Genomic DNA, 56,663 nt, shown 5'->3' on the forward strand with positions numbered 1-56,663 from the left:
GCGGAGCCGCAGCGAAAGCGAGTCTGAATAGGGCGTTTAGTACGTGGTCGTAGACCCGAAACCAGGTGATCTACCCATGTCCAGGGTGAAGTTCAGGTAACACTGAATGGAGGCCCGAACCCACGCACGTTGAAAAGTGCGGGGATGAGGTGTGGGTAGCGGAGAAATTCCAATCGAACCTGGAGATAGCTGGTTCTCCCCGAAATAGCTTTAGGGCTAGCCTTAAGTGTAAGAGTCTTGGAGGTAGAGCACTGATTGGACTAGGGGTCCTCATCGGATTACCGAATTCAGTCAAACTCCGAATGCCAATGACTTATCCTTAGGAGTCAGACTGCGAGTGATAAGATCCGTAGTCAAAAGGGAAACAGCCCAGACCGCCAGCTAAGGTCCCAAAGTGTGTATTAAGTGGAAAAGGATGTGGAGTTGCTTAGACAACTAGGATGTTGGCTTAGAAGCAGCCACCATTTAAAGAGTGCGTAATAGCTCACTAGTCGAGTGACTCTGCGCCGAAAATGTACCGGGGCTAAATACACCACCGAAGCTGCGGATTGATACCAATGGTATCAGTGGTAGGGGAGCGTTCTAAGGACAGTGAAGTCAGACCGGAAGGACTGGTGGAGTGCTTAGAAGTGAGAATGCCGGTATGAGTAGCGAAAGACGGGTGAGAATCCCGTCCACCGAATGCCTAAGGTTTCCTGAGGAAGGCTCGTCCGCTCAGGGTTAGTCAGGACCTAAGCCGAGGCCGACAGGCGTAGGCGATGGACAACAGGTTGATATTCCTGTACCACCTCTTTATCGTTTGAGCAATGGAGGGACGCAGAAGGATAGAAGAAGCGTGCGATTGGTTGTGCACGTCCAAGCAGTTAGGCTGATAAGTAGGCAAATCCGCTTATCGTAAAGGCTGAGCTGTGATGGGGAAGCTCCTTATGGAGCGAAGTCTTTGATTCCCCGCTGCCAAGAAAAGCTTCTAGCGAGATAAAAGGTGCCTGTACCGCAAACCGACACAGGTAGGCGAGGAGAGAATCCTAAGGTGTGCGAGAGAACTCTGGTTAAGGAACTCGGCAAAATGACCCCGTAACTTCGGGAGAAGGGGTGCTTTCTTAACGGAAAGCCGCAGTGAATAGGCCCAAGCGACTGTTTAGCAAAAACACAGCTCTCTGCGAAGCCGTAAGGCGAAGTATAGGGGGTGACACCTGCCCGGTGCTGGAAGGTTAAGGAGAGGGGTTAGCGTAAGCGAAGCTCTGAACTGAAGCCCCAGTAAACGGCGGCCGTAACTATAACGGTCCTAAGGTAGCGAAATTCCTTGTCGGGTAAGTTCCGACCCGCACGAAAGGTGTAACGATTTGGGCACTGTCTCAACCAGAGACTCGGTGAAATTATAGTACCTGTGAAGATGCAGGTTACCCGCGACAGGACGGAAAGACCCCGTGGAGCTTTACTGTAGCCTGATATTGAATTTTGGTACAGTTTGTACAGGATAGGCGGGAGCCATTGAAACCGGAGCGCTAGCTTCGGTGGAGGCGCTGGTGGGATACCGCCCTGACTGTATTGAAATTCTAACCTACGGGTCTTATCGACCCGGGAGACAGTGTCAGGTGGGCAGTTTGACTGGGGCGGTCGCCTCCTAAAGTGTAACGGAGGCGCCCAAAGGTTCCCTCAGAATGGTTGGAAATCATTCGTAGAGTGCAAAGGCATAAGGGAGCTTGACTGCGAGACCTACAAGTCGAGCAGGGACGAAAGTCGGGCTTAGTGATCCGGTGGTTCCGCATGGAAGGGCCATCGCTCAACGGATAAAAGCTACCCCGGGGATAACAGGCTTATCTCCCCCAAGAGTCCACATCGACGGGGAGGTTTGGCACCTCGATGTCGGCTCATCGCATCCTGGGGCTGTAGTCGGTCCCAAGGGTTGGGCTGTTCGCCCATTAAAGCGGTACGCGAGCTGGGTTCAGAACGTCGTGAGACAGTTCGGTCCCTATCCGTCGTGGGCGTAGGAAATTTGAGAGGAGCTGTCCTTAGTACGAGAGGACCGGGATGGACGCACCGCTGGTGTACCAGTTGTTCTGCCAAGGGCATAGCTGGGTAGCTATGTGCGGAAGGGATAAGTGCTGAAAGCATCTAAGCATGAAGCCCCCCTCAAGATGAGATTTCCCATAGCGTAAGCTAGTAAGATCCCTGAAAGATGATCAGGTTGATAGGTTCGAGGTGGAAGCATGGTGACATGTGGAGCTGACGAATACTAATAGATCGAGGACTTAACCATATAATATGTAGCAAATGTTATCTAGTTTTGAAGGAATATGCCTTCATAGTTTGGTGATGATGGCAGAGAGGTCACACCCGTTCCCATACCGAACACGGAAGTTAAGCTCTCTAGCGCCGATGGTAGTTGGGACCTTGTCCCTGTGAGAGTAGGACGTCGCCAAGCAACTAAACACGAGTCAAATGACTCGTGTTTTTTCGTGTTTTCTTTTATAATCCATAGTAATTAAAAAAATATGCTTAAATAATTACTATTTTGATTAAATGCAGGGGAATGTGGCTAGGATAGTGAATAAGCAAAAGAGTTGCAAATTTTATTAATACGTATATAATTAAAGTCAAAGATAGTCAAAGTCAATAAAGGTGGCGGATAAATGAGAAATATATCTGATATCATTGAGCAATATCTAAAGCAAGTTATTGACTTAAGTAATAATAATGTGATTGAAATCAAAAGAAATGAGATTGCGGATCGATTCGAGTGCGTACCATCTCAAATCAATTATGTAATCAATACCCGTTTTACATTAGAAAGAGGATTTGTAGTAGAAAGTAAACGTGGTGGAGGAGGTTACATTCGCATTATAAAAGTCAAACTGCATGATGATATAGACATTATTGATCAAATGCTTCATATGATTGATCATAGCGTTGCACAAGGGAATGCAGAGAGTATGATTATACGTTTATTAGAAGAGGGAATCATAACAGGCCGTGAAGCAAAATTAATGTTAAGTGTACTAGATCGTTCTGTATTATCAATGGATATTCCTTCTCGAGATGAACTTAGGGCTCGAATATTATGCGCAATGTTAAGAACACTGAAATATAAATAAATACAGCTTTTGTAAAAGAATGATAATTAAGATAGGGCAGTTAAATATTGTAGAAGTTTTGAAAAAGAGCATGTACTTTTATCTGAGTGGATTAAGGAAAGAGGACAATCTAGTAATGTATGAAAAGTATCATGAGGTAGATCGTTCCTGTTGTAAAGGTGGGGATATTGATGACTTGTCAAAACTGTAATATAAGACCAGCAACTTTACATTATACAAAAGTAATCAACGAGAAGAAGGCGGAAGTTCATCTTTGTGAGCAATGTGCGGAGCAAAGTGGCTATACGTCTTTCTTTCAATCATCACAGTCTAACTTTTCATTTCATGATGTATTTGCTGGTTTATTACACGGTGAATCAACAATGTTTGGAGAAGGAAAAAACGGGTTTTCAAATACAAATACAGTAAGATGTCCAGATTGTAAGATGACATATGAACATTTTACAAAAGTGGGACGCTTTGGTTGTGCTTCTTGTTACGATACATTTAAAGGACACTTAAACCCATTGTTAAAGCGACTTCATGGTGGACATACAGAACATTGTGGAAAAATTCCGGAACGAATGGAAGGAAATATCCACTTAAAGAAAGAATTAGATGAACTAAAACTTATTCTGAAACAATATGTACAGAATGAGGAGTTTGAGAAAGCTGCTGAGGTAAGAGATGAGATTCGAGGGCTTGAAACTCAGCTTAGTGAGCATAGAGAGGGGGAGTAGTTCTATGTCACTGGACAAAATTATGAATGAAGCGATTAGTCCATGGATGAAGGGGGATGGCCCTGATTCTGATATTGTTTTAAGTAGTCGAATTCGTTTGGCTCGTAATTTTAAGCAATATCAATTTTCTACTATGCAAAACGAAGAGGAAGCTCAAAAGGTTCAAGAATTATTTAAAAAGAAATTTATAAATAAAGCGGTAGAGCCCTTTGGGAAGTTTGGACTATTAAAAATGAATGAACTAACTCCTCTTCAAAGGCGAGTTTTAGTCGAAAAGCATTTAATTAGTCCAAATCTAGCAGGGACCGAATATGGAGCATGTCTGTTATCAGAAAGCGAACACATTAGTGTGATGCTTAATGAGGAAGACCACATTAGGATTCAGTGCCTATTTCCAGGACTACAGTTATCAAAGGCGCTTCAAAGCGCCAATCAAATAGATAATTGGATTGAGAAAGAGGTTGAATATGCTTTTGATGAATCACTTGGATATATTACGAGTTGTCCTACTAACGTTGGTACAGGATTAAGAGCTTCTGTAATGATTCATTTACCAGGGCTGGTTTTAACAAAAAGAATTAGCCGTATTATACAAGTAATTCAAAAATTAGGTTTAGTAGTAAGAGGAATATACGGTGAAGGTAGCGAAGCGTTAGGTAATATATTTCAAGTATCAAATCAAATGACGTTAGGGAAATCCGAAGAAGATATTATTGCAGATTTAAAGAGTGTCATGCAGCAAATTATACAACAAGAAAAATTGGCCAGAGAATTAATTGTACAAAATTCGAGCATTGAGCTTGAAGATAAGGTTTATCGTTCTTACGGTATACTAGCAAACAGTCGTTTAATTCAATCTGCAGAAGCGGCAACTTGCTTATCGGATGTACGACTCGGTATTGATCTAGGATATATAAAAGGTATATCGAGAAATATTTTGACTGAGCTAATGGTTCTTACGCAACCTGGTATTTTACAACAATATGCAGGAGGACCTTTAGGACCAGAAGAAAGAGATTATCGAAGAGCAACCTTAATCCGTGAGCGATTACGTATTGAAAAAAACTAAGCGCAAGTAGGAGGCGATTTCTATGATGTTTGGAAGATTTACAGAAAGAGCACAGAAAGTATTAGCTTTATCTCAAGAGGAAGCAATTCGCATTGGGCATAATAACATTGGAACAGAACATATTTTACTTGGGCTTGTACGCGAAGGTGAAGGAATTGCAGCAAAAGCGTTAATTGCTCTTGGATTGAGCCCGGAGAAAGTGCAAAAAGAGGTAGAAGCGTTAATTGGACGTGGAACAGAAGCTTCTCAAACTGTACATTATACACCTCGTGCTAAAAAAGTTATTGAATTGTCTATGGATGAAGCGCGTAAGCTAGGACATTCTTATGTTGGAACAGAACATATTTTACTTGGCTTAATCCGTGAAGGTGAAGGTGTAGCGGCACGTGTATTAAATAATTTAGGTGTAAGCCTCAACAAAGCAAGACAACAAGTGTTACAACTTCTTGGAAGTAACGAAGCAAGTTCAGGTCACCAAGGTGGTTCATCGACAAATGCAAATACACCGACACTAGACAGTTTAGCGCGCGACTTAACAGTTGTTGCACGTGAGAATCGTTTGGATCCTGTTATTGGACGTAGTAAAGAAATTCAACGTGTAATTGAAGTGTTAAGCCGTAGAACAAAAAACAATCCAGTGTTAATTGGAGAGCCTGGTGTAGGTAAAACAGCAATTGCTGAAGGGTTAGCACAGCAAATCGTAAATAATGAAGTTCCTGAAACGTTAAGAGATAAGCGTGTTATGACACTAGATATGGGAACAGTGGTAGCTGGGACGAAATATCGTGGTGAGTTTGAAGATCGTTTAAAGAAAGTAATGGATGAAATACGTCAAGCAGGGAATATTATTCTATTTATTGATGAACTTCATACATTAATCGGTGCAGGTGGAGCAGAAGGTGCAATCGATGCATCGAATATTTTAAAACCATCTTTAGCACGCGGAGAATTACAATGTATTGGTGCGACAACTTTAGATGAGTATCGTAAATATATTGAAAAGGATGCAGCTTTAGAGAGACGTTTCCAGCCAATTCATGTTGATGAGCCGAGTCTAGAAGAATCAACTCAAATCTTGAAAGGATTACGCGATCGTTATGAGGCGCATCACCGTGTGTCTATTACAGATGATGCAATTGATGCAGCTGTAAAACTTTCAGATCGTTATATTACGGATCGTTTCTTACCAGATAAAGCAATTGATTTAATTGATGAAGCTGCTTCAAAAGTTCGCTTGCGTTCTTATACAACACCACCAAACTTAAAAGAGCTTGAAGTGAAGCTTGAGGAAATTCGAAAAGAAAAAGATGCGGCTGTACAAAGTCAAGAGTTTGAAAAGGCTGCTTCCTTACGTGATATGGAACAACGCTTACGTGAGAAATTGGAAGATACAAAACGTCAGTGGAAAGAACAACAAGGAAAAGAAAATTCAGAGGTTACGGTAGAAGATATTGCAAATGTCGTTTCTACATGGACACGTATCCCTGTTTCTAAACTTGCACAAACAGAGACTGATAAATTATTAAACTTAGAATCCATTCTTCATGATCGTGTCATCGGTCAGGATGAAGCTGTAGTGGCTGTAGCGAAAGCTGTTCGTCGTGCAAGAGCAGGATTGAAAGATCCGAAACGTCCAATTGGTTCATTTATTTTCTTAGGGCCAACAGGTGTAGGTAAAACAGAATTAGCAAGAGCATTGGCAGAATCTATGTTCGGTGATGAGGATGCAATGATTCGCATTGATATGTCTGAGTATATGGAGAAACATTCAACTTCTCGCTTAGTTGGTTCTCCTCCAGGATATGTTGGGTATGAAGAAGGCGGACAATTAACAGAGAAGGTTCGTCGTAAGCCTTATTCAGTTGTCCTATTAGATGAAGTAGAGAAGGCACATCCTGATGTATTTAATATTCTACTACAGGTATTGGAAGATGGTCGTTTAACTGATTCTAAAGGACGTACAGTTGATTTCCGTAATACGATTGTTATTATGACGTCTAACGTTGGTGCTGAGGCGTTAAAACGTAACAAACATCTTGGATTTAACGTACAAGATGAAAGCCGTGATTATTCGGATATGAAAGGTAAAGTAATGGATGAGCTGAAAAAGGCATTTCGTCCAGAATTCTTAAACCGTATTGATGAAATTATCGTATTCCATATGCTTGAGAAAAAACATATTCAAGAAATTGTGACTCTTATGGTAAATCAGTTAGTGAATCGCTTAAAAGAACAAGAAATTGAATTGCACTTAACAGAAGGAGCGATTGCAGCTATTGCTGATAAAGGGTTTGATCGTGAATATGGTGCTCGTCCACTACGTAGAGCAATTCAGAAGCATGTAGAAGATAGACTATCGGAAGAACTTTTAAAAGGTGCTATTGAGAAAGGTCAAAAAGTTATCTTTGATGTAGAAGGGGAAACATTTGTCATTCATAGTGCTGAAAAGGTAAAATAAGTATAGACAAACTAAGAGGGCTACGAGATAGCCCTCTTTCTTGTACGAGAAGGTCAAATGTTTATAGATGAAAGCGAAGTGAAATATAAAAAGATATGGCTAAAAAGAAAACAAAATTCACATGTCAAGAGTGTGGTTATCAATCACCAAAATATATGGGTAAATGTCCAGGATGTGGTCAATGGAATTCGCTTGTTGAAGAGATGGAACCCGTTGTATCATCCAGACGCCTAAATTATGCAAATGCAATTCAAACAGAAGTAACAAAACCAAGACGTCTTACAGAAGTAGAAACAAAGTCTGAGGCACGTATTGAAACAAAATTTCAAGAGTTTAACCGTGTACTAGGTGGCGGAATTGTAGATGGATCTTTAGTACTTATTGGTGGGGACCCTGGGATTGGAAAATCAACGTTATTATTACAGATTTCCTCGCAATTAGCAGATGCTTCATATGATGTATTGTATATATCAGGTGAGGAGTCAGCAAAGCAGATTAAACTTCGTGCAGATCGTTTACATGTAAATGGTAGTAATCTATTTGTTGTATCAGAGACAGATTTACAGCGTATTGCAGCACATATTGAAGAGATGAATCCTGCTTTTGTTGTTATTGATTCTATTCAAACGATACATTTACCTGAGGTAACATCAGCTCCTGGTAGTGTGGCGCAAGTACGTGAATGTACAGCAGAATTAATGAAACTTGCAAAAACAAAGGGAATCCCAATTTTCATCGTAGGACATGTGACAAAAGAAGGTGCAATTGCGGGACCGCGTATGCTAGAACATATGGTTGATGCAGTTCTTTACTTTGAAGGAGATCGACACCATACATATCGTATTTTACGAGCTGTAAAGAATCGTTTTGGTTCTACGAATGAAATGGGTATCTTTGAAATGAAAGAACTTGGCCTTGCAGAAGTCTTAAATCCTTCTGAAATTTTCCTTGAGGAAAGACCAGTTGGAGTTGCAGGTTCAACAGTAGTTGCCTCAATGGAAGGAACAAGACCAGTTTTAGTAGAAATACAGGCATTAATTTCCCCTACTAGTTTTGGAAATCCTCGAAGAATGGCGACAGGAATTGATCATAATCGTGTCTCGCTTATTATGGCGGTACTAGAGAAAAGAACAGGTTTACTATTACAAAATCAAGATGCGTATTTAAAAGTAGCTGGTGGTTTGAAATTAGACGAACCGGCAATTGATTTAGCTGTCGCCTTAAGTATAGCTTCAAGTTTTAGAGATAAATCTACGGCACCAACTGATGCGGTAATAGGAGAAGTTGGATTAACTGGAGAAATAAGAAGAGTATCAAGAATTGAACAACGTGTACAAGAAGCAGCTAAATTAGGATTTCAACGTGCTATCATTCCTAGAAAAAATTTAGGGGGATGGACAATTCCAGAGGGGATTGAGGTTGTAGGTGTTTCTAATTTGGGAGAAGCGCTTCGTTTGACATTAGGAGGCTAGGCTATGGAAGAAAATAAGCAACGTGTCAAAAGTATGATTAACATTTTACAGCTCGTGGCCCCAGGAACACCACTGCGCGAAGGGATAGATAATGTACTTCGCGCACAAACGGGGGGACTAATTGTTCTTGGGTATAATGAGCAGATTAAAAGCATTGTTGATGGTGGTTTTCATATTAATTGCGCATTCTCTCCTGCTAGTTTATATGAATTAGCAAAAATGGATGGAGCACTTATTTTAAATGAAACTGGAAGTAAAATTTTAATTGCAAACGCACAGTTAGTTCCAGATTCATCTATTGATTCTATTGAAACAGGTATGCGTCACCGAACAGCAGAGCGTGTAGCAAAGCAGACGGGCAGCCTTGTTGTGGCCATTTCACAAAGACGTAATGTAATTACGCTATATCAAGGGAACTTACGTTATACATTAAAAGATATAGGTGTCATTTTAACGAAGGCAAATCAAGCAATTCAAACGCTAGAAAAATATAAGGCTGTATGGAATGACGGCATTACGAATTTGGGTATTCTAGAATTTGAAGAGGTCGTTACAATGTCCGAGGTGGTTCACGTTTTACATAGTGTTGAAATGGTGCTGCGTATTAAAAATGAAATATTGAGCTATATTCATGAGTTAGGAACAGAAGGTAGGTTAATTCGTTTACAGCTTACAGAATTACTAGCTGATTTAGAGGCAGAGGCAGCATTGTTAATTAAAGATTATCACCAGGAGAAAACACAAGACCATCATCAAATCTTGAAAAAGTTACAAGATCTTGCAAATACACAACTTTTAGAGGATAGTGATTTAGTTAAATTGCTTGGCTATCCAGGACAAACAAGTTTAGAAGAAAGTGTGACACCTAGAGGGTACCGAATCACAAGCAAGATTTCTCGTGTTCCGCCACTTATTATCGAGAATTTAATTAATCGATTTAAAACATTGCAAGGTGTTTGCCGAGCAACTATTAATGAATTGGATGATGTGGAAGGAATTGGAGAAGTGAGAGCGAAGAAAATACGAGAAGGTCTAAAAAGAATTCAAGAGCATCTCTATATGAGTAGACACAATTAAGAATATTACATTGATTCTATAATATAACGACACTAGAACATTTTTGGTATATGATATGATATATTGGTAAATAAAACTATTTACAAAAAAACACGTCCGCTTTTGCATTCGGCGTTTTGATTAGCGAAACAATGGTTAATAATGAGTAGGAGGTGGTTGGATGTTAAAACGGATTGTACAGCTCTTCTTTTTAGTGATCGGGGGAGCGTTAGGGATTTACTTAATCCCCAAAATTATTAATGTATTAGATATCGGTGCGGTTCCTTTGTTGGAAGGATCGTATGTTCGTGCAATTATTGGTGCAATTATTTTATTTTTAACAACATTTTGGCTTGTAGATTATATTGTTCAACTTATTAAGCATATTGAAGAGGCTCTTGTAAAGGCGCCTGTAGCAGATGTTTTATTTGGTACATTAGGATTAATCTCTGGTCTTATTGTTGCATATTTAATTTTGATACCAATTCGTGAATTTACAATTCCAGTTATTAGTACGGTGTTGCAAGTGTTCTTCACCCTTTTACTTGGATATTTAGGATTCCAAGTAGGATTTAAAAAAAGGAATGAATTGCTAGGATTATTTACATTACCCCAACGCGGAGGTAAGAAGAAAAACAATAGTGAGAATGAAGAGGTAGAGGTCGAAGCAGAAAAATCTACGACTCATTGGAAAATTCTCGATACGAGTGTAATTATTGACGGACGTATTGCAGATATTTGCCAAACAAAGTTTTTAGAAGGAACAATTGTCATTCCGCAATTCGTATTAGAAGAGCTTCAGCATATTGCCGATTCTTCAGATGCTTTAAAGCGTAATCGTGGCCGCAGAGGGCTAGACATTTTAAATCGTATTCAAAAGGAGATGCCAATTCCGGTAGAAATTTATGAAGGCGATTTCGATGATATCCAAGAAGTAGATAGCAAGCTTGTAAAGTTGGCAAAAATCACTGGTGGAACTGTAGTAACAAACGATTTCAATTTAAACAAAGTTTCTGAATTACAAGGGGTTACGGTGTTAAACATTAATGATTTAGCTAATGCGATTAAACCAGTCGTACTCCCTGGTGAAGAATTAAGTGTTTATGTTGTGAAAGATGGTAAAGAACAAAATCAAGGTGTTGCATACTTAGATGATGGTACGATGATTGTAGTAGAAGATGGTAGAGAGTATGTGGGTTCACAACTTGACGTACTTGTTACTAGCGTATTACAAACATCGGCTGGTCGTATGATTTTCGCAAAACGTAAATTGCTAGAAAAAGCATTATAAGTAGAGGATTATTAATATGTATACATTAATTATTCCGGCAGCAGGCCAAGGAAAACGAATGGGTGCTGGTAAAAATAAGTTATTTTTACTTATAGATGAAGTACCAATTATTGTGCACACATTGCGTGCTTTTGAAAAAGATAAAGCGTGCAAAAGTATTATTATGGCAATTAATGAAGAAGAACGCCCGTATTTTGAAGAGTTAATGCAGAAGTACCAGATTGAAAAGCACGTACAATTCATTCAGGGTGGAGCCGAAAGACAAGATAGCGTCTATAACGCACTTCAGTATGCGAGTGGTGTCGAATATGTTCTTGTGCATGACGGGGCGCGCCCGTTCGTAACGAATAAAGTGATTCGCGATGTATTAACTGCAGCAGAAAAATATGGAGCTTCCATTTGTGCAGTGCCAGTAAAAGATACTGTTAAGAAAGTAGAGCAGGGTGTTGTTGTAGAAACGGTAGAGCGATCTCAACTTAACGCTGTACAAACACCACAAGGATTCTCTGTTTCTCTTTTGTTAGAAGCTCATAGAAGCGCAAAGCAAAGTTGTTTTCTTGGCACAGATGATGCAAGTCTCGTAGAACGTGTTGGGAAGCAAGTAGGTGTAGTAGAGGGGAGTTACTATAATATTAAAGTGACGACTCCGGAAGATCTATTAATTGCTGAAAGTTTCCTACGTGTTCAAAAGAAATAACATTGATGACGTGTTAATAAAGAAAAGCTCGGCAACAGCCGGGCTTTTCTTTATAAGGATAGCGATATAATATAGAGTCATAAAGCTCAGTAGTTTAGCTTAAGGAGGAAGTAAGGATGTTTCGAATTGGACAAGGTTTTGATGTACATGAATTTGCGGAAGGGCGCCCGTTGATTATCGGTGGAATTACAATTCCACACGAGAAAGGATTAATCGGCCATTCAGATGCAGATGTATTGTTACATACGATTGCTGATGCATGTTTAGGTGCGATTGCAGCAGGAGATATCGGAAAGCATTTTCCTGATACAGACCCAGCTTTTAAAGATGCAGATTCAGCTGTATTGTTACAAAAAGTTTGGGAATTTGTGCGTGAACAAGGTTACGAGTTAGGAAATTTAGATTGTACAATTATTGCTCAAAAACCAAAAATGGCACCACATATTGAGAGTATGCGTAAGCGCATTAGTGAACTGTTAGAAACGTCTATCGATAACATTAATGTAAAGGCAACAACAACAGAAAAATTAGGATTTACAGGTAGAGAAGAAGGGATTGCTTCTCAAGCGGTTGTTTTATTACAGAAAAAATAATGGTTTTTAATTCGTAAGATGGATAATCACATTTTTTTGGTGTACAATTATAGAATGTGTTGACATTAAGAATGGAAGGTGTACCAATTATGGAAAAGCAAGTGAGAGTGCGCTACGCGCCAAGTCCAACAGGACACTTACATATCGGAAATGCGCGTACGGCATTATTTAATTATTTATTTGCTCGTCATTTAGATGGCAAATTTATTATTCGTATTGAAGATACTGATGTAAAACGTAACGTGGCTGGTGGAGAAGAAAGCCAATTAAAATACTTGAAATGGCTCGGTATGGACTGGGATGAAGGTGTTGATGTTGGTGGTGAATTTGGACCATATCGCCAAACAGAGCGTTTAGATATTTATAAAAAATTATATGAAGATTTATTAGAGCGTGGTCTAGCTTATAAATGTTATATGACAGAAGAAGAGCTAGAAGCAGAGCGTGAAGGACAAATCGCTCGCGGTGAAACACCTCGTTACGCAGGTAACCACCGTGAATTAACTGAAGAACAAGTGAAAGAATTTGAAGCTGAGGGACGTATTCCAAGTATTCGTTTCCGTGTACCAGCTGATCGTGACTACACATTCAAAGATATTGTAAAAGATGAAGTTGCGTTCCATTCAAATGATTTCGGTGATTTTGTTATTGTGAAAAAGGATGGAATTCCAACTTATAACTTTGCAGTAGCAGTAGATGATCATCTAATGGAAATTACACATGTACTTCGTGGTGATGATCATATTTCAAATACACCGAAACAAATGATGATTTATGAAGCTTTCGGCTGGGATATTCCACAATTCGGTCATATGACTCTAATTGTTAATGAAAGTCGTAAAAAGTTAAGTAAGCGTGATGAATCTATTATTCAATTTATTGAGCAATATAAAGAGCTTGGGTATCTTCCAGAAGCAATCTTTAACTTTATTGCACTACTAGGTTGGTCTCCGGTAGGAGAAGAAGAAATCTTCTCTAAAGATGAGTTTATCAAAATGTTCGATGCAGCTCGTTTATCAAAATCACCTGCATTATTTGATTCTCAAAAACTAAAATGGATGAACAACCAGTATATGAAAAAGCAAGATTTAGATACGGTTGTAGAGTTAAGCTTACCGCATTTAGTGAAAGCTGGACGTGTGGGAGAAACTTTAAGCGAACAAGACCAAGCTTGGATTCGTGATGTAATTGCTTTATACCATGAACAAATGAGTTTTGGAGCTGAAATTGTAGAGCTTTCTGAAATGTTCTTTAAAGATCATGTTGATTATGAAGAAGAAGGACAAGAAGTATTAAATGGTGAACAAGTACCTGAAGTACTTCGTGCATTTGCTGGTCAAATAGAAGCTCTAGAAGCAATGGAGCCAGCAGCAATTAAGGCAGCGATTAAAGCAGTTCAAAAGGAAACAGGACATAAAGGTAAAAATTTATTTATGCCAATCCGTGTTGCAACTACAGGACAAACGCATGGTCCAGAGCTTCCGAATGCTATTGCACTTCTTGGAAAAGAAAAAGTTTTAAATCGTCTTCAAAAAGTAATTGGTTAACATTTTCTAGGTTTAGAAATATAATAAGTATACCTAAAACCTAATAAGGAAAAGCGACGAGAAGGAGAAGTAGAAAATCAGGCTTTTTACAGAGAGAACCACCTTTAGGCTGGGAGTGGTTTATAAGCGGATTTTTGAAATGCCCCTTCGAGTCTTCTGCTGAACAGCGAATTGCTTCGTGGGATGTCTTAGGCCGCAAAGTAAGCAGAAGCGGTTTACACCGTTATCATGGATGAGTTTGAGGCTTTTTTAAGCCTAAACAGAGTGGAACCGCGCTTAAAAGGCGTCTCTGTCAATATGACAGAGACGCCTTTTTTTTATACCGTGTAAATAGGTATGAATATAGAATTTATCTCCTTATATAAAGAATTAGGGGAGAAGTGATGAGTTAGGGGAGTTAGTTCGCTCGACAAAAAAGCAGCCCATAAAGGGGAGGGAACACCGATGTTTAAGAGGCTTCGGGAAGATATTGAAGTCGTTTTTGAACAGGATCCAGCGGCAAGAGGTTATTTCGAAGTCATTTTAACTTACTCTGGATTACATGCAGTTTGGGCCCATCGAATTGCACATGCTTTTTATAAAAGAAATTTTTTCTTTCTTGCACGTTTTGTTTCACAAGTGAGCCGCTTTTTTACTGGCATTGAGATCCATCCAGGAGCAACAATTGGTCGACGTTTTTTCATAGATCATGGAATGGGAGTTGTAATCGGAGAAACTTGTGAAATTGGTGATAATGTAACGATTTATCAAGGGGTTACATTAGGTGGTACAGGAAAAGAAAAAGGAAAGAGGCATCCAACAATTCAGGATAATGTATTAATTGCGACGGGTGCTAAAGTTCTTGGTTCTATTACTGTGGGAGAGAATTCTAAAATCGGAGCAGGGTCTGTCGTATTAAAAGAAGTTCCTGCACATTCTACAGTTGTAGGTATACCTGGCCGTGTCGTTATTCAAAATGGAGTAAAGATTGGTCAAGAATTAAATCACTCTGACCTTCCGGATCCGATTTTTGATAAATTAAAGGCTATGGAAGTAGAACTTGATAAATTGAAGAAACAATTGGAATTAAAGGTAGAAAGGAAGGATAAAAATGACTATTCACATTTATAATACGTTAACACGTCAAAAAGAAGAGTTTGTTCCATTAGAAGAAAATAAGGTAAAGATGTATGTATGCGGACCTACAGTTTATAACTACATTCATATTGGGAATGCAAGGCCTCCTATGGTATTCGATACAGTGCGTCGTTATTTAGAATACAAAGGATACGATGTGCAATATGTATCTAACTTTACGGATGTAGATGATAAATTAATTAAAGCGGCAAATGAATTAGGTGAAGATGTACCGACAATTGCTGATCGTTTTGTTGAAGCGTACTTTGAAGATGTAACAGCACTAGGTTGCAAACACGCAACAGTTCATCCTCGTGTAACAGAAAATATGGATATCATTATTGAATTTATTCAAGAACTTGTGAATAAAGGGTATGCATATGAATCAGAGGGTGATGTGTACTTTAAGACGAAGGAATTCGAAGGTTACGGTAAATTATCACATCAACCAATCGCAGATTTACGTCACGGTGCTCGTATTGAGGTAGGGGAAAAGAAACAAGACCCTCTTGATTTTGCTTTATGGAAAGCTGCGAAAGAAGGAGAAATCTTCTGGGAAAGCCCTTGGGGGCAAGGACGTCCAGGATGGCATATTGAATGCTCAGCAATGGCGCGTAAGTACTTAGGGGATACAATTGACATTCATGCTGGTGGTCAAGACTTGGCTTTCCCACATCATGAAAATGAAATTGCGCAGTCAGAGGCATTGACTGGAAAAACGTTTGCACGTTACTGGATGCATAATGGATATATTAATATTAACAATGAGAAGATGTCTAAATCGCTTGGTAACTTTATTTTAGTTCACGATATTATTAAGCAATACGACCCGCAGTTAATTAGATTCTTTATGTTATCAGTACACTATCGTCACCCGATTAACTTTAGTGAAGAGTTATTACAAAGTACGAATAATGGACTGGAAAGAATTAAAACAGCTTATGGAAACTTAAAGCATCGTATGGAGAGTAGTACGGATTTAACGGACCATAATGAGAAATGGTTAGCTGAAATAGAGAAATTCCAGACTGCATTTGAAGAGGCAATGAATGATGACTTTAACACTGCAAATGCAATTACCGAATTATACAACGTAGCAAATCATGCAAATCAATATTTACTTGAAGAGCATACATCTAAAGTTGTGATTGAAGCATACGTAAAACAACTGGAAACGTTATTTGATATTTTGGGATTAGAATTATCAAAAGAAGAATTACTGGATGAAGAAATTGAAGAGCTTATCCAAAAGCGCATTGAAGCTCGTAAAAATCGTGATTTTGCATTGTCTGATCAAATTCGTGACGATTTAAAAGAACGTAATATTATTTTAGAAGATACTGCTCAAGGTACAAGATGGAAAAGAGGATAAGGATGATCGATGCAAAGCAATTAAACAGCTTGGCGTTAGCGTATATGGGTGATGCGGTATATGAACAATATATCCGCTATCACCTCCTTCAAAAAGGAAAAGTTCGCCCTAATCAATTACACCGCTTAGGGACGAGCTTTGTTTCAGCAAAAGCACAGGCGAAAGTTGTTTATCATTTATTAGAGACGGCATTTTTGACAGAGGAAGAAGAGGCGGTATTAAGAAGAGGGCGTAATGCAAATTCAGGTACAGTTCCGAAAAATACGGATGTACAAACATATCGACATAGTACAGCCTTTGAAGCGCTAATTGGTTATCATCATTTATTAAATAATCGTGAAAGATTAGACGAAATTGTATATAAGGCAATTGCAGTTTTAGAAGAAAAGGAAGGGGGCACATCATCATGACTAGTGAATATATTATCGGACGTAACCCTGTAATTGAAGCGTTAAGATCAGGGAGAGATATTAATAAAATTTGGATCGCAGAAGGTGCTGCCAAAGGACAAGTACAAATTGTACTAGCGTTAGCGAAAGAAAATAAGATTATTTTACAACATGCACCAAAGAAAAAGTTAGATCAATTAGTTGAGGGTAATCATCAAGGTGTAATTGCTCAAGTAGCTGCATATCAGTATGCAGAGTTAGAAGATTTATTCAAAGTGGCAGAAAAACGTAATGAAGATCCATTCTTCTTGATTTTAGATGAGATTGAAGATCCGCATAACCTAGGTTCTATTATGCGTACTGCTGATGCAACAGGAGCTCATGGAATTATTATTCCGAAGAGAAGAGCTGTGGGACTTACAGCATCAGTTGCGAAAGCATCAACAGGAGCGATTGAATACATTCCTGTTGCGCGCGTAACAAACTTATCTCGTACAATTGATGAATTAAAAGAGCGTGGACTTTGGATTGCTGGTACAGATGCCAAAGGGAAAACGGATTACCGTAATTTAGATGGTACAATGCCGATTGGGTTAGTAATTGGTAGTGAAGGAAAAGGTATGAGTCGTATTATTGGTGAAAAGTGTGATTTCTTAATCACTTTACCGATGGTTGGTAAAGTTACATCCTTAAATGCTTCAGTAGCCGCAAGTTTGTTAATGTATGAGGTATATCGTAAACGTCACGAAATTGGTAAATAAAAAATGAACGATATTTTAATCGTTGACGGTTACAACATTATCGGAGCTTGGGGAGATTTGAAGAAACTGCGGGATGTAGATTTACAATCATCAAGAGATGCGCTTATTGATAAGATGGCGGATTATCAAGGTTATACAGGTATAAAAGTGATGATAGTCTTTGATGCCTATACAGTCCATGGTATTGAAAAAAAGATGAAACAATCTCGTGTAGAAGTAATATTCACACGAAAGAATCAAACTGCAGACGAAAAGATAGAGCAACTTGCGATAGAGCTTAGAAATATAAATACACAAATATATGTTGCGACTTCTGATTATACAGAACAATGGGTTATATTTGGGCAAGGTGCCCTTCGAAAATCTGCGCGTGAATTAGAGTTGGAAGTACAAGCGATGGAACAACAAGTAAGAAGGCGCACAAAAGACACGAAAGAACAGCAGCCCGCCATGCGAAAGATATTTAGTAAAGATATTACAGAAAAATTAGAAAAATTAAGAAGAGGAGAGCGTTGAAGCATTGACGCTCTTTATCTTTTTACTGTATAATATTGCTAAATAAATAGCGGTCGGAGGGATCAAGGTGGAAGCAGGCTTCGTAAGTATAGGCGACGTTACATTTCGTGATTTAGAGGATGAGGCAATCGTTGAGTTAGTTCGAAAAGGTAATACTGACGCTCTAGAATATTTAATTCACAAGTATAAGAACTTTGTTCGTGCGAAATCAAGATCTTACTTTTTAGTGGGTGCCGATCGAGAAGACATTGTTCAAGAAGGTATGATAGGGTTGTTTAAAGCAATTCGTGATTATAAAGAGGACAAGCTGTCTTCATTCAAAGCATTTGCTGAACTATGTATCACTCGACAAATTATTACCGCTATTAAAACGGCAACAAGACAAAAACATATTCCTTTAAATTCGTATGTGTCTTTAGATAAGCCGATTTACGATGAGGAATCTGATCGAACGTTATTGGATGTTATTTCTGAAGCGAAGGTGACTGATCCTGAAGAGATGATCATTAGCCAGGAAGAATATACAGACATAGAATCAAAAATATCTGAATTATTAAGCGATTTAGAAAGGAAAGTGCTTTCTTTATATTTAGATGGTCGTTCTTATCAAGAGATTTCAGAACAGTTAAACAGGCATGTGAAATCTATTGATAACGCTTTACAAAGAGTAAAGAGAAAATTGGAACGATATATGGAAATGAGAGAAAGTACAACTTTAAATTCATAAGAAGTAACAAGTGCTACAGGTGTAAAATAAATCACCTGTTTTCTTTTGTAGAGAGTACAAAATGCATGTCATTGACATTGTCTTTTATTGTATGATACATTTTTAGGGACATAATGTTACAAGGTTGGTGTAACTAATGAGGAAAAAAGTTGTACTCTCATGTGAAGAGTGTAAAAATCGAAACTACTCTACTATGAAAGATACGAGCTCAATAGAGCGACTTGAAATAAAAAAGTTTTGTAAAACATGCAATCAGCATACAGTTCACAAGGAAACAAAATAAATAATTGAAATAATACACTGGAGGTCCCGCAGATGCGTTTAACGAACTTTTTCGGCGATGTAGGTCGCGAAATGAAAAAAGTAAGTTGGCCTAAAAAAGATGAATTACTCCGCTCAACAGCGACTGTTGTTGCTACAGTTGTGTTCTTTGCGATTTTCTTCGCAGTAGTTGATATGGGCATTTCTTCTTTAATTCGGTTAATTCTTGGTTAATTCTTGAATAAGAAGCACTTATCCATGATATAATGTTATTTATAAGAACTGTGTAAAAGCCCGGTGAACGGGTTTTTTCATTTGCGCAAAAAAATGTACGTCAGGGAGGGAAGGACGCTCGTCCTAAATGAATGGAAAAAAGTTGGTATGTTGTCCATACTTATTCTGGATATGAAAATAAAGTAAAAGCAAACCTAGAGAAACGTGTAGAATCAATGGGTATGCAAGATAAAATTTTCCGTGTTGTTGTCCCGGAAGAAGTAGAAGTAGAAATGAAAAACGGAAAAGAAAAATTAATGAAAAGAAAAGTGTTCCCAGGTTATGTATTAGTAGAATTAATCATGACTGATGACTCTTGGTATGTTGTACGTAACACGCCGGGTGTAACTGGGTTCGTTGGTTCTTCTGGTTCTGGATCTAAACCATCACCTCTATTAGAAGAGGAAGTTGTTACCATTATGAAACATATGGGAATGGACAACGAAGTGGTTGATTTCGACTTTGAACTTCATGAGACAGTACGTGTAAATGAGGGGCCATTCGCAGATTATACAGGTGCTATTGAAGAAATTGATGTGGAGAAGAAAAAGGTTAGCGTGCTTGTGGACATGTTTGGTCGCGAGACTCCAGTTGAACTTGACTTCCATCAAATTGAAAAATTATAAAATGAAACTTGAAATGAATTGTAAAAAGTGATAATATCTTTTAAGTCAGTACGTCTTCGTTATCGGAGACGTTTTTTGAAAGATTTTATCCTTACAGATAAAATATGACGTGGGAGGGCAAATCACTGTCCAATTGACCACATCACGGACTTAAGGAGGTGTGTCTCGTGGCTAAAAAGGTAATTAAAATGGTAAAGCTTCAAATTCCTGCAGGTAAAGCTAACCCAGCTCCACCAGTTGGTCCAGCATTAGGACAAGCAGGTGTTAACATCATGGGCTTCTGTAAAGAGTTTAACGCTCGTACAGCAGATCAAGCTGGTCTTATCATCCCTGTTGAAATTACGGTATTTGAGGACCGTTCATTCACTTTCATTACTAAAACTCCTCCTGCTGCTGTTCTTCTTAAGAAAGTAGCTGGTATTGAGTCTGGTTCTGGTGAACCAAACCGTAATAAAGTGGCAACTGTTAAGCGTGATAAAGTACGCGAAATCGCTGAAACTAAAATGCCTGACCTAAACGCTGCTAGCGTAGAAGCTGCAATGCGTATGGTTGAAGGTACTGCACGCAGTATGGGCATCGTTATCGAAGACTAATTCGATTTGTTTTAAAAAAGGTTGCGGGTCTGGAATTCCAATTCGCAACCTTTATTATCGTAAATGATTATCGTTTTTAAATAAATGGATGGCGCTCATCCTCAGGTTATACCTGAAAACAGGCGTAAACGTGGGAGGTTATTCCGCTAAAACCACATTCGAGGAGGAAATAAAAATGGCTAAAAGAGGTAAAAAGTACGTAGAAGCTGCAAAGCTTGTTGATCGTGCAGCTGCTTACTCTGCAACAGAAGCAGTAGAATTAGTAAAGAAAACAAACACAGCTAAATTTGATGCAACTGTAGAAGCTGCATTCCGTTTAGGTGTTGACCCTAAGAAAGCTGACCAACAAATCCGTGGCGCAGTTGTTCTTCCACACGGTACTGGTAAAGTACAACGTGTATTAGTATTTGCTAAAGGTGAAAAAGCTAAAGAAGCTGAAGCTGCTGGAGCTGACTTCGTAGGCGATACTGATTACATCGGTAAAATCCAACAAGGTTGGTTCGATTTCGATGTAGTAGTAGCAACTCCTGACATGATGGGTGAAGTTGGTAAACTTGGTCGCGTATTAGGACCTAAAGGTTTAATGCCAAACCCTAAAACTGGAACAGTTACTTTCGATGTAACTAAAGCTGTTAACGAAATCAAAGCTGGTAAAGTTGAATACCGCGTTGATAAAGCTGGTAACATCCACGTTCCAATCGGTAAAGTATCTTTCGAAGATGCTAAATTAGTAGAAAACTTCAAAACAATTGCTGACACTTTACAAAAAGTTAAGCCAGCTGCTGCAAAAGGTACTTACATGAAGAACGTAACAGTTGCTTCTACAATGGGACCTGGCGTACGTGTAGACGTTTCTACATTAGCGTAAATTTTGGAAGTTGACTTCATAAAGAAGTTTTAATATAATCATTTATGTTGTGAATTTAATTAGTGTACCGTAGACAGTAGGTGTCAATAGACTTAATTTCCTACCTAGGTGTTAATATACGAAGCGGAATCTTTTTTCTGTGACTATATGCCTCCATGTCTACAAGTTGGGCATGGAGGTTTTTAGTGCACTTTCGGTACATCTTCTATATAATCTACAGGAGGTGTAATAACATGAGCAAAGTAATCGAAACTAAACAACAAGTTGTAACTGAAATCGCGGACAAACTTCGCGCTAGTAAATCTACAATCGTTGTTGACTACCGTGGTTTAACAGTTTCTGAAGCAACAGAATTACGTAAGCAATTACGTGAAGCTGGCGTTGAGTTCAAAGTTTACAAAAACTCTCTAACTCGTCGTGCTGCAGAATCTGCTGAAATGGCTGAGTTAAATGAATTCTTAACAGGACCAAACGCAATCGCGTTCAGTAACGAGGATGTAGTTGCTCCTGCGAAAGTATTAAACGACTTCGCTAAAGATCATGAAGCTTTAGAAATTAAAGCGGGCGTAATCGAAGGTAAACTTGTAACACTTGATGAGGTTAAAGCAATCGCTACTCTTCCATCACGTGAAGGCTTACTTTCTATGCTTCTTAGTGTTCTTCAAGCTCCAATCCGTAACCTTGCACTTGCTACTAAAGCAGTTGCAGACCAAAAGGAAGAGCAAGGCGCTTAATTTTTTAAAAGATAATTACGTATTATCGATAAAACAATACAAACCTATTTAAGGGAGGATATTTACAATGACTAAAGAACAAATCATTGAAGCAGTTAAATCTATGACTGTATTAGAACTTAACGACTTAGTAAAAGCTATCGAGGAAGAATTCGGCGTAACTGCTGCTGCTCCTGTAGCTGTTGCTGGTGGCGCTGGAGAAGCTGCTGCTGAGAAAACTGAATTTGATGTGGAACTAACTAGCGCTGGTGCACAAAAAATCAAAGTTATCAAAGTTGTTCGTGAAATCACTGGTCTTGGCTTAAAAGAAGCTAAAGAATTAGTTGACAACACTCCAAAAGTAATCAAAGAAGCTGCTGCTAAAGAAGAAGCTGAAGAAATCAAAGCTAAACTTGAAGAAGTTGGCGCTGCTGTAGAAGTTAAGTAATTAACTTTTGATGCTTTAAAAAAAGCTCGCTCTCATGCGAGCTTTTTTTTTAACTGTAAAGAAAAGAGGTGGCCATATGGCAGACCATTATTTTTCTAACGACCCTTCTAGTAAAAGTGATCGTAAGCGATGGGAGTTTGACCTTCGTGGATCTCGATTTACTTTCTTATCTGACCATGGGGTGTTCTCGAAAAACGAAGTGGACTTTGGTTCCCGTCTTTTAATTGAAGCGTTTCAAATGCCAGATATTAAAGGTAATATATTAGACGTAGGTTGCGGATACGGTCCTATTGGTTTGTCGTTAGCGAAAGAGTTTCAAGGTCGTGAAGTTCACATGGTGGATGTGAATGAGAGGGCACTTGGGCTTGCGAAAGAAAACGCCGCTAATAACAAAATCGAGAATATACGTATTTTTCAAAGTAGCGTCTATGAAAATGTAGATGGTAAGTATGCTGCTATTCTATCTAACCCTCCAATTCGTGCGGGTAAAGATATCGTACATGAGATTTTAGAAAAAGCTGTGGAGTATTTAGTTCCAGGTGGAGAACTTTGGATTGTTATTCAAAAGAAACAAGGTGCACCGTCTGCGCTAAAAAAACTAGAAGAAGTATTTTCTGAGGTTGAGGTTGTAGAAAAGAAAAAAGGATATTATATCATAAAATCAAAAAAACGTTGACGGTTATTTTTGGCTATGTTAACATTATACAATGCCAATATATGATTTTCTGCGTTGAGAAAGATGTATATTTTTGTTTCTCTTGGAAAAGATAGTAAAATCAGCAGATTATGAAACAGAATGATGGTTTTCTTATAGAAGCCATTTTTCTTTTTTGAGCAGGTAGAAAGACTCAACGTATTTATCTTTAAGAGAAAGAGACTACGCTAATAGCAGTAGTTGTATTTATTTGTGATTTTGCACAAATTTTTTTGTGCATTTATAATACTCATGATTTGAGGGGTGAAGCAGTTGACAGGTCAACTAGTTCAATACGGACGCCACCGCCAACGAAGAAGTTATGCCCGTATTAGTGAAGTATTAGAGTTACCAAATCTTATCGAAATTCAAACCTCTTCTTATCAGTGGTTTCTTGATGAGGGTTTGCGAGAAATGTTCCAAGACATTTCTCCGATTGAAGACTTTACGGGAAATCTATCGCTTGAATTTATCGACTACAGCTTAGGTGAACCTAAATACTCTGTAGACGAATGCAAAGAGCGTGATGTGACGTATGCAGCACCACTTCGTGTAAAAGTGCGTCTAATCAACAAGGAAACTGGTGAAGTAAAAGAACAAGATGTGTTCATGGGAGATTTCCCACTCATGACAGAGACTGGAACATTCGTAATTAACGGTGCAGAACGTGTTATCGTTTCCCAGTTAGTTCGCTCTCCAAGCGTATACTATAGTGGCAAAGTGGATAAAAACGGAAAACGTGGTTTTACTGCTACTGTAATTCCAAACCGCGGAGCTTGGTTAGAGTATGAGACAGATGCTAAGGATGTTGTATATGTGCGTATTGACCGTACGCGTAAACTTCCTGTAACTGTTTTGTTACGCGCATTAGGGTTTGGCTCTGATCAAGAAATCACCGAGCTTTTAGGTGATAACGAATACTTAAGCAACACATTAGAAAAAGACAACACAGATAGCACAGAAAAAGCATTGCTTGAAATTTATGAGCGTCTACGTCCTGGTGAACCACCAACGGTAGAAAATGCTAAGAGCTTACTTGTGTCTCGTTTCTTTGATCCAAAGCGCTACGATTTAGCAAATGTAGGTCGCTATAAGATCAACAAGAAGTTACACATTAAAAACAGATTGTTTAATCAACGTTTAGCTGAAACATTAGTGGATCCAGAAACTGGTGAAATTTTAGCGGCAGAAGGAACAATCTTAGATCGTCGTACACTTGATCGCATTTTACCTTACTTAGAGAAAAACATTGGATTCAAAACAGCGAAACCAATGGGTGGAGTGGTAGAAGGCGATGTTGAGCTGCAATCTATTAAGATTTATGCTCCTGAGTCGGAAGGCGAACGCGTAATTAATGTAATTGGTAATGCAAACATTACTCGTGATGTGAAACACATTACACCAGGTGATATCCTTGCTTCTATCAGTTACTTCTTCAACCTACTATACAAAGTAGGGGATACAGATGATATTGACCATTTAGGAAACCGTCGTCTGCGTTCTGTTGGAGAACTGTTACAAAATCAATTCCGTATCGGTCTTTCTCGTATGGAACGTGTTGTTCGTGAGAGAATGTCGATCCAAGATACAAATGCAATTACACCACAGGCACTAATTAATATTCGTCCTGTTATTGCATCTATTAAAGAGTTCTTCGGAAGTTCTCAGTTATCTCAGTTTATGGACCAAACAAACCCATTAGCAGAGTTAACTCACAAACGAAGACTATCTGCATTAGGACCTGGTGGTTTAACGCGTGAGCGCGCAGGCTTTGAAGTGCGTGACGTTCATTACTCTCACTACGGTCGTATGTGTCCGATTGAAACACCAGAGGGACCAAACATCGGTTTGATTAACTCATTATCTTCGTTCGCGAAAGTAAATGAGTTTGGTTTCATTGAAACACCATACCGTCGTGTTGACCCAGAAACTGGTCTTGTAACAGGGCATGTTGATTACTTAACAGCAGATGAAGAAGATAACTATGTTGTAGCCCAAGCGAATATGAAATTATCTGACGAAGGTGAATTCCTAAGTGAAGATATCGTAGCTCGTTTCCGTGGTGAAAACATTGTCACAAATAGAGAACGCATCGACTACATGGATGTATCTCCAAAACAAGTAGTGTCGGCAGCGACAGCTTGTATTCCGTTCTTAGAAAACGATGACTCTAACCGCGCACTTATGGGAGCGAACATGCAACGTCAGGCGGTTCCGTTAATGAATCCGGAATCTCCGATTGTAGGTACAGGTATGGAGTACGTATCAGCAAAAGACTCAGGTGCTGCAGTAATCTGTAAACATCCTGGGGTTGTTGAGCGCGTAGAAGCACGTGAAGTTTGGGTACGTCGCTATGTAGAAGTTGACGGTCAAACAGTAAAAGGCGACTTAGATCGCTACAAAATGCAAAAATTCATTCGTTCTAACCAAGGAACTTGTTACAACCAACGTCCAATCGTAAGTGTTGGAAATGAAGTTGTAAAAGGTGAAATCCTTGCGGATGGTCCTTCTATGGAATTAGGTGAACTAGCACTTGGACGTAACGTGCTTGTTGGCTTCATGACTTGGGACGGTTATAACTACGAGGATGCGATCATCATGAGTGAGCGCCTTGTAAAAGATGATGTGTACACTTCTATTCATATTGAAGAATATGAATCAGAAGCTCGTGATACGAAGCTTGGACCAGAAGAAATTACACGTGACATTCCAAACGTTGGGGAAGACGCATTACGTAACCTTGACGAGCGCGGTATCATTCGCGTTGGTGCTGAAGTAAAAGATGGAGATTTACTTGTTGGTAAAGTAACACCTAAAGGTGTAACAGAATTAACAGCTGAAGAACGTCTATTACATGCTATCTTTGGAGAAAAAGCGCGTGAAGTACGTGATACATCACTACGTGTACCACACGGTGGTGGCGGTATTATCTTAGACGTAAAAGTATTCAACCGTGAAGATGGCGATGAATTGCCACCGGGCGTGAATCAACTTGTACGTGCATATATCGTTCAAAAACGTAAAATTTCTGAAGGTGACAAGATGGCCGGACGTCACGGTAACAAAGGTGTTATTTCTCGTATTTTACCAGAAGAAGATATGCCTTACCTACCAGACGGTACGCCAATCGATATCATGTTAAACCCATTAGGGGTACCATCTCGTATGAATATCGGTCAGGTATTAGAGCTTCATCTTGGTATGGCAGCAAGATACCTTGGCATTCACATTGCAACACCAGTATTCGATGGTGCTCGTGAGGAAGATGTTTGGGGCACAATTGAAGAAGCTGGTATGGCAAATGACGCGAAAACAATCCTGTATGACGGACGTACTGGTGAACCATTCGATAACCGCGTATCTGTTGGTGTCATGTATATGATCAAACTTGCGCACATGGTTGACGATAAACTTCATGCTCGTTCTACTGGACCATACTCACTTGTAACGCAGCAACCTCTTGGAGGTAAAGCTCAGTTCGGTGGACAGCGTTTCGGTGAGATGGAGGTTTGGGCACTTGAAGCTTACGGTGCTGCTTATACTCTTCAAGAAATCTTAACAGTGAAGTCTGATGATGTTGTTGGACGTGTTAAGACTTATGAAGCAATTGTTAAAGGCGAAAATGTTCCAGAACCAGGCGTTCCTGAATCATTCAAAGTATTGATTAAAGAGCTGCAAAGTTTAGGTATGGACGTTAAAATGATGTCTAGCGACGATACAGAAATTGAAATGCGTGATACAGAAGATGACGATGATCATCAATCAGCAGATAAATTGAATGTCGAAGTTGAGACAACTAAGGAATAATTGGGATAACCTGTAGACTAAAAGGGAGGTAGGCCCCTTGATAGATGTAAATAACTTTGAATATATGAAGATTGGACTTGCTTCACCTGACAAGATTCGTTCTTGGTCATACGGTGAAGTTAAGAAACCAGAAACTATTAACTATCGTACGTTAAAGCCTGAAAAAGATGGCTTATTCTGTGAGCGTATTTTCGGACCACAAAAGGACTGGGAATGTCATTGCGGAAAATACAAACGTGTACGTTATAAAGGTGTAGTTTGTGATCGATGTGGCGTTGAAGTAACGCGTGCAAAAGTACGTCGTGAACGTATGGGTCATATCGAATTAGCTGCTCCTGTATCTCATATTTGGTATTTCAAAGGTATCCCGAGCCGCATGGGACTTGTCTTAGACATGTCCCCTCGCGCGCTTGAAGAAGTAATTTATTTCGCTTCTTATGTTGTAACAGAAAGTGGAGATACACCACTTGATAAGAAGCAATTACTTTCTGAAAAAGAATACCGTGCATATCGTGATCGATATGGTAGCACATTCCAAGCTGCTATGGGTGCAGAAGCAATTAAAAAGCTACTACAAGACATCGATTTAGATAAAGAAGTAGACTTCTTAAAAGAAGAATTAAAAACAGCACAAGGACAACGCCGTACTCGTGCTATTAAACGTCTAGAAGTATTAGAAGCATTCCGTAACTCTGGAAATGAACCGTCTTGGATGATCTTAGATGTTCTACCAGTAATCCCACCAGAACTACGCCCAATGGTACAGTTAGACGGTGGACGTTTTGCTACTTCTGACTTAAACGACTTATACCGTCGTGTAATTAACCGTAACAACCGTTTAAAACGTCTATTGGACTTAGGTGCACCAAGCATCATTGTTCAAAACGAAAAACGTATGTTACAAGAAGCTGTAGACGCATTAATCGATAATGGTCGTCGTGGCCGTCCAGTTACTGGGCCAGGTAACCGTCCATTAAAATCACTATCTCACATGCTTAAAGGTAAACAAGGACGTTTCCGTCAAAATTTATTAGGTAAACGTGTTGACTACTCTGGTCGTTCTGTAATCGTTGTAGGACCGAACTTAAAGATGTATCAATGTGGATTGCCAAAAGAAATGGCGCTTGAACTGTTCAAACCTTTCGTAATGAAAGAGTTAGTTGAAAAAGGATTAGCACATAACATTAAGAGTGCGAAACGTAAAATCGAGCGTGTACAACCTGAAGTTTGGGACGTTTTAGAGTCTGTGATTAAAGAACATCCAGTACTTCTAAACCGCGCACCAACACTTCACCGTCTTGGTATCCAGGCGTTTGAACCTACATTAGTAGAAGGTCGCGCAATCCGTCTTCACCCACTTGTATGTACTGCATACAACGCGGACTTTGACGGTGACCAAATGGCCGTTCACGTACCTTTATCATCAGAAGCTCAAGCTGAAGCTCGTCTTCTTATGTTAGCGGCACAAAACATCTTGAACCCGAAAGACGGTAAACCAGTTGTTACTCCATCTCAGGATATGGTATTAGGTAACTATTACTTAACACTTGAGCGTGAAGGTGCAATCGGTGAAGGTATGGTCTTCAAAGATGCAAACGAAGCATTGCTTGCATATCAAAATGGATATGTTCATCTTCATACACGTGTTGCAGTAGCTGCAAGTGCAGTAAACAACGCAACATTTACTGAAGAGCAAAAGAGTATGCTTCTATTAACAACAGTTGGTAAATTAATATTTAACGAAATCTTACCAGAGTCGTTCCCTTATATTAATGAACCAACAAATTCAAACCTTGAAAAAGAAACACCAGCGAAATATTTCGTTGAAAAAGGTGCGAACATTAAAGAAATTATTGCTAGTCGCGAAGAAGTGGCGCCATTTAGCAAGAAGATCCTTGGTAACATCATTGCGGAAGTGTTCAAACGTTTCCAAATTACAGAAACGTCTCGCATGCTTGACCGTATGAAAAACTTAGGATTCAAGTACTCTACAAAAGCTGGTATTACAGTTGGGGTATCTGACATTCTTGTATTAGGCGAAAAAGATGAAATTCTCCACGAAGCACAAGCAAAAGTAGATAATGTAATTAAACAATTCCGTCGCGGTTTAATCACGGAAGAAGAACGTTACGATCGCGTTATCTCTATTTGGAGTAATGCAAAAGATGTTATCCAAGGAAAACTGATGAAATCCTTGAATAAACGCAACCCAATCTTCATGATGAGTGACTCAGGTGCCCGTGGTAACGCATCTAACTTTACTCAGCTTGCTGGTATGCGTGGTCTTATGGCCAATCCATCTGGTCGTATCATCGAACTTCCAATCAAATCGAGTTTCCGTGAAGGTTTAACAGTACTTGAGTACTTCATCTCTACGCATGGTGCGCGTAAAGGTCTTGCCGATACAGCACTTAAAACTGCCGATTCTGGTTACTTAACACGTCGTCTTGTTGACGTTGCACAAGATGTAATCGTTCGTGAAGATGATTGTGGAACAGATCGCGGTTTATTAATTGGTGCGATTAAAGAGGGTAATGAAGTTATCGAGTCATTATATGATCGTCTTGTTGGACGTTTTGCAAGAAAAACTGTAAAACATCCTGAAACAGGTGAAGTATTAGTTGCTGAAAATCAATTAATTACTGAAGATATCGCTCATATCGTTGAAAATTCGGGTGTTGAAACTGTAAACATTCGTTCAGCGTTTACGTGTAACACTCGCCACGGTGTATGTAAGAAGTGTTACGGTCGTAACTTAGCAACTGGAACAGACGTAGAAGTAGGAGAAGCGGTAGGTATTATCGCAGCTCAATCTATCGGTGAGCCAGGTACACAGTTAACGATGCGTACATTCCATACAGGTGGGGTTGCCGGAGATGATATTACTCAAGGTTTACCTCGTATCCAAGAGATCTTCGAAGCTCGTAATCCGAAAGGTCAGGCAGTTATCAGTGAAATCGACGGTGTTATCGCAGCGATCAACGACGTTAAAGATCGCCAAGAAGTAGTTGTACAGGGTGAAGTTGAAGCTCGTACGTATGCTATTCCTTACGGTGCTCGTCTGAAAGTAACTCCAGGACAGCCAATTAGCCACGGTAAAGAGTTAACAGAAGGTTCTATTGATCCGAAAGAATTACTAAAAGTAACGGACATTACGGCGGTTCAAGAATACTTATTACGTGAAGTTCAAAAAGTATACCGTATGCAAGGGGTAGAAATTGGTGACAAACACGTAGAGGTAATGGTACGTCAAATGTTACGTAAAGTTCGTGTAAGTGATGCAGGTGAAACAGATGTATTACCAGGAACATTACTAGATATCCATCAGTTTACTGATGCGAATGCTAAGGTCTTACTGCAAGGTAAGCAACCAGCAACAGCTAGACCTGTTCTACTTGGTATTACAAAAGCTTCACTTGAAACAGATTCATTCTTATCTGCAGCATCGTTCCAAGAAACAACTCGTGTCTTAACTGATGCAGCAATTAAGGGTAAACGCGATGAACTTCTAGGATTAAAAGAAAATGTTATTATCGGTAAACTTGTTCCTGCTGGAACAGGTATGAATCGTTATCGCAAAGTGGATCTTGTAAAAACAACACAAGATGACATGAACGTAGAAAACGATGAGGTTTATGTGGAACAGTAAAATTTTCCGTCATAAATTTTGTATAAAAACAATTAATCTTAGTTGACATTGTATGAGTCAAAATGTTACTATAATCAAGGTTGCTCCTGAACGATGCTTTGGAGGATATTTATATGTCTTATCAAAAAGTATCAACTGCTGAAAATGTAGTCGTTGGTCATAAACGCACATTGGAAGCAATCAAAAATGGTACAGTTAAAGAAGTTGTCATCGCAGAGGATGCTGACATGCGGTTAACCCATGCTATCATTCGTATTGCAATGCAATATAACGTGCCCATAACAAAAGTTGAATCAGTTCGTAAGCTTGGTAAAGCTTCGGGGATTCAAGTGGGAGCTTCAGCAATAGGAATAATAAGTTAAAACTGTTTTTGTGAGGAGAGAGCATTTGCTCTTCCTTGCAAAAACTTTGTTTTCAACTAATAATGAACCACCTGGATATGTGGTCATACAAACATGCGAAGGGAGGATAATCAAATGCCTACTATTAACCAATTAGTGAGAAATGGTCGTACTGATAAAGTATGGAAATCTAAATCACCTGCGTTAAACAAAGGTTTTAACTCTTTAAAGAAAAAATCAACTGATATCTCTGCACCTCAAAAACGTGGTGTATGTACTCGTGTTGGTACAATGACTCCAAAGAAACCTAACTCAGCGTTACGTAAATACGCTCGTGTACGTTTAACAAACGGTATCGAGGTTACAGCTTACATCCCAGGTATCGGTCATAACCTACAAGAGCATAGCGTAGTATTAATTCGCGGTGGTCGTGTAAAGGATTTACCGGGGGTACGTTACCACATCGTTCGTGGTGCGCTTGACACAGCTGGTGTTGACAAACGTATGCAAGGACGTTCTAAATATGGTACTAAGAGACCAAAACCTGCTAAAAAATAATAACTTTAAAATGAAAGGAGGAACTCAATATGCCTCGTAAAGGACCTGTTGCGAAACGTGACGTGTTACCAGATCCAATGTACAATTCGAAGCTAGTAACACGCCTTATCAACAAAATGATGGTTGACGGTAAAAAAGGTAAATCTCAAACAATTCTTTATAATGCGTTCGATATCGTAAACGAACGTACTGGTAAAGAGCCAATGGAAGTATTCGAGCAAGCTCTTAAGAACATCATGCCTGTTCTTGAAGTACGCGCTCGTCGTGTTGGTGGTGCTAACTACCAAGTTCCAGTTGAGGTTCGTCCAGAACGCCGTACAACTTTAGGTCTTCGTTGGTTAGTAAACTACGCTCGTCTTCGTGGTGAAAAAACTATGGAAGAGCGTCTTGCTAACGAAATCTTAGATGCAGCTAACAACGCTGGTGCATCTGTTAAGAAACGTGAAGACACTCATAAAATGGCAGAAGCTAACAAAGCATTTGCTCATTACCGTTGGTAGGATTCAACGTAAAATAAATGTAAGCATAAACCGCTTTATTTGTCGCTTATGGAAGTGTGGAGAGGGAGAATGCCTCTCCCTTTCATCGGGCGCTCGTTTTACATAATGAGAGTACTGGACATACTGACATGTGTAACAATATAAAGTGGCTTTTTTGCTACTTAAAATAAAAAAATCCAATCCATATATGGAAGGAGCAAGACACCAAATGGCAAGAGAGTTCTCTTTAGAAAACACTCGTAATATTGGTATCATGGCTCACATCGATGCTGGTAAAACAACAGCAACTGAGCGTATTCTGTACTACACAGGACGTATTCATAAAATCGGTGAAACTCACGAAGGTGCATCTCAGATGGACTGGATGGAGCAAGAGCAAGAGCGTGGTATCACAATTACTTCTGCTGCAACTACAGCACAATGGAAAGGTCATCGTGTAAACATCATTGATACTCCAGGACACGTAGATTTCACAGTAGAAGTAGAACGTTCTTTACGCGTACTTGATGGCGCTGTAGCAGTACTTGATGCGCAATCTGGTGTAGAACCACAAACAGAAACTGTTTGGCGTCAGGCTACTACTTACGGCGTACCTCGTATCGTATTCGTTAACAAAATGGATAAGATCGGTGCAGATTTCTTATACTCTGTAGGAACAATCCACGATCGTTTACAAGCAAACGCACATCCAATTCAGTTACCAATCGGTGCTGAAGATGAGTTCAATGGTATCATTGACCTTGTTGAAGAGTGTGCTTACATGTACGGTAACGATTTAGGAACAGACATTCAACGTGTTGAAATTCCTGAAGAGCACAAAGAATTAGCTGAAGAATACCGTGGAAAACTTATTGAAGCGGTAGCTGAGCTTGATGAAGAAATGATGATGAAGTACCTAGAAGGTGAAGAAATCACTGTAGAAGAGCTTAAAGCTGGTATCCGTAAGGCTACAACTTCTGTAGAATTCTTCCCAGTAATCTGTGGTTCTGCATTCAAAAACAAAGGTGTTCAAATTCTGTTAGACGCAGTTATCGACTACCTTCCATCTCCACTAGATGTACCTGCTATTAAAGGTACTCTACCGGATACAGATGAAGAAGTAGAACGTAAGTCTAGCGATGAAGAACCATTCGCAGCTTTAGCATTCAAAATCATGACTGACCCTTATGTTGGTAAGTTAACGTTCTTCCGTGTGTACTCTGGTGTGTTAAACTCTGGATCATACGTGAAAAACTCAACTAAAGGTAAGCGTGAGCGTGTAGGTCGTATCCTACAAATGCACGCTAACAGCCGTGAAGAGATTTCAACAGTTTACGCTGGTGATATCGCTGCTGCTGTAGGTTTAAAAGATACTACTACTGGTGATACTCTTTGTGACGAGAAGAGCCTTGTTATCCTTGAGTCTATGGAATTCCCAGAGCCAGTTATCTCTGTAGCTATCGAACCAAAATCTAAAGCTGACCAAGATAAAATGGGTACAGCATTATCTAAGCTTTCTGAAGAAGATCCAACATTCCGTGCTCACACTGACCAAGAAACTGGCCAAACTATCATCGCTGGTATGGGTGAACTTCACCTTGATATCATCGTTGACCGTATGCGCCGTGAATTCAAAGTGGAAGCAAACGTTGGTGCTCCTCAGGTAGCATACCGTGAGACTTTCCGCGCTGCTGCGAAAGTTGAAGGTAAGTTCGCTCGTCAATCTGGTGGTCGTGGACAATTCGGTCACGTTTGGATTGAGTTTGAACCTAACGAAGAAGGTAAAGGATTCGAATTCGAAAACAAGATCGTCGGTGGTGTAGTTCCTCGTGAATACATCCCAGCTGTTGGAGCAGGTCTTGAAGATGCACTTAAAAATGGTGTACTAGCTGGTTATCCACTAGTTGACATTAAAGCTGCATTAGTTGACGGATCTTACCATGATGTCGATTCATCTGAGATGGCGTTCAAAATCGCTGCATCTATGGCACTTAAAGCTGCGGTTTCTAAATGTAGCCCAGTAATTCTTGAGCCAATGATGAAAGTTGAAGTTGTAATTCCTGAAGAGTACATGGGTGACATTATGGGTGACGTAACATCTCGTCGTGGACGTGTAGAAGGTATGGAAGCTCGCGGTAACGCACAAGTTGTTCGCGCTATGGTTCCACTTTCTGAAATGTTCGGTTATGCAACGTCATTACGTTCTAACACTCAAGGACGCGGAACATTCTCTATGGTGTTTGACCACTATGAAGAAGTACCAAAGTCTGTTTCTGAAGAAATTATCAAAAAAAATAAAGGTGAATAATTGATTTTTATCGATTGTTCAAGTATAACTACTTATGTAAGCTTAGAAAGTGGGACGTAAGTTTCACTTTCTAGTCTAAATATAAAATAACCTATATAAACTAAGGAGGAATTTAGAATGGCTAAAGCTAAATTCGAACGTTCTAAACCCCATGTTAACATCGGTACAATCGGCCACGTTGACCATGGTAAAACTACATTAACTGCTGCGATCACTACAGTTCTTGCAAAAGCTGGTGGTGCTGAAGCACGCGGATACGATCAAATCGATGCTGCTCCAGAAGAAAGAGAGCGCGGTATCACAATCTCAACTGCACACGTTGAGTACGAAACTGAAACTCGTCACTATGCACACGTTGACTGCCCAGGTCACGCTGACTATGTTAAAAACATGATCACTGGTGCTGCTCAAATGGACGGCGGTATCTTAGTAGTATCTGCTGCTGATGGCCCAATGCCTCAAACACGTGAGCACATCCTTCTTTCTCGTCAAGTAGGTGTTCCTTACATCGTTGTATTCTTAAACAAATGCGACATGGTAGATGACGAAGAATTATTAGAATTAGTAGAAATGGAAGTTCGCGACCTATTATCTGAATACGGATTCCCAGGCGACGACATTCCTGTAATCAAAGGTTCTGCTCTTAAAGCTCTTCAAGGAGAAGCTGATTGGGAAGCAAAAATCATTGAATTAATGGCTGAAGTTGATGCTTACATCCCAACTCCAGAACGTGAAACTGACAAACCATTCTTAATGCCTGTAGAGGACGTATTCTCTATCACAGGTCGTGGTACAGTTGCTACTGGTCGTGTTGAGCGCGGTATCGTTAAAGTTGGTGACGTAGTAGAAATCATCGGTCTTGCTGAAGAAAATGCTTCTACAACTGTAACTGGTGTAGAGATGTTCCGTAAACTTCTTGACCAAGCTCAAGCTGGAGACAACATCGGTGCTTTACTTCGTGGGGTTGCTCGTGAAGACATCCAACGTGGACAAGTACTTGCAAAAAGCGGTTCTGTAAAAGCTCACGCTAAATTCAAAGCTGAAGTTTTCGTATTATCTAAAGAAGAAGGTGGACGTCACACTCCATTCTTCGCTAACTACCGTCCTCAGTTCTACTTCCGTACAACTGACGTAACTGGTATCATCCAATTACCAGAAGGTACTGAAATGGTAATGCCTGGTGACAACATCGAAATGACTATCGAACTTATCGCTCCAATCGCTATCGAAGAGGGAACTAAATTCTCTATTCGTGAAGGTGGACGTACAGTAGGTTACGGTGTAGTTGCTACTATCGTTGAGTAATCTTAACTGATATAAAAAAACCTAAGGGATTTTCCCTTAGGTTTTTTGTTTGCGTTTATATAAGGAAGAAGAGGGTGTTTTTTGTTTTGACGAGTTTCTTCTATAGTATTATAAAAACGACAAAAGATAATCCAGAAACTGTAAAATGAATTCTGTTAGATGAAAACTTGAAATTCTTTAAAGTGCCATGTATAATAGCAAAAGTAGAGAAAAGCAGATGCAAACAAAAAGATGCTTGCATCTAGACGAATAACATTGTATAATAGACAATGTTGGTCTTTGACTGCGATGAAGTGGAAGGTTGCTGACACACCCGGCCGCTTTGCCATGGCATGGTGTGGGGAAATTTCCATGGAGAAGGTCTATTTTAGAAATAGGCGAACGAAGGAGGGAAAATAATGGCAAAAGAAAAAATTCGTATCCGTTTAAAAGCTTACGATCACCGTATTCTTGATCAGTCAGCTGAGAAAATTGTAGAAACAGCTAAGCGTTCTGGGGCAACAGTTTCTGGTCCGATCCCATTACCAACTGAAAAAACTGTTTACACAATTCTTCGTGCTGTTCATAAGTACAAAGATTCTCGTGAGCAATTCGAAATGCGCACGCACAAACGTCTAATCGACATCGTGAGTCCTACTCCACAAACAGTAGATTCATTAATGCGTTTAGACTTACCATCTGGTGTAGATATCGAAATCAAACTATAATTTATATAACTTAAAAATGTAGGAGGTGTAACTCATGACCAAAGGAATCTTAGGAAGAAAGATCGGTATGACTCAAGTATTTGCTGAGAACGGTGAGTTAATCCCAGTAACAGTTATCGCTGCTAATCCAAACGTTGTTCTTCAAAAGAAAACAACTGAAACTGATGGCTACAATGCAATCCAGTTAGGATTTGAAGATAAACGTGAAAAGTTAACTAACAAACCTGAACAAGGCCACACTGCTAAAGCATCTACAACTCCTAAGCGCTTCATTCGCGAAATCCGCGATGCAGACGTGGACGGATTAGAGGTTGGTCAAGAGGTAAAAGTTGACGTATTCGCTACAGGTGAAATCGTTGATGTAACAGGAATTTCTAAAGGTAAAGGTTTCCAAGGTGTTATCAAACGCCACGGACAATCTCGCGGACCTATGTCTCATGGTTCTCGCTATCACCGTCGTCCAGGTTCAATGGGCCCAGTTGCTCCGAACCGTGTATTCAAAGGCAAAAAACTTGCTGGACGTATGGGTGGAGACCAAGTTACTATCCAAAACTTAGAAATCGTTCAAGTTGACACTGAGCGCAACTTATTACTAGTAAAAGGTAACGTTCCAGGTGCTAAGAAATCTCTTGTAGTTGTTCAAGGCGCTGTGAAGGTTAGCAAATAATTCACAATAGGAAGGAGGAATTCCAATGCCAAAAGTTACTGTATATAACCAAACTGGTTCACAGGTTGGTGAAATCGAATTAGCTGAAGCTATTTTCGGTATCGAACCAAATGAAGCTGTACTTTTCGAAGCTGTAATGATGCAACGTGCATCTTTACGTCAAGGTACACACAAAGTAAAAACTCGCTCTGAAGTTCGCGGTGGTGGTCGTAAACCATGGCGTCAAAAAGGAACTGGACGTGCTCGTCAAGGGTCTATCCGCTCTCCTCAATGGCGTGGTGGTGGTACGGTATTCGGACCTACACCAAGAAGCTATGCGTACAAACTTCCTAAGAAAGTTCGTCGTTTAGCAATCAAATCTGCATTAGCTACTAAAGTAGTTGAGAACAACATTGTAGTTCTTGAAGACCTAGTGTTAAATGCACCAAAAACAAAAGACATGCTAGCAGTACTTAAAGGATTAACTGTTGAGAAGAAAGCTCTTATCGTAACTGCTGATGCAAACGAATCTGTAGAGTTATCTGCTCGCAATATCCCTGGAGTAACAGTAATCACTGCTGATGGCGTAAACGTTTTAGACGTGCTTCATCATGATAAGCTAATCATGACAAAAGCGGCAGTGGAAAAAGTAGAGGAGGTGCTTGCATAATGAGAGATCCTCGTGATATCATTAAGCGCCCAGTTATCACTGAACGTTCTATGGAAATGATGGCTGAAAAAAAATACACGTTCGATGTGGACGTTAAATCTAATAAAACAGAAGTTAAAGATGCTCTTGAAGCGATCTTTGGTGTTAAAGTAGAAAAAGTGAACATCATGAACTACAAGCCGAAAGCAAAACGCGTTGGTCGTCACGCTGGTTTTACTAGCCGTCGTCGTAAAGCAATCGTTAAGCTAACTGCTGACAGCAAAGAAATCGAAATCTTCCAAGGCGTTTAATTCTTACTAAAGAAGGAGGGAAATTGAGATGGGAATCAAAAAGTATAATCCAACTACTAACGGTCGTCGTAATATGACTACGAATGATTTCGCTGAAATCACGACTGATAGACCCGAAAAGTCATTACTTGCTCCTTTAAGCAAGAAGGCTGGTCGTAATAACCAAGGTAAAATCACTGTACGTCATCAAGGTGGCGGACATAAGCGTCAATACCGTATCATCGACTTTAAGCGTAACAAAGATGGAATTCCAGGACGCGTTGCTACGATCGAATACGATCCAAACCGCTCTGCGAATATCGCATTAATTAACTACGTTGACGGTGAAAAACGTTACATTCTTGCTCCTAAATCTTTAGAAGTAGGTATGGAAGTTATGTCTGGCCCAGAAGCTGACATTAAAATCGGTAACGCATTACCATTAATCAACATTCCAGTAGGTACTGTTGTTCATAACATCGAGCTTAAGCCTGGTCGTGGCGGACAATTAGTTCGTTCTGCTGGTACATCTGCTCAAGTACTTGGTAAAGAAGGTAAATACGTACTTGTACGTTTAACTTCTGGTGAAGTACGTCTTGTATTATCTGCTTGTCGCGCTTCAATCGGTCAAGTAGGTAACGAACAACACGAACTTATCAAAATCGGTAAAGCAGGTCGCTCTCGCTGGTTAGGTAAACGCCCAACAGTTCGTGGTTCTGTAATGAACCCTGTTGATCACCCACACGGTGGTGGTGAAGGACGTTCTCCAATCGGACGTAAGTCTCCAATGTCTCCATGGGGTAAACCAACTCTTGGATTCAAGACTCGTAAGAAAAACAAAGCGTCTGACAAATTTATCGTTCGTCGTCGTAAAAAATAATGGGATTGTAGTACGGTTCATTTCTAGAACCGTACGCCAATCACGAAGGGAGGCACCAAAATGGCTCGTAGCTTAAAAAAAGGACCATTTGTCGATGATCACTTAATGAGCAAAATGGAAAAATTAGTTGCATCTGAGCAAAAACAAGTTGTTAAAACTTGGTCTCGCCGTTCAACAATCTTCCCTCAGTTCATCGGACACACAATCGCTGTATATGATGGTCGTAAACACGTACCTGTGTACATCACTGAGGATATGGTTGGCCATAAGTTAGGTGAATTCGCACCAACTCGTACGTACAAAGGTCACCTTGCTGACGATAAGAAAACTAGAAGATAATGAGAGGAGGCACTTCAATGCAAGCTAAAGCAGTAGCGAGAACAGTTCGTATTGCTCCTCGTAAAGTTCGTTTAGTAGTAGACTTAATCCGAGGTAAGCAAGTGGGTGAAGCGATTGCTATCCTTAACCACACACCAAAAACTGCTTCTCCAGTTGTAGAAAAAGTTTTAAAATCTGCAATCGCAAATGCAGAGCACAATTATGAGATGGACATTAACAACCTAGTTGTAGAAAAAGTTTTCGTTGACGAAGGTCCAACGTTAAAACGTTTCCGTCCACGTGCAATGGGTCGTGCAAGCCAAATTAACAAACGCACAAGCCACATCACAGTTGTGGTATCAGAAAAGAAGGAGGGATAATCGATGGGTCAAAAGGTTAATCCAATTGGTCTTCGTGTCGGCGTTATCCGTGACTGGGAATCTCGTTGGTTCGCTGAGAAAGATTACGCTACATTATTACATGAAGACATCAAAATCCGTGAGTACATTAATGTACGCTTAAAAGATTCTGCTGTTGCTAAAGTAGAAATCGAACGTGCAGCAAATCGTGTAAATGTTACAATTCACACTGCAAAACCTGGTATGGTAATTGGTAAAGGTGGTACTGAAGTTGAAGCACTTCGTAAAGCTCTTAACCAATTAACAGGCAAGCGTGTACACATCAACATTTTAGAAGTTAAGAGAGCTGATCTTAACGCTAAATTAGTAGGCGAAAACATCGCTCGTCAATTAGAAAACCGTGTATCATTCCGTCGTGCACAAAAGCAAGTTATTCAACGTGCTATGCGTGCAGGTGCTAAAGGTATTAAAACACAGGTTTCTGGTCGTCTTGGCGGAGCTGATATCGCTCGTGCAGAATCTTACAGTGAAGGAACTGTTCCACTTCATACACTTCGCGCTGATATTGACTATGCAGCAGTTGAAGCTGATACAACATACGGTAAATTAGGCGTAAAAGTATGGATCTACCGTGGAGAAGTCCTTCCTACAAAAAAGAAAGCTTCTGAGGAAGGAGGAAAATAATATGTTAATGCCAAAACGCGTAAAATATCGTAGAGAGCATCGTGGTAAAATGCGTGGTCGTGCTAAAGGTGGAACTGAAATTGCTTTCGGTGAATTCGGTTTACAAGCACAAGCTGCTTCATGGATTACAAACCGTCAAATCGAAGCTGCTCGTCGTGCAATGACTCGTTACATGAAACGTGGCGGTAAAGTATGGATTAAAATTTTCCCTTCTAAACCTTACACTGCAAAACCTCTAGAAGTACGTATGGGTTCCGGTAAAGGGGCACCAGAAGGCTGGGTAGCAGTAGTAAAACCTGGGAAAATTATGTTCGAAATCGCGGGTGTATCTGAAGAGGTAGCACGCGAAGCATTACGTCTTGCAGCTCACAAGTTACCTGTGAAATGTAAATTCGTAAAACGTGAAGAAAATGGTGGTGAATCTAATGAAAACTAATGATATTCGTGAATTAACCACTGCCGAAATCGAAACAAAAGTTAAAGCTTTAAAGGAAGAGTTGTTTAATCTTCGCTTCCAACTTGCTACAGGACAATTAGAGAATCCAACTCGCATTCGTGAAGTGCGTAAAGCAATTGCTCGTATGAAAACTGTAGTTCGTGAAAGAGAGATCGGAATTAATCGATAAATTGAGGGGAGGTTTGCATAGTGAGCGAACGTAACCAACGCAAAGTTTATACTGGTCGTGTAGTGTCTGACAAAATGGACAAAACGATTACAGTTTTAGTTGAAACTTACAAAACTCATTCCTTGTACGGAAAACGTGTTAAGTATTCTAAGAAGTACAAAGCCCATGATGAGCAAAACCAAGCGAAACTTGGCGATATCGTTAAAATCATGGAAACTCGCCCGCTTTCTGCTACTAAGCGTTTCCGTTTAGTTGAAATCGTTGAAGAAGCGGTTATTATCTAAATAGACGAATCGGAATTTTTAGTCCGAAGGGAGGTTTCATAACATGATCCAACAAGAATCTCGTTTGAAAGTTGCTGACAACTCTGGTGCACGTGAACTTTTAACAATTAAAGTATTAGGCGGCTCTGGTCGTAAATATGCTAACATTGGTGACATTATCGTTGCTACGGTAAAACAAGCAACACCAGGTGGCGTTGTTAAAAAAGGTGACGTTGTTAAAGCAGTAGTAGTACGTACGAAGAGCGGAGCTCGTCGTCCGGACGGTTCTTACATCAAATTTGATGAAAACGCAGCGGTTATCATTAAAGACGATAAGAGCCCACGTGGTACTCGTATCTTCGGACCAGTAGCTCGTGAATTACGTGATAGCAACTTCATGAAGATCGTTTCTTTAGCTCCAGAAGTTCTATAATTTAAGGTATTGCCTTGCTAAGGAGGTGCAGAATTAAGATGCATGTAAAAAAAGGTGATAAAGTACAGGTAATCACTGGTAAAGACAAAGGAAAACAAGGCGTTATCCTTGTGGCTTTCCCAAAGCAAAACCGTGTTATCGTTGAGGGTGTCAATATCGTTAAGAAGCACTCTAAGCCATCTCAATTAAATCCACAAGGTGGAATTATTACTAAAGAAGCACCTATTCACGTTTCTAACGTTATGATTTTAGATCCGAAAACAGGTGAACCTACTCGCGTAGGCTTCAAAGTAGAAGATGGTAAAAAAGTTCGTATTGCAAAAAAATCTGGTGAATTATTAGATAAATAATTTTCTTAAGAAAGGAGGTCACTTCATTGAATCGCCTTAAAGAGAAGTTCCAAAAGGAAATTACTCCTGCTCTAGTGAGCAAGTTTAACTATAAATCTGTAATGCAGGTACCAAAAATCGAAAAGATCGTAATCAACACTGGTGTTGGTGACGCGGTATCTAACTCAAAAGCGTTAGACAACGCAGTAGAAGAATTAACACAAATCACAGGTCAAAAACCTGTTGTAACTCGTGCTAAAAAATCAATCGCTGGTTTCCGTCTTCGTGAAGGTATGCCAATCGGTGCGAAAGTAACTTTACGCGGCGAGCAAATGTATGAGTTCTTCGACAAATTAGTATCAGTTTCTTTACCACGTGTACGTGATTTCCGTGGTGTTTCTAAGAAATCATTCGATGGTCGTGGAAACTATACATTAGGTGTTAAAGAGCAACTTATTTTCCCTGAGATTGATTATGATAAAGTAAGCAAAGTCCGCGGTATGGACATCGTAATCGTTACTACAGCGAAAACTGATGAAGAAGCTCGTGAACTTTTAACACAATTCGGTATGCCATTCCAAAAATAATGGAAGCCAACGCTAAGTAGAGGAGGCGAAAACGTGGCTAAAAAATCTATGATAGCGAAACAAAAGCGTACTCCTAAGTTTAAAGTACAAGAGTATACACGTTGCGAACGCTGCGGTCGTCCGCATTCTGTATACCGCAAATTTAAACTTTGCCGTATTTGTTTCCGTGAACTTGCATATAAAGGTCAAATTCCTGGTGTTAAAAAAGCTAGTTGGTAAAACCCACAAATGGGAAGGAGGTAAAACACATGGTGATGACAGATCCAATTGCAGACATGCTTACTCGCATCCGTAATGCGAACATGGTACGTCATGAGAAATTAGAGGTTCCTGCTTCTAAAATCAAAAAAGAGATCGCTGAACTTTTAAAACGTGAAGGTTTCATTCGTGATGTAGAATACATCGAGGATAACAAACAAGGTATCCTTCGTATTTTCCTGAAATATGGTGCAAACAATGAACGTGTAATCACTGGATTAAAACGTATCAGTAAACCTGGCTTACGCGTTTACGCTAAAGCTGACGAAGTACCACGTGTACTTAACGGATTAGGTATCGCTCTTGTTTCTACATCTAAGGGAGTAATGACAGACAAAGACGCTCGTCAATTACAAACTGGTGGAGAAGTAGTAGCATACGTTTGGTAATATATATTTAAAACGAACGGAGGTGTGACCACATGTCTCGTATTGGTAAAAAGATTCTTGAAATCCCTGCAGGTGTTACTATTACAGTTGCAGAAGACAATACTGTAACAGTAAAAGGCCCTAAAGGTGAATTAACTCGTACTTTCAATGCTGATATGCTTATCAAAATTGAAGAGAATACATTAACAGTTGAGCGTCCATCTGAACAGAAGGAACACCGTGCATTACACGGTACAACTCGTGCTTTAATCGGAAACATGGTTGAAGGTGTAACTGAAGGTTTCGCACGCGGACTTGAATTAGTCGGTGTTGGTTACCGTGCTCAAAAACAAGGTGATAAACTTGTTTTAAGCGTAGGTTATTCTCATCCAGTAGAAATGACTCCGGAAGCAGGTCTTGAAGTTGAAGTACCTGCACCAACTAAGATCGTAATTAAAGGTATCGACAAGCAACGTGTTGGCGAATTCGCTGCTAACATCCGTGCTGTACGTGCTCCTGAGCCTTACAAAGGTAAAGGTATTCGTTATGAAGGCGAAGTTGTTCGTCGTAAAGAAGGTAAAACTGCTAAGTAAACCCGTTAGGTGAGAGAAAGGAGTGACAAGAATGATCACTAAAGCTGATAAAAATGCGACTCGTAAGAAAAGACATGCACGTGTACGTGCTAAACTTACTGGTACTGCAGAGCGTCCACGTTTAAACGTGTTCCGTTCTAACCAACATATTTACGCTCAAGTTATTGATGATGTGAATGGTGTAACGTTAGTAAGTGCATCTACTCTTGATAAAGACCTTGCTCTTAACGGTACTAGCAATATTGAAGCTGCTACGAAAGTTGGAGAATCAGTTGCTAAGCGTGCTGTAGAGAAAGGCGTTAAAGAAGTAGTATTTGATCGCGGTGGTTACTTATACCATGGCCGTGTTAAAGCTCTAGCTGAAGCTGCTCGTGAGGCTGGATTACAATTTTAATGGTCAAAGGAGGGAAAATTGATGCATCGCATTGACCCAAGTAAATTAGAACTTGAAGAACGTGTAGTTACGATAAATCGTGTCGCGAAAGTTGTTAAGGGTGGTCGTCGTTTCCGCTTTGCTGCACTAGTTGTAGTTGGCGATAAAAACGGTCATGTTGGATTCGGTACTGGTAAAGCACAAGAGGTACCAGACGCAATCCGTAAAGCTATCGAAGACGCTAAGAAAAACTTAATCGCTGTACCATTAGTTGGTACAACAATTCCACACACAATCAACGGTCATTTTGGCGCTGGTGAAGTATTCTTAAAACCTGCTGCTGAGGGTACTGGTGTTATTGCTGGTGGACCTGTTCGTGCGGTCCTTGAATTAGCTGGTGTACAAGATATTCTTTCGAAATCTCTTGGTTCTAACACACCAATCAACATGATTCGCGCTACTGTGAACGGATTAAGCGAACTTAAGCGCGCTGAAGATGTTGCAAAATTACGCGGTAAATCTGTAGAAGAGCTACTAGGTTAAGGAGGGAAAACAAATGGCGAAAAAGTTAGAAATTACCCTCACTCGTAGTGTAATTGGTCGTCCACAAGATCAACGTGCGACGGTAGAAGCTTTAGGTCTTAAAAAGTTGAATTCAACTGTAGTTAAGGAAGAAACTCCTGCTATTCTTGGTATGATCAACAAAGTTTCTCACCTTGTAACTGTAAAAGAAGCTTAAGGATAACTCATTAATATAAGGAGGTGCCTGGGAATGAAACTTCATGAATTAAAACCTGCAGAAGGTTCTCGTAAAGTACGTAACCGTGTCGGTCGTGGTATCGGTTCTGGTAACGGTAAAACTGCTGGTAAAGGTCATAAAGGACAAAACGCACGTTCTGGCGGCGGTGTTCGTCTTGGCTTCGAAGGTGGTCAAACTCCATTATTCCGTCGTTTACCAAAACGCGGCTTCACAAACATTAACCGTAAAGAGTTTGCTATTGTAAACTTATCAACGTTAAATCGTTTTGAAGATGGTACAGAAGTAACACCTGAATTATTGCTGGAAACTGGCGTTATCAGCAAGTTAAACGACGGTGTTAAAGTTCTTGCAAGCGGAGCAGTAGAGAAAAAACTAACTGTTAAAGCGCACAAGTTCTCTTCAAGTGCTAAAGAAGCAATTGAAGCAGCTGGCGGATCAGTTGAGGTGATCTAATGTTTCGTACAATCTCCAACTTTATGCGCGTTGCTGAGATAAGACGTAAAATATTATTCACTTTAGCGATGTTAATCGTATTCAGGATTGGCACGTTTATCCCCGTGCCATTTACAAATGGAGACGTACTGAAGGCACAAGATCAATTAAATGCTTTAGGTATTCTAAATACATTTGGCGGTGGAGCCTTGAAAAACTTCTCCATCTTTGCGATGGGAATCATGCCGTATATTACAGCATCCATCATCGTGCAATTATTGCAGATGGATGTTGTTCCTAAATTTTCGGAATGGTCGAAGCAAGGTGAAATGGGCCGTCGTAAATTAACGCAATTCACGCGTTACTTTACAATTGTTCTTGCGTTTATTCAGGGGTTTGGTATGTCAATCGGTTTTAACGGTATGGTAGGTGGACAATTAATTTTGAATCCAGGTTGGAGCACTTATTTATACATTGCTACGGTACTGACTGCTGGTACTGCATTTTTAATGTGGTTAGGTGAACAGATTACAGCTAAAGGTGTAGGTAATGGTATTTCCATCCTTATCTTTGGCGGTATTGCCGCAGCGATCCCAAGTGTTATATCTCAAGTGTATCAGCAACAGTTTCAAAATATCGGAGATCAATTGTTCATGAGTATCGTTAAAGTTGCATTGATTTTACTAGCTGTGCTAGCAGTTATTGTGGGTGTTATTTTCATTCAACAGGCTGTTAGAAAGATCCCAATTCAATATGCGAAGCGTGTAACAGGAGGAAATGGTGGTTATGCTGGAGCACAAAACACACATTTACCGCTTAAGGTAAATAGTGCTGGTGTTATTCCAGTAATTTTTGCTGTTTCATTCTTAATTACGCCTCCGACTATTGCACAGTTCTTCCCGAAACATGATGTATCGCAGTGGATTATTGCAAACTTTAACTATTCTCACCCAGTGGGAATGATCATATATGTTGCGCTCATTGTAGCCTTCACATATTTCTATGCATTTGTTCAGGTTAATCCAGAGCAAATGTCAGAGAATCTAAACAAGCAAGGTGGATATGTTCCAGGTATTCGTCCGGGTAAGAATACGGAACAATATCTAACAAAAATCTTGTATCGTTTGACCTTTGTAGGATCAATTTTCCTAGCAGCGATTGCAATCTTACCAGTTATCTTTACGAAATTGGGAAATCTTCCTCCATCTGCACAGATCGGTGGAACGAGTATGTTAATCGTTGTCGGCGTTGCTTTAGAAACAATGAAGCAGCTAGAAAGCCAACTGGTAAAACGCCATTACAAAGGGTTTATCAAGCAGTGAGTAAGTGGGAAGAATTGTCTTCCCTACATGCTCATGTACTCTGAGGGGGAACAAGGATGAACTTAATTTTAATGGGGCTTCCTGGTGCTGGTAAAGGTACACAAGCCGAACAGATTGTTGCCAAGTATAACATCCCTCACATTTCAACAGGAGACATGTTCCGTGCAGCTATGAAGGCTGAAACTGAAATGGGTCTACAAGCAAAATCTTTTATTGATAAAGGTGCACTTGTTCCAGATGAAGTTACAATCGGAATCGTTCGTGAACGTTTAAGTCAAGACGACTGCGTAAGAGGTTTCTTACTAGACGGTTTCCCACGAACTGTTGCACAAGCATCAGCTCTTGAAGAAATTATGAAAGATCTTGGCAAAAAAATCGACTATGTTTTAAACATTAATGTGGATTCAGGGTTGTTATTAAAACGCCTTACAGGCCGTCGCATTTGTAAAGAGTGCGGTGCGACTTACCACTTAGAATTCAATCCACCAGCAAAAGCTGATGTGTGCGATAAATGTGGTGGCGAATTATATCAACGCTCTGATGACAATGAAGAAACTGTAGCAAATCGTTTAGATGTAAATATTAAGCAAACAAAACCTTTGCTTGATTTCTACGAAGAGCTTGGTTACTTACAAAGCATTAATGGTGAGCAAGATATCAATAAAGTATTTGCTGATATCGATGTTCTCATCGGAGGCTTAGCGTAATGATAATCTGCAAAACTCCTCGCGAGATAGAAATCATGCGAGAAGCTGGCAGGATCGTTGCTTTGACTCATCAAGAGTTGAAACAGCACATTACTCCAGGAATTACAACGAAAGAGCTCGATCAAATAGCGGAAAAGACGATTCAAAAATATGGTGCTACGCCATCTTTTAAAGGATACAACGGATTTCCGGGGAGCATATGTGCTTCTGTAAATGAAGAGCTTGTACACGGAATTCCAGGGAAGCGCAAGCTCAAAGAGGGCGATATCATCAGTATCGATATTGGTGCGAAATACAATGGGTACCATGGAGATTCTGCATGGACGTATCCAGTTGGAAACATTTCTGAATCTGTTCAAAAGCTACTTGATGTCACAGAAAAATCGTTGTATCTTGGTCTAGAACAAGTAAAACCAGGCGAGAGATTATCAAATATCTCACATGCGGTTCAAACCCATGCTGAAGAGAATGGATTCTCGATCGTTAGGGAGTATGTTGGTCACGGAATCGGGCAAGACTTACATGAGGACCCTCAAATCCCGCACTATGGTCCACCAAATAGAGGCCCTAGATTAAAGCCGGGAATGGTCATCTGTGTTGAGCCGATGGTGAATCAAGGAAGACGATATGTAAAAACACTATCTGATGACTGGACAGTGGTAACGGTAGATGGTAAATGGTGTGCCCATTTTGAGCACACGATTGCTCTTACAGAAGCAGGATACGAAATCCTTACCACTTTATAAGTAGCTGGCTCTCCGGGATTTCAGAGCAGTGTAAAATGTTACTGATTTGAAGAAGGGAGAACTATTGAATGGCTAAAGATGATGTAATTGAAGTCGAAGGTACCGTTCTTGAAACGTTGCCAAATGCTATGTTCAAAGTAGAATTAGAGAATGGGCATGTCGTATTGGCTCACGTTTCTGGTAAAATCCGTATGAACTTCATTCGTATTTTACCAGGAGACAAAGTTACGGTAGAATTATCTCCGTACGATTTAAATCGTGGTCGTATTACGTACCGTTTTAAATAATATAGCACTCCGTAATCTTTAAGGAGGTTCGAGACATGAAAGTAAGACCGTCAGTTAAACCAATCTGCGAAAAATGTAAAGTTATTCGTAGACGTGGAAAAGTAATGGTTATTTGTGAAAACCCTAAACATAAACAAAAACAAGGTTAATCAGAAGGAGGTGCATTCGTAATGGCACGTATCGCAGGTGTAGATATTCCTCGAGACAAACGCGTTGTTATTTCTTTAACTTACGTATTCGGCATTGGTCGCACAACTGCTGAAAAAATTCTTGCTGAAGCAGGTATTTCTGAAGAAACACGAGTTCGTGATTTAACGGAAGACGAATTAGGACGTATCCGTGATATCATCGATCGTATTAAAGTTGAGGGAGACCTTCGTCGTGAAGTATCTCTTAACATCAAACGTCTAATGGAGATCGGTTCTTACCGTGGTCTTCGTCACCGTCGTGGTTTACCAGTTCGTGGTCAAAACTCTAAAAACAATGCTCGTACACGTAAAGGTCCACGTCGTACAGTAGCAAATAAAAAGAAATAATAAGTAAAGGAGGTTGAACTAACAATGGCACGTAAAACAAACACTCGTAAAAAACGTGTGAAAAAGAATATTGAAGCTGGTATAGCTCATATTCGTTCTACTTTCAACAACACAATCGTAACACTTACAGATACTCACGGTAACGCACTTTCTTGGTCTAGTGCTGGTGCACTTGGTTTCCGTGGATCTCGTAAATCTACTCCATTCGCTGCGCAAATGGCTGCTGAAACTGCTGCTAAAGCTGCAATGGAACACGGTTTAAAAACTTTAGAGGTTACTGTTAAAGGTCCTGGTGCTGGTCGTGAAGCTGCAATTCGTGCTCTTCAAGCTGCAGGTCTAGAAGTAACAGCAATTAGAGATGTTACTCCAGTTCCTCATAATGGATGTCGTCCACCAAAACGTCGTCGTGTGTAATTTTTCTGTATAGAATTTTCCCTTTTGTCTATAATGGATATGATGCATTATCGAGAAATTTCGTACAGAAACATCGCTTGTTGTGCACAATCGGGAACTGCCTAAGGGGGACTTTCGGTTAGACAGGGGTTATACCTTTGTTTAACCGGGGTTTCGACGTTTTGAAGGAGGGTTTAGTTAATGATTGAAATCGAAAAGCCGAAAATCGAAACGGTTGAACTTAACGAAGATGCTAAATATGGTAAATTCGTAATTGAACCGCTTGAGCGTGGATATGGTACTACTTTGGGTAACTCCTTACGTCGTATTCTTTTATCCTCACTCCCTGGTGCCGCTGTTACTGCTATCCAAATCGATGGCGTATTACATGAATTTTCAACAGTTGAGGGCGTAGTAGAAGACGTTACGACGATCATCTTAAACTTGAAAAAGTTAGCTCTTAAAATCTACTCTGAAGAAGAGAAGACGTTGGAAATTGATGTACAGGGCGAAGGTATTGTCACAGCTGCTGATATTACTCACGATAGTGATGTAGAAATCTTAAATCCAGATTTACACATTGCAACGTTAGCAAAAGATGCGCATTTCCGCGTGCGTTTAACTGCAAAGCGTGGCCGTGGGTATACGCCAGCTGATGCAAATAAAAGCGAAGATCAACCAATAGGAGTAATTCCTATTGATTCTATTTATACTCCAGTATCACGTGTGACTTACCAAGTGGAAAAGACACGTGTCGGACAAGTGGCTAATTATGATAAGCTTACGCTTGATGTATGGACGGATGGAAGCATCGGGCCAAAAGAAGCTATCTCTTTAGGTGCCAAAATCTTAACTGAGCATTTAAATATCTTTGTTGGTTTAACTGATGAAGCACAAAATGCTGAGATTATGGTCGAGAAGGAAGAAGATCAAAAAGAGAAAGTTCTTGAGATGACTATCGAAGAACTAGACCTTTCTGTTCGTTCTTATAATTGCCTAAAACGTGCAGGAATTAATACTGTACAAGAGCTTGCGAACAAAACAGAAGAAGATATGATGAAAGTTCGTAACTTAGGACGTAAATCCTTAGAAGAAGTTAAACATAAACTTGAGGAATTAGGTTTAGGTTTACGTAAAGACGACTGAGGATTTAAACCCATCAACAAAGGAGGGAACTACGAATGGCATACAGAAAATTAGGCCGTACAAGTGCGCAACGTAAAGCTATGTTACGTGATTTAGCTACTGATTTAATTATCAACGAGCGCATCCAAACGACAGAAACTCGTGCAAAAGAACTTCGTTCTGTAGTGGAAAAAATGATCACTTTAGGTAAACGCGGAGATCTTCATGCTCGTCGTCAAGCAGCAGCTTTCATTCGCAATGAAGTAGCTAACGCTGAGACTGGTCAAGATGCACTTCAAAAACTATTCGCTGATGTAGCTCCACGCTATGCTGAGCGCCAAGGCGGATACACTCGTATTGCAAAAATTGGTCCACGTCGCGGAGACGCAGCACCAATGGTAATTATCGAGTTAGTATAATGATAATTAAAAGGGCAGGACAGTTCTTTTCAAGAAACTGGTCATGGCCCTTTTTTTTAAATATAAAAATAGGCTAACTTGGCGAAGGAAAGGGTGCCTTCTATTGAAAAAAGAGAAACTTCGGATAGAAAATATATCATTTCAATATCCTGGGGCAGCCACTTATGCATTAAAAGATGTTTCATTTTCCTTATATGAGGGAGAATGGGTATCTATTATTGGACAAAACGGTTCAGGAAAGTCTACACTTGCAAAATTATTGAATGGTTTGTTTTTGCCAGAAGCAGGGACTATTACAGTAAATGATACAATGGTTTTATCAGAGGAAACGGTATGGGATGTTCGAAAACAAATTGGAATGGTATTTCAAAATCCAGATAATCAATTTGTTGGAACGACAGTGCAAGATGATGTTGTATTTGGCTTGGAGAATATCGGAATGCCAAGAGAACAAATGATTGAAAGATTAGAACAGGCCTTGCAACTTGTCCGTATGGAAGATTTTCTTAATGATGAGCCTCATTCCTTATCTGGTGGGCAAAAGCAGCGAGTGGCAATAGCAGGCGTTTTAGCACTTCAACCATCTATTTTAATATTAGATGAAGCAACGTCAATGTTAGACCCTCAAGGGAGACGTGAAGTAGTAGAAACGGTTAGACAACTTGTTACTCAAAAAGGTATTACCGTGTTATCAATTACGCACGATTTAGAAGAAGCGGCACAGTCAGATCGTGTCATTATTTTAAATAAGGGAGAAATATTAGAGGAAGGGACTCCAGAAAAAATTTTCAAATCCTCTCATATGCTCCAAGAAATTGGCTTAGATGTACCGTTTTCGGTGAAAATAGCAGAATTATTAAAAAGAAATGAAATTCTCTTGCAAAATACGCATCTTACAATGGAAAGCTTGGTGAACGAACTTTGGAGATTACATTCCAAAAAGTAGAACATCGTTATCAATATAAAACTCCATTTGAAAGACGCGCACTTTATGATGTAGACGTGTCGTTTCCAAGTGGGGGCTATTATGCCATTATCGGTCATACTGGTTCAGGAAAGTCGACGATGATTCAACATTTAAATGGTTTATTGCAGCCGACAAATGGTACAGTTCAAATTGGTGAACATTTGATTTCGGCAGGAAAGAAAGAAAAAAAGCTAAAGCCACTACGTAAAAAAGTAGGGGTTGTCTTTCAATTTCCAGAACATCAGTTGTTTGAAGAGACTGTGGAGAAAGATATTTGTTTCGGCCCTACTAATTTTGGAGTATCTGTAGACGAAGCAAGGCAAAAGGCTAGAAAGGCAATTGAACTTGTAGGGCTAGAACCAGAACTGTTAACACGTTCTCCGTTCGAATTAAGTGGTGGACAAATGAGACGTGTTGCTATAGCGGGTGTACTGGCAATGGAACCTGAAGTGCTTGTATTAGATGAACCTACAGCAGGACTAGATCCAAAAGGGCAGAACGAACTTATGGAGATGTTTTATAAGCTGCACAAGGAGAAGGGTCTTACAGTCATCCTTGTAACGCATAATATGGAGGATGCTGCTCAGTATGCGGAGCAGATTGTAGTTATGCATAAAGGAACGGTCTTTTTGCAAGGAAGTGCAGAGGAAGTATTTTCACATGCTGATGAACTAGAGAAAATTGGTGTGGATCTTCCTATGTCATTAAAGTATAAACGTGCAATTGAAGAGAAGTTTGGTATTTCAATTCCAAAGGCTACCTTATCTTTAGAGGATCTTACTCATGAAGTTGTGCAGGTGTTACGAAAAGGTGGTCATGAATCATGCAGCAGTTGATTATTGGGAGATATATCCCGGGGAATTCACTTATTCATCAACTTGATCCACGTACGAAGCTGCTGATTGTCTTTTTATATGTATTTGTTGTTTTCTTAGCAAATAATGCGATTTCATATGGATTTTTATTTTTATATGCACTCATTGCTTTATTTTTTGCAAAAGTGCCGATTCGTTATGTACTTTCGGGCTTAAAACCAATTTTATGGATTTTTCTTTTTACATTTTTCCTGCATATTTTTACAAATAAAGAGGGGGATGTACTATTCCAGCTTGGTTGGTTTTCGATATATGAAAAAGGATTAGAGCAAGGGATATACATTTCTGTACGATTCTTCGTTATTATTTTAATGACGACATTATTAACGTTAACGACGACACCTATTGAAATTACAGATGGTTTGGAGACGTTATTAAAGCCGTTGAAGCGTATAAAGGTTCCTGTTCATGAAATCGCATTAATGATGTCAATTTCTCTTCGTTTTATCCCGACATTAATGGATGAAACGAGTAAAATAATGAAAGCACAAGCGTCACGTGGTATTGATTTTGCCGGGGGACCGATAAAAGATAGAATGAAAGCTATTATTTCACTGCTCGTTCCTCTGTTTATCAGTGCTTTTAAGCGTGCAGAGGACTTAGCCATTGCGATGGAAGCTCGTGGATATCAAAGTGGTGAAGGACGTACTAAATTTAGGCAACTACGCTGGAAAACAAGCGATACAGTAACGATTGTCAGCTTATTTTGTTTAGCTTGTATTTTGGCATGGGTGCGATCGTAATGGAGAATAGAGAAATGGATAGAATAAAATGTACGGTTGCATATGATGGCATGCATTTTTGTGGTTATCAAATTCAGCCGAACCATCGTACTGTTCAACAGGAGATAGAAAAAGCATTGCAGAAATTGCATAAGGGAGAACTTGTTCGTGTTCAGGCATCTGGTAGAACAGATTCTACAGTTCATGCAAAAGGACAAGTAATACACTTTGATACTCCTTTGTCTCTTGAAGAATGGCAATGGAGTAATGCTTTAAACACAATGTTGCCAGATGATATTGTTATTAGGCAAGTAGAGAAAAAAACAGAAGAATTTCATGCACGTTACGGTGTTGAGAAAAAAGAATATCGTTATCGTGTATTATTATCAAAGACTGCGGATGTATTCCGTAGAAATTACGTATATCAATATCCATACCCGCTCGAAATCAACTATATAAGAAAAGCAATTCCTTATTTTATTGGAACGCATGATTTTACTTCTTTTTGTTCGGCAAAAACTGACAAAAAAGATAAAGTGCGAACAATTTATGAAATCGAGTTAATTGAACAAGATGATGAAATAATTTTTCGTTTTGTAGGTAATGGATTTTTATATAATATGGTCAGAATTATTGTTGGTACGTTACTTAGCGTAGGGCAAGGAAAGCTTGATCCTGATAGCATTCCAGAGATTTTAGCGAAACAAAATCGTCAGTTTGCTGGAAAGATGGCTCCAGGTCATGGGCTTTACTTGTGGGAGGTAAACTATAACAACTAATCCTGGTGTAACATTTGCTTGACATTAGAAACTCAAAAGTATATCATAACATATGGTATTGTTTCTAAAACCACGATTAGCCCCGGAAGGAAATCGTGTTTAAGATAAACAATAGATTTTTTCTATGGAAAAGATAACGAGGAGGGAAACACATGCGTACGACTTTTATGGCAAAAGCTAACGAAGTTGAGCGTAAATGGTATGTGGTTGATGCTGAAGGTCAAACTTTAGGTCGCCTTGCTAGTGAAGTAGCATCCATTTTACGTGGTAAAAACAAACCTACATTTACACCACACGTTGACACGGGTGATCATGTAATTATTATTAACGCTGAGAAAATTCATTTAACAGGTAATAAATTAAACGATAAAATTTACTACCGTCACACTAACCACCCAGGTGGACTTAAGCAAAGAACAGCTCTTGAAATGCGTACAAACTACCCTGTACAAATGTTAGAGCTTGCAATTAAAGGCATGCTTCCAAAAGGACGCTTAGGCCGTCAAGTTTCTAAGAAACTTAACGTGTATGCTGGAGCAGAGCATCCACACCAAGCACAAAAACCAGAAGTTTACGAACTTCGCGGATAATTAATTAAAGGAGGGCTTACTTTGGCACAGGTTCAATACTATGGCACTGGACGTCGTAAGAGTTCAGTAGCGCGCGTACGCCTAGTTCCAGGCGAAGGACGCGTTATCATTAACGGTCGTGATTTTGAAAACTATATCCCATTTGCTGCATTACGTGAAGTAGTGAAACAACCTCTAGTTGCAACAGAAACTTTAGGTAACTACGATGTACTTGTAAACGTAAATGGTGGTGGATACACTGGTCAAGCTGGTGCTATTCGTCACGGTATTTCTCGCGCTTTATTAAAAGCTGATCCAGAATACCGTCTAACACTAAAACGTGCAGGTCTATTAACTCGTGACGCACGTATGAAAGAGCGTAAAAAATACGGTCTTAAAGGCGCACGTCGTGCACCTCAGTTCTCAAAACGTTAATTTTTGCGAACTACAAACCCCAACCATTTTGGTTGGGGTTTTTTATGTTTCATTCCTCTTTTGCAATTTTTATAGCTTGGAATATTTTAGTGCTACCGCCGCGCGTATGCTTCTTCTTTAGAAGTTTAGACTAATACGTATTAGGGAGGTTTATAAGTACTATGAATGTCATTGTCAGCTTACAAGAAAAACAAAAAGAAAAGCAGTTAAAATACGAGCGGAAGATGTTGCGGGAATTATCATTAAAAACATTGCGTTCAAATATTCGTGATGCCTTTCAAATGCAAGAGCTTCATCGTCAGTATGAAGATTACTGTATTGAATTAGGGATAGAATCTTATTTATTAGGAGCGAGATACAGTAAATTTGGTTATTATGGTGAATCGTTTTTTGATGTGAAATATAGAGCTTTAGAAGAAGAACAACAATTAACTGAAACGCTATTTCAATTTTTAACGAGTATGACTATGCGAGAAATAAAGTTGAAAGATGAGGAATTACTTTTTGAATCTTGTCAGCAGTTTATAGGATTGTGGTGGCAAGAAGGGTATGAAAAAGGTGAAAGAAGATATCGATTAAAGCTTCATTAAGACAAGCATAAACTTTCCTCTTGTCCCATATAAGTAATTAGAGGGACTAGCTGGAGGAGGAAAGGTATGAAGAGAATTCGAATTATCTCTTTTGCACTCGCTGCGGTTGTATTGTTTTTTTTAGTCAAGCAAGAATTTCAAATTACAAAATCGTGGCGAGCTTGGAATTTACCCTTATCAGGGAAAGTAATTGTATTAGATGCTGGGCATGGTGGACCAGATGGAGGGGCTGTTGGTGGAAAGGATATTATAGAAAAGGATATTACGCTTGAAATTACAAAAAAGGTACAAGACTATTTACAAGAACAAGGTGCACTAGTTATTTTAACGCGTGAGGGAGATTATGATTTAGCTAACAAAGATACAAAGTCATATAGTAGACGTAAAGCAGAGGATTTAAAAAAACGTGTAGAAATCATCAATAAACCTGATGTAGACTTTTTTGCAAGTATTCATTTAAATGCTTTAACTAGTAGTGGATCGAAAGGCGCACAAACGTTCTATTACCGCTCTTCGATTGAAAATGAACGTGCTGCAAAATTTATACAGGCTGAATTGAGAACAAGTTTAGAGAACACGAATCGTTCTGCTAAGACAATTTCGCATGTGTATTTATTAAAGTATTCTAAAACACCAGGTGCTTTAATTGAAGCCGGCTTTTTATCGAATGTGAACGAAAGGTATATGTTAAATTCGGAGAAATATCAGCAAAAGGTAGCAGCTGCAATATACCGTGGTATATTACGTTATTTCACGGAAAAAGGAAATCCTCCAGAATAAGGAGGATTTTTTTGAGCTTCTCTCGTTAACGAAGTTTTCGGAAAATATGTTATAC

General features: G+C 39.6%; 69 protein-coding genes, 2 rRNA genes and 2 other annotated features (1 of these 73 running past the window's edge). All 71 genes read left to right on the top strand.

Translation table 11 applies throughout. The features are described from left to right. Positions 1-2,260: ribosomal RNA gene (locus V7S45_RS00500) — 23S ribosomal RNA — on the top strand; it begins 662 nt to the left of the window's first position. 49 nt (positions 2,261-2,309) lie between these two features. Next, a 5S ribosomal RNA gene (gene rrf, locus V7S45_RS00505) occupies positions 2,310-2,425 on the top strand. A 208-nt stretch (positions 2,426-2,633) separates the two neighbouring features. Beyond that, positions 2,634-3,095, top strand: coding sequence for a transcriptional regulator CtsR (ctsR, locus tag V7S45_RS00510; protein ID WP_001244565.1), 462 nt, complete (start codon positions 2,634-2,636; stop codon positions 3,093-3,095). 170 nt (positions 3,096-3,265) lie between these two features. Next, positions 3,266-3,814: a UvrB/UvrC motif-containing protein gene (locus tag V7S45_RS00515; protein WP_000128399.1), complete on the top strand. Its 549-nt coding sequence runs from the start codon at positions 3,266-3,268 to the stop codon at positions 3,812-3,814. 4 nt (positions 3,815-3,818) lie between these two features. After that, positions 3,819-4,883, top strand: a complete 1,065-nt coding sequence (locus tag V7S45_RS00520; RefSeq protein WP_000050842.1) for a protein arginine kinase — start codon at positions 3,819-3,821, stop codon at positions 4,881-4,883. Between the two features lie 22 nt (positions 4,884-4,905). After that, on the top strand, positions 4,906-7,341 hold the full coding sequence (clpC, locus tag V7S45_RS00525; RefSeq protein WP_000971183.1) for an ATP-dependent protease ATP-binding subunit ClpC: 2,436 nt from the start codon (positions 4,906-4,908) through the stop codon (positions 7,339-7,341). Between the two features lie 95 nt (positions 7,342-7,436). After that, the gene (radA, locus tag V7S45_RS00530) at positions 7,437-8,813 is read left to right on the top strand and encodes a DNA repair protein RadA (protein ID WP_001085202.1); all 1,377 of its coding nucleotides are present in this window, start codon (positions 7,437-7,439) and stop codon (positions 8,811-8,813) included. 3 nt (positions 8,814-8,816) lie between these two features. Beyond that, positions 8,817-9,890: a DNA integrity scanning diadenylate cyclase DisA gene (gene disA, locus V7S45_RS00535; protein WP_000392163.1), complete on the top strand. Its 1,074-nt coding sequence runs from the start codon at positions 8,817-8,819 to the stop codon at positions 9,888-9,890. 160 nt (positions 9,891-10,050) lie between these two features. Further along, positions 10,051-11,160, top strand: a complete 1,110-nt coding sequence (locus V7S45_RS00540) for a PIN/TRAM domain-containing protein (protein ID WP_000919677.1) — start codon at positions 10,051-10,053, stop codon at positions 11,158-11,160. Between the two features lie 16 nt (positions 11,161-11,176). Next, positions 11,177-11,857, top strand: a complete 681-nt coding sequence (ispD, locus tag V7S45_RS00545) for a 2-C-methyl-D-erythritol 4-phosphate cytidylyltransferase (protein WP_000288284.1) — start codon at positions 11,177-11,179, stop codon at positions 11,855-11,857. Positions 11,858-11,973: 116 nt separating this feature from the next. Next, positions 11,974-12,450 carry a 2-C-methyl-D-erythritol 2,4-cyclodiphosphate synthase gene (gene ispF, locus V7S45_RS00550; protein WP_000488386.1) on the top strand — a complete coding sequence of 159 codons (477 nt, stop codon included), beginning with the start codon at positions 11,974-11,976 and terminating at the stop codon, positions 12,448-12,450. An 89-nt stretch (positions 12,451-12,539) separates the two neighbouring features. After that, positions 12,540-13,997, top strand: a complete 1,458-nt coding sequence (gltX, locus tag V7S45_RS00555) for a glutamate--tRNA ligase (protein WP_000415143.1) — start codon at positions 12,540-12,542, stop codon at positions 13,995-13,997. Between the two features lie 47 nt (positions 13,998-14,044). Then, positions 14,045-14,291: a binding site (T-box leader), on the top strand. Between the two features lie 150 nt (positions 14,292-14,441). Beyond that, positions 14,442-15,107, top strand: a complete 666-nt coding sequence (cysE, locus tag V7S45_RS00560) for a serine O-acetyltransferase (protein ID WP_000476497.1) — start codon at positions 14,442-14,444, stop codon at positions 15,105-15,107. Further along, entirely contained in the window at positions 15,088-16,485 is a 1,398-nt protein-coding gene (gene cysS / locus V7S45_RS00565) for a cysteine--tRNA ligase (protein WP_000152276.1), read from the top strand. Before cysE ends, cysS begins: the two co-directional genes overlap by 20 nt. 2 nt (positions 16,486-16,487) lie before the next feature. Further along, positions 16,488-16,895: a Mini-ribonuclease 3 gene (locus V7S45_RS00570; protein ID WP_000564261.1), complete on the top strand. Its 408-nt coding sequence runs from the start codon at positions 16,488-16,490 to the stop codon at positions 16,893-16,895. After that, on the top strand, positions 16,892-17,635 hold the full coding sequence (rlmB, locus tag V7S45_RS00575; RefSeq protein WP_000200237.1) for a 23S rRNA (guanosine(2251)-2'-O)-methyltransferase RlmB: 744 nt from the start codon (positions 16,892-16,894) through the stop codon (positions 17,633-17,635). The genes V7S45_RS00570 and rlmB overlap by 4 nt, the downstream gene beginning before the upstream one ends. Positions 17,636-17,638: 3 nt before the next feature. Further along, positions 17,639-18,151 (top strand): NYN domain-containing protein, encoded by a 513-nt coding sequence (locus tag V7S45_RS00580; protein WP_000997876.1) that lies wholly within the window; start codon positions 17,639-17,641, stop codon positions 18,149-18,151. A gap of 67 nt (positions 18,152-18,218) precedes the next feature. Then, entirely contained in the window at positions 18,219-18,878 is a 660-nt protein-coding gene (locus V7S45_RS00585; protein ID WP_000387193.1) for an RNA polymerase sporulation sigma factor SigH, read from the top strand. Positions 18,879-19,014: 136 nt separating this feature from the next. Then, the gene (gene rpmG / locus V7S45_RS00590) at positions 19,015-19,161 is read left to right on the top strand and encodes a 50S ribosomal protein L33 (RefSeq protein ID WP_014481927.1); all 147 of its coding nucleotides are present in this window, start codon (positions 19,015-19,017) and stop codon (positions 19,159-19,161) included. Positions 19,162-19,193: 32 nt separating this feature from the next. After that, a complete protein-coding gene (secE, locus tag V7S45_RS00595) occupies positions 19,194-19,373 on the top strand; it encodes a preprotein translocase subunit SecE (protein ID WP_001241323.1) in 180 nt (59 codons plus the stop codon). Positions 19,374-19,504: 131 nt separating this feature from the next. Further along, positions 19,505-20,038: a transcription termination/antitermination protein NusG gene (gene nusG / locus V7S45_RS00600; RefSeq protein WP_000415794.1), complete on the top strand. Its 534-nt coding sequence runs from the start codon at positions 19,505-19,507 to the stop codon at positions 20,036-20,038. A gap of 167 nt (positions 20,039-20,205) precedes the next feature. Continuing rightward, complete coding sequence (gene rplK, locus V7S45_RS00605) at positions 20,206-20,631, top strand: 50S ribosomal protein L11 (RefSeq protein ID WP_001085872.1); 426 nt, start codon at positions 20,206-20,208, stop codon at positions 20,629-20,631. A gap of 175 nt (positions 20,632-20,806) precedes the next feature. Then, entirely contained in the window at positions 20,807-21,499 is a 693-nt protein-coding gene (rplA, locus tag V7S45_RS00610) for a 50S ribosomal protein L1 (RefSeq protein WP_001987630.1), read from the top strand. Positions 21,500-21,548: 49 nt separating this feature from the next. Further along, positions 21,549-21,693: a sequence feature (ribosomal protein L10 leader region), on the top strand. 39 nt (positions 21,694-21,732) lie between these two features. After that, positions 21,733-22,233, top strand: a complete 501-nt coding sequence (gene rplJ / locus V7S45_RS00615) for a 50S ribosomal protein L10 (protein ID WP_000048716.1) — start codon at positions 21,733-21,735, stop codon at positions 22,231-22,233. 67 nt (positions 22,234-22,300) lie between these two features. Beyond that, positions 22,301-22,660 (top strand): 50S ribosomal protein L7/L12, encoded by a 360-nt coding sequence (gene rplL / locus V7S45_RS00620; RefSeq protein ID WP_000159736.1) that lies wholly within the window; start codon positions 22,301-22,303, stop codon positions 22,658-22,660. Between the two features lie 76 nt (positions 22,661-22,736). Continuing rightward, the gene (locus tag V7S45_RS00625) at positions 22,737-23,336 is read left to right on the top strand and encodes a class I SAM-dependent methyltransferase (RefSeq protein ID WP_000763268.1); all 600 of its coding nucleotides are present in this window, start codon (positions 22,737-22,739) and stop codon (positions 23,334-23,336) included. A 291-nt stretch (positions 23,337-23,627) separates the two neighbouring features. Next, positions 23,628-27,161, top strand: a complete 3,534-nt coding sequence (rpoB, locus tag V7S45_RS00630) for a DNA-directed RNA polymerase subunit beta (RefSeq protein WP_000147553.1) — start codon at positions 23,628-23,630, stop codon at positions 27,159-27,161. Positions 27,162-27,198: 37 nt separating this feature from the next. After that, positions 27,199-30,810 (top strand): DNA-directed RNA polymerase subunit beta', encoded by a 3,612-nt coding sequence (gene rpoC / locus V7S45_RS00635; protein WP_000567939.1) that lies wholly within the window; start codon positions 27,199-27,201, stop codon positions 30,808-30,810. 113 nt (positions 30,811-30,923) lie between these two features. Beyond that, positions 30,924-31,172 (top strand): 50S ribosomal protein L7ae-like protein, encoded by a 249-nt coding sequence (locus V7S45_RS00640; RefSeq protein ID WP_000121836.1) that lies wholly within the window; start codon positions 30,924-30,926, stop codon positions 31,170-31,172. Positions 31,173-31,286: 114 nt separating this feature from the next. Further along, complete coding sequence (rpsL, locus tag V7S45_RS00645) at positions 31,287-31,709, top strand: 30S ribosomal protein S12 (protein WP_001142341.1); 423 nt, start codon at positions 31,287-31,289, stop codon at positions 31,707-31,709. A gap of 29 nt (positions 31,710-31,738) precedes the next feature. Beyond that, a complete protein-coding gene (gene rpsG / locus V7S45_RS00650) occupies positions 31,739-32,209 on the top strand; it encodes a 30S ribosomal protein S7 (protein WP_001137491.1) in 471 nt (156 codons plus the stop codon). Positions 32,210-32,417: 208 nt separating this feature from the next. Continuing rightward, positions 32,418-34,496, top strand: coding sequence for an elongation factor G (fusA, locus tag V7S45_RS00655; protein WP_000090370.1), 2,079 nt, complete (start codon positions 32,418-32,420; stop codon positions 34,494-34,496). Positions 34,497-34,613: 117 nt separating this feature from the next. After that, on the top strand, positions 34,614-35,801 hold the full coding sequence (gene tuf, locus V7S45_RS00660; protein WP_001029614.1) for an elongation factor Tu: 1,188 nt from the start codon (positions 34,614-34,616) through the stop codon (positions 35,799-35,801). Between the two features lie 398 nt (positions 35,802-36,199). Continuing rightward, positions 36,200-36,508: a 30S ribosomal protein S10 gene (rpsJ, locus tag V7S45_RS00665; RefSeq protein ID WP_001040596.1), complete on the top strand. Its 309-nt coding sequence runs from the start codon at positions 36,200-36,202 to the stop codon at positions 36,506-36,508. Positions 36,509-36,542: 34 nt separating this feature from the next. Further along, positions 36,543-37,175, top strand: coding sequence for a 50S ribosomal protein L3 (gene rplC, locus V7S45_RS00670; protein ID WP_000160207.1), 633 nt, complete (start codon positions 36,543-36,545; stop codon positions 37,173-37,175). 25 nt (positions 37,176-37,200) lie between these two features. Beyond that, positions 37,201-37,824: a 50S ribosomal protein L4 gene (gene rplD / locus V7S45_RS00675; protein ID WP_001127258.1), complete on the top strand. Its 624-nt coding sequence runs from the start codon at positions 37,201-37,203 to the stop codon at positions 37,822-37,824. After that, positions 37,824-38,114, top strand: a complete 291-nt coding sequence (gene rplW / locus V7S45_RS00680; protein WP_001205558.1) for a 50S ribosomal protein L23 — start codon at positions 37,824-37,826, stop codon at positions 38,112-38,114. The genes rplD and rplW overlap by 1 nt, the downstream gene beginning before the upstream one ends. 28 nt (positions 38,115-38,142) lie before the next feature. Further along, positions 38,143-38,973 carry a 50S ribosomal protein L2 gene (gene rplB, locus V7S45_RS00685; protein WP_000511583.1) on the top strand — a complete coding sequence of 277 codons (831 nt, stop codon included), beginning with the start codon at positions 38,143-38,145 and terminating at the stop codon, positions 38,971-38,973. 60 nt (positions 38,974-39,033) lie between these two features. Then, complete coding sequence (gene rpsS, locus V7S45_RS00690) at positions 39,034-39,312, top strand: 30S ribosomal protein S19 (protein WP_000124454.1); 279 nt, start codon at positions 39,034-39,036, stop codon at positions 39,310-39,312. Between the two features lie 17 nt (positions 39,313-39,329). After that, entirely contained in the window at positions 39,330-39,671 is a 342-nt protein-coding gene (gene rplV / locus V7S45_RS00695) for a 50S ribosomal protein L22 (protein ID WP_001148024.1), read from the top strand. A 3-nt stretch (positions 39,672-39,674) separates the two neighbouring features. Beyond that, positions 39,675-40,334: a 30S ribosomal protein S3 gene (gene rpsC, locus V7S45_RS00700; RefSeq protein ID WP_000529956.1), complete on the top strand. Its 660-nt coding sequence runs from the start codon at positions 39,675-39,677 to the stop codon at positions 40,332-40,334. Between the two features lies 1 nt (position 40,335). Continuing rightward, complete coding sequence (rplP, locus tag V7S45_RS00705; protein ID WP_000928969.1) at positions 40,336-40,770, top strand: 50S ribosomal protein L16; 435 nt, start codon at positions 40,336-40,338, stop codon at positions 40,768-40,770. Then, entirely contained in the window at positions 40,760-40,960 is a 201-nt protein-coding gene (rpmC, locus tag V7S45_RS00710) for a 50S ribosomal protein L29 (RefSeq protein ID WP_000855718.1), read from the top strand. The genes rplP and rpmC overlap by 11 nt, the downstream gene beginning before the upstream one ends. A gap of 20 nt (positions 40,961-40,980) precedes the next feature. Then, entirely contained in the window at positions 40,981-41,244 is a 264-nt protein-coding gene (rpsQ, locus tag V7S45_RS00715) for a 30S ribosomal protein S17 (protein WP_000004106.1), read from the top strand. A gap of 43 nt (positions 41,245-41,287) precedes the next feature. Beyond that, complete coding sequence (gene rplN, locus V7S45_RS00720) at positions 41,288-41,656, top strand: 50S ribosomal protein L14 (protein ID WP_000615912.1); 369 nt, start codon at positions 41,288-41,290, stop codon at positions 41,654-41,656. 38 nt (positions 41,657-41,694) lie between these two features. Then, positions 41,695-42,006 carry a 50S ribosomal protein L24 gene (gene rplX / locus V7S45_RS00725; protein WP_000558200.1) on the top strand — a complete coding sequence of 104 codons (312 nt, stop codon included), beginning with the start codon at positions 41,695-41,697 and terminating at the stop codon, positions 42,004-42,006. Positions 42,007-42,032: 26 nt separating this feature from the next. Continuing rightward, positions 42,033-42,572, top strand: a complete 540-nt coding sequence (gene rplE / locus V7S45_RS00730; RefSeq protein ID WP_001080831.1) for a 50S ribosomal protein L5 — start codon at positions 42,033-42,035, stop codon at positions 42,570-42,572. Positions 42,573-42,605: 33 nt separating this feature from the next. Beyond that, the gene (gene rpsN, locus V7S45_RS00735) at positions 42,606-42,791 is read left to right on the top strand and encodes a 30S ribosomal protein S14 (protein ID WP_001085700.1); all 186 of its coding nucleotides are present in this window, start codon (positions 42,606-42,608) and stop codon (positions 42,789-42,791) included. A 29-nt stretch (positions 42,792-42,820) separates the two neighbouring features. Next, positions 42,821-43,219, top strand: coding sequence for a 30S ribosomal protein S8 (rpsH, locus tag V7S45_RS00740; RefSeq protein WP_000245511.1), 399 nt, complete (start codon positions 42,821-42,823; stop codon positions 43,217-43,219). 32 nt (positions 43,220-43,251) lie between these two features. Then, positions 43,252-43,791 carry a 50S ribosomal protein L6 gene (gene rplF / locus V7S45_RS00745; protein ID WP_000086558.1) on the top strand — a complete coding sequence of 180 codons (540 nt, stop codon included), beginning with the start codon at positions 43,252-43,254 and terminating at the stop codon, positions 43,789-43,791. Positions 43,792-43,822: 31 nt separating this feature from the next. Further along, positions 43,823-44,185: a 50S ribosomal protein L18 gene (rplR, locus tag V7S45_RS00750; protein ID WP_000628816.1), complete on the top strand. Its 363-nt coding sequence runs from the start codon at positions 43,823-43,825 to the stop codon at positions 44,183-44,185. Positions 44,186-44,206: 21 nt separating this feature from the next. Next, entirely contained in the window at positions 44,207-44,707 is a 501-nt protein-coding gene (gene rpsE, locus V7S45_RS00755) for a 30S ribosomal protein S5 (RefSeq protein WP_000554646.1), read from the top strand. Positions 44,708-44,720: 13 nt separating this feature from the next. After that, positions 44,721-44,903, top strand: coding sequence for a 50S ribosomal protein L30 (gene rpmD, locus V7S45_RS00760; RefSeq protein WP_001085234.1), 183 nt, complete (start codon positions 44,721-44,723; stop codon positions 44,901-44,903). A gap of 33 nt (positions 44,904-44,936) precedes the next feature. Further along, the gene (gene rplO / locus V7S45_RS00765; protein ID WP_000766081.1) at positions 44,937-45,377 is read left to right on the top strand and encodes a 50S ribosomal protein L15; all 441 of its coding nucleotides are present in this window, start codon (positions 44,937-44,939) and stop codon (positions 45,375-45,377) included. After that, the gene (gene secY, locus V7S45_RS00770; RefSeq protein WP_000490117.1) at positions 45,377-46,678 is read left to right on the top strand and encodes a preprotein translocase subunit SecY; all 1,302 of its coding nucleotides are present in this window, start codon (positions 45,377-45,379) and stop codon (positions 46,676-46,678) included. Before rplO ends, secY begins: the two co-directional genes overlap by 1 nt. A 56-nt stretch (positions 46,679-46,734) precedes the next feature. Further along, a complete protein-coding gene (locus V7S45_RS00775; RefSeq protein ID WP_001048989.1) occupies positions 46,735-47,385 on the top strand; it encodes an adenylate kinase in 651 nt (216 codons plus the stop codon). Then, positions 47,385-48,131: a type I methionyl aminopeptidase gene (gene map / locus V7S45_RS00780; RefSeq protein WP_000582539.1), complete on the top strand. Its 747-nt coding sequence runs from the start codon at positions 47,385-47,387 to the stop codon at positions 48,129-48,131. Before V7S45_RS00775 ends, map begins: the two co-directional genes overlap by 1 nt. A 68-nt stretch (positions 48,132-48,199) precedes the next feature. Continuing rightward, a complete protein-coding gene (gene infA / locus V7S45_RS00785; protein ID WP_001029884.1) occupies positions 48,200-48,418 on the top strand; it encodes a translation initiation factor IF-1 in 219 nt (72 codons plus the stop codon). Between the two features lie 35 nt (positions 48,419-48,453). Further along, on the top strand, positions 48,454-48,567 hold the full coding sequence (gene rpmJ / locus V7S45_RS00790; RefSeq protein WP_000868344.1) for a 50S ribosomal protein L36: 114 nt from the start codon (positions 48,454-48,456) through the stop codon (positions 48,565-48,567). Positions 48,568-48,588: 21 nt separating this feature from the next. Beyond that, on the top strand, positions 48,589-48,954 hold the full coding sequence (gene rpsM / locus V7S45_RS00795) for a 30S ribosomal protein S13 (RefSeq protein WP_000090788.1): 366 nt from the start codon (positions 48,589-48,591) through the stop codon (positions 48,952-48,954). 24 nt (positions 48,955-48,978) lie between these two features. Further along, positions 48,979-49,368 carry a 30S ribosomal protein S11 gene (gene rpsK / locus V7S45_RS00800; protein ID WP_000101798.1) on the top strand — a complete coding sequence of 130 codons (390 nt, stop codon included), beginning with the start codon at positions 48,979-48,981 and terminating at the stop codon, positions 49,366-49,368. A gap of 180 nt (positions 49,369-49,548) precedes the next feature. Beyond that, complete coding sequence (locus V7S45_RS00805; protein WP_000569643.1) at positions 49,549-50,493, top strand: DNA-directed RNA polymerase subunit alpha; 945 nt, start codon at positions 49,549-49,551, stop codon at positions 50,491-50,493. 35 nt (positions 50,494-50,528) lie between these two features. Then, a complete protein-coding gene (gene rplQ / locus V7S45_RS00810; RefSeq protein WP_000331490.1) occupies positions 50,529-50,891 on the top strand; it encodes a 50S ribosomal protein L17 in 363 nt (120 codons plus the stop codon). 103 nt (positions 50,892-50,994) lie between these two features. Continuing rightward, positions 50,995-51,837 (top strand): energy-coupling factor ABC transporter ATP-binding protein, encoded by an 843-nt coding sequence (locus tag V7S45_RS00815; RefSeq protein ID WP_000711757.1) that lies wholly within the window; start codon positions 50,995-50,997, stop codon positions 51,835-51,837. Next, positions 51,813-52,694, top strand: a complete 882-nt coding sequence (locus tag V7S45_RS00820) for an energy-coupling factor ABC transporter ATP-binding protein (protein WP_000406535.1) — start codon at positions 51,813-51,815, stop codon at positions 52,692-52,694. Before V7S45_RS00815 ends, V7S45_RS00820 begins: the two co-directional genes overlap by 25 nt. Next, the gene (locus V7S45_RS00825) at positions 52,682-53,476 is read left to right on the top strand and encodes an energy-coupling factor transporter transmembrane protein EcfT (protein WP_001186526.1); all 795 of its coding nucleotides are present in this window, start codon (positions 52,682-52,684) and stop codon (positions 53,474-53,476) included. The genes V7S45_RS00820 and V7S45_RS00825 overlap by 13 nt, the downstream gene beginning before the upstream one ends. A gap of 14 nt (positions 53,477-53,490) precedes the next feature. Beyond that, a complete protein-coding gene (gene truA / locus V7S45_RS00830; RefSeq protein WP_025687200.1) occupies positions 53,491-54,234 on the top strand; it encodes a tRNA pseudouridine(38-40) synthase TruA in 744 nt (247 codons plus the stop codon). A gap of 152 nt (positions 54,235-54,386) precedes the next feature. Continuing rightward, on the top strand, positions 54,387-54,824 hold the full coding sequence (rplM, locus tag V7S45_RS00835) for a 50S ribosomal protein L13 (RefSeq protein WP_001260793.1): 438 nt from the start codon (positions 54,387-54,389) through the stop codon (positions 54,822-54,824). A gap of 21 nt (positions 54,825-54,845) precedes the next feature. After that, on the top strand, positions 54,846-55,238 hold the full coding sequence (rpsI, locus tag V7S45_RS00840; RefSeq protein ID WP_000079986.1) for a 30S ribosomal protein S9: 393 nt from the start codon (positions 54,846-54,848) through the stop codon (positions 55,236-55,238). A 161-nt stretch (positions 55,239-55,399) separates the two neighbouring features. Further along, entirely contained in the window at positions 55,400-55,828 is a 429-nt protein-coding gene (locus V7S45_RS00845; RefSeq protein WP_001101005.1) for a DUF2521 family protein, read from the top strand. 66 nt (positions 55,829-55,894) lie between these two features. Beyond that, entirely contained in the window at positions 55,895-56,608 is a 714-nt protein-coding gene (gene cwlD, locus V7S45_RS00850) for an N-acetylmuramoyl-L-alanine amidase CwlD (protein ID WP_000822439.1), read from the top strand. Positions 56,609-56,663 lie beyond the last annotated feature (55 nt).

The organism is Bacillus sp. BR3(2024), from assembly GCF_039134555.1.
Taxonomy (GTDB): Bacteria; Bacillota; Bacilli; order Bacillales; family Bacillaceae_G; genus Bacillus_A; species Bacillus_A cereus.

Excerpts from the sequence above, each read along its gene's own strand:
- ctsR (WP_001244565.1), top strand. The coding sequence starts at position 2,634 with ATGAGAAATATATCTGATATCATTGAGCAATATCTAAAGCAAGTTATT.
- V7S45_RS00515 (WP_000128399.1), top strand. The coding sequence starts at position 3,266 with ATGACTTGTCAAAACTGTAATATAAGACCAGCAACTTTACATTATACA.
- V7S45_RS00520 (WP_000050842.1), top strand. The coding sequence starts at position 3,819 with ATGTCACTGGACAAAATTATGAATGAAGCGATTAGTCCATGGATGAAG.
- clpC (WP_000971183.1), top strand. The coding sequence starts at position 4,906 with ATGATGTTTGGAAGATTTACAGAAAGAGCACAGAAAGTATTAGCTTTA.
- radA (WP_001085202.1), top strand. The coding sequence starts at position 7,437 with ATGGCTAAAAAGAAAACAAAATTCACATGTCAAGAGTGTGGTTATCAA.
- disA (WP_000392163.1), top strand. The coding sequence starts at position 8,817 with ATGGAAGAAAATAAGCAACGTGTCAAAAGTATGATTAACATTTTACAG.
- V7S45_RS00540 (WP_000919677.1), top strand. The coding sequence starts at position 10,051 with ATGTTAAAACGGATTGTACAGCTCTTCTTTTTAGTGATCGGGGGAGCG.
- ispD (WP_000288284.1), top strand. The coding sequence starts at position 11,177 with ATGTATACATTAATTATTCCGGCAGCAGGCCAAGGAAAACGAATGGGT.
- ispF (WP_000488386.1), top strand. The coding sequence starts at position 11,974 with ATGTTTCGAATTGGACAAGGTTTTGATGTACATGAATTTGCGGAAGGG.
- gltX (WP_000415143.1), top strand. The coding sequence starts at position 12,540 with ATGGAAAAGCAAGTGAGAGTGCGCTACGCGCCAAGTCCAACAGGACAC.
- cysE (WP_000476497.1), top strand. The coding sequence starts at position 14,442 with ATGTTTAAGAGGCTTCGGGAAGATATTGAAGTCGTTTTTGAACAGGAT.
- cysS (WP_000152276.1), top strand. The coding sequence starts at position 15,088 with ATGACTATTCACATTTATAATACGTTAACACGTCAAAAAGAAGAGTTT.
- V7S45_RS00570 (WP_000564261.1), top strand. The coding sequence starts at position 16,488 with ATGATCGATGCAAAGCAATTAAACAGCTTGGCGTTAGCGTATATGGGT.
- rlmB (WP_000200237.1), top strand. The coding sequence starts at position 16,892 with ATGACTAGTGAATATATTATCGGACGTAACCCTGTAATTGAAGCGTTA.
- V7S45_RS00580 (WP_000997876.1), top strand. The coding sequence starts at position 17,639 with ATGAACGATATTTTAATCGTTGACGGTTACAACATTATCGGAGCTTGG.
- rpmG (WP_014481927.1), top strand. The coding sequence starts at position 19,015 with ATGAGGAAAAAAGTTGTACTCTCATGTGAAGAGTGTAAAAATCGAAAC.
- secE (WP_001241323.1), top strand. The coding sequence starts at position 19,194 with ATGCGTTTAACGAACTTTTTCGGCGATGTAGGTCGCGAAATGAAAAAA.
- nusG (WP_000415794.1), top strand. The coding sequence starts at position 19,505 with ATGGAAAAAAGTTGGTATGTTGTCCATACTTATTCTGGATATGAAAAT.
- rplA (WP_001987630.1), top strand. The coding sequence starts at position 20,807 with ATGGCTAAAAGAGGTAAAAAGTACGTAGAAGCTGCAAAGCTTGTTGAT.
- rplJ (WP_000048716.1), top strand. The coding sequence starts at position 21,733 with ATGAGCAAAGTAATCGAAACTAAACAACAAGTTGTAACTGAAATCGCG.
- rplL (WP_000159736.1), top strand. The coding sequence starts at position 22,301 with ATGACTAAAGAACAAATCATTGAAGCAGTTAAATCTATGACTGTATTA.
- V7S45_RS00625 (WP_000763268.1), top strand. The coding sequence starts at position 22,737 with ATGGCAGACCATTATTTTTCTAACGACCCTTCTAGTAAAAGTGATCGT.
- V7S45_RS00640 (WP_000121836.1), top strand. The coding sequence starts at position 30,924 with ATGTCTTATCAAAAAGTATCAACTGCTGAAAATGTAGTCGTTGGTCAT.
- rpsL (WP_001142341.1), top strand. The coding sequence starts at position 31,287 with ATGCCTACTATTAACCAATTAGTGAGAAATGGTCGTACTGATAAAGTA.
- rpsG (WP_001137491.1), top strand. The coding sequence starts at position 31,739 with ATGCCTCGTAAAGGACCTGTTGCGAAACGTGACGTGTTACCAGATCCA.
- fusA (WP_000090370.1), top strand. The coding sequence starts at position 32,418 with ATGGCAAGAGAGTTCTCTTTAGAAAACACTCGTAATATTGGTATCATG.
- tuf (WP_001029614.1), top strand. The coding sequence starts at position 34,614 with ATGGCTAAAGCTAAATTCGAACGTTCTAAACCCCATGTTAACATCGGT.
- rpsJ (WP_001040596.1), top strand. The coding sequence starts at position 36,200 with ATGGCAAAAGAAAAAATTCGTATCCGTTTAAAAGCTTACGATCACCGT.
- rplC (WP_000160207.1), top strand. The coding sequence starts at position 36,543 with ATGACCAAAGGAATCTTAGGAAGAAAGATCGGTATGACTCAAGTATTT.
- rplD (WP_001127258.1), top strand. The coding sequence starts at position 37,201 with ATGCCAAAAGTTACTGTATATAACCAAACTGGTTCACAGGTTGGTGAA.
- rplW (WP_001205558.1), top strand. The coding sequence starts at position 37,824 with ATGAGAGATCCTCGTGATATCATTAAGCGCCCAGTTATCACTGAACGT.
- rplB (WP_000511583.1), top strand. The coding sequence starts at position 38,143 with ATGGGAATCAAAAAGTATAATCCAACTACTAACGGTCGTCGTAATATG.
- rpsS (WP_000124454.1), top strand. The coding sequence starts at position 39,034 with ATGGCTCGTAGCTTAAAAAAAGGACCATTTGTCGATGATCACTTAATG.
- rplV (WP_001148024.1), top strand. The coding sequence starts at position 39,330 with ATGCAAGCTAAAGCAGTAGCGAGAACAGTTCGTATTGCTCCTCGTAAA.
- rpsC (WP_000529956.1), top strand. The coding sequence starts at position 39,675 with ATGGGTCAAAAGGTTAATCCAATTGGTCTTCGTGTCGGCGTTATCCGT.
- rplP (WP_000928969.1), top strand. The coding sequence starts at position 40,336 with ATGTTAATGCCAAAACGCGTAAAATATCGTAGAGAGCATCGTGGTAAA.
- rpmC (WP_000855718.1), top strand. The coding sequence starts at position 40,760 with ATGAAAACTAATGATATTCGTGAATTAACCACTGCCGAAATCGAAACA.
- rplN (WP_000615912.1), top strand. The coding sequence starts at position 41,288 with ATGATCCAACAAGAATCTCGTTTGAAAGTTGCTGACAACTCTGGTGCA.
- rplX (WP_000558200.1), top strand. The coding sequence starts at position 41,695 with ATGCATGTAAAAAAAGGTGATAAAGTACAGGTAATCACTGGTAAAGAC.
- rpsH (WP_000245511.1), top strand. The coding sequence starts at position 42,821 with ATGGTGATGACAGATCCAATTGCAGACATGCTTACTCGCATCCGTAAT.
- rplF (WP_000086558.1), top strand. The coding sequence starts at position 43,252 with ATGTCTCGTATTGGTAAAAAGATTCTTGAAATCCCTGCAGGTGTTACT.
- rplR (WP_000628816.1), top strand. The coding sequence starts at position 43,823 with ATGATCACTAAAGCTGATAAAAATGCGACTCGTAAGAAAAGACATGCA.
- rpsE (WP_000554646.1), top strand. The coding sequence starts at position 44,207 with ATGCATCGCATTGACCCAAGTAAATTAGAACTTGAAGAACGTGTAGTT.
- rpmD (WP_001085234.1), top strand. The coding sequence starts at position 44,721 with ATGGCGAAAAAGTTAGAAATTACCCTCACTCGTAGTGTAATTGGTCGT.
- rplO (WP_000766081.1), top strand. The coding sequence starts at position 44,937 with ATGAAACTTCATGAATTAAAACCTGCAGAAGGTTCTCGTAAAGTACGT.
- secY (WP_000490117.1), top strand. The coding sequence starts at position 45,377 with ATGTTTCGTACAATCTCCAACTTTATGCGCGTTGCTGAGATAAGACGT.
- V7S45_RS00775 (WP_001048989.1), top strand. The coding sequence starts at position 46,735 with ATGAACTTAATTTTAATGGGGCTTCCTGGTGCTGGTAAAGGTACACAA.
- map (WP_000582539.1), top strand. The coding sequence starts at position 47,385 with ATGATAATCTGCAAAACTCCTCGCGAGATAGAAATCATGCGAGAAGCT.
- infA (WP_001029884.1), top strand. The coding sequence starts at position 48,200 with ATGGCTAAAGATGATGTAATTGAAGTCGAAGGTACCGTTCTTGAAACG.
- rpmJ (WP_000868344.1), top strand. The coding sequence starts at position 48,454 with ATGAAAGTAAGACCGTCAGTTAAACCAATCTGCGAAAAATGTAAAGTT.
- rpsM (WP_000090788.1), top strand. The coding sequence starts at position 48,589 with ATGGCACGTATCGCAGGTGTAGATATTCCTCGAGACAAACGCGTTGTT.
- rpsK (WP_000101798.1), top strand. The coding sequence starts at position 48,979 with ATGGCACGTAAAACAAACACTCGTAAAAAACGTGTGAAAAAGAATATT.
- V7S45_RS00805 (WP_000569643.1), top strand. The coding sequence starts at position 49,549 with ATGATTGAAATCGAAAAGCCGAAAATCGAAACGGTTGAACTTAACGAA.
- rplQ (WP_000331490.1), top strand. The coding sequence starts at position 50,529 with ATGGCATACAGAAAATTAGGCCGTACAAGTGCGCAACGTAAAGCTATG.
- V7S45_RS00825 (WP_001186526.1), top strand. The coding sequence starts at position 52,682 with ATGCAGCAGTTGATTATTGGGAGATATATCCCGGGGAATTCACTTATT.
- truA (WP_025687200.1), top strand. The coding sequence starts at position 53,491 with ATGGATAGAATAAAATGTACGGTTGCATATGATGGCATGCATTTTTGT.
- rplM (WP_001260793.1), top strand. The coding sequence starts at position 54,387 with ATGCGTACGACTTTTATGGCAAAAGCTAACGAAGTTGAGCGTAAATGG.
- V7S45_RS00845 (WP_001101005.1), top strand. The coding sequence starts at position 55,400 with ATGAATGTCATTGTCAGCTTACAAGAAAAACAAAAAGAAAAGCAGTTA.
- cwlD (WP_000822439.1), top strand. The coding sequence starts at position 55,895 with ATGAAGAGAATTCGAATTATCTCTTTTGCACTCGCTGCGGTTGTATTG.